50 protein-coding genes (1 of these 50 running past the window's edge) are annotated in these 56798 nt (G+C 64.7%); 21 read left to right on the top strand and 29 right to left on the bottom strand.

Annotation, left to right across the window (positions count from 1 at the left end; genetic code table 11):
- The 4 genes from alkB to GGD67_RS38210 form a co-directional block, all read right to left on the bottom strand.
- Positions 1-190: the 5' portion of a DNA oxidative demethylase AlkB gene (gene alkB, locus GGD67_RS38225; RefSeq protein ID WP_179740094.1), read on the bottom strand. Its footprint begins 464 nt before the window's first position; only the first 190 of its 654 coding nucleotides appear in the window; the start codon lies at positions 188-190; its stop codon lies off the left edge, out of view.
- Positions 191-199: 9 nt separating this feature from the next.
- Positions 200-946: a 2OG-Fe(II) oxygenase gene (locus tag GGD67_RS38220; RefSeq protein WP_179740092.1), complete on the bottom strand. Its 747-nt coding sequence runs from the start codon at positions 944-946 to the stop codon at positions 200-202.
- Positions 947-1184: 238 nt separating this feature from the next.
- Entirely contained in the window at positions 1185-1871 is a 687-nt protein-coding gene (locus GGD67_RS38215; RefSeq protein ID WP_179740090.1) for a DUF2848 domain-containing protein, read from the bottom strand.
- Entirely contained in the window at positions 1864-3213 is a 1350-nt protein-coding gene (locus GGD67_RS38210) for an amidase (RefSeq protein WP_179740088.1), read from the bottom strand. The genes GGD67_RS38215 and GGD67_RS38210 overlap by 8 nt, the downstream gene beginning before the upstream one ends.
- Before the next feature lie 193 nt (positions 3214-3406).
- Here GGD67_RS38210 and GGD67_RS38205 point away from each other — a divergent pair, with 193 nt between their 5' ends.
- The 4 genes from GGD67_RS38205 to GGD67_RS38190 all read left to right on the top strand — a co-directional run bounded on the left by GGD67_RS38205 (position 3407) and on the right by GGD67_RS38190 (position 7210).
- Positions 3407-3820, top strand: a complete 414-nt coding sequence (locus GGD67_RS38205; protein WP_038957112.1) for a Zn-ribbon domain-containing OB-fold protein — start codon at positions 3407-3409, stop codon at positions 3818-3820.
- Positions 3821-3823: 3 nt separating this feature from the next.
- Positions 3824-4963: a thiolase C-terminal domain-containing protein gene (locus GGD67_RS38200; protein WP_179740086.1), complete on the top strand. Its 1140-nt coding sequence runs from the start codon at positions 3824-3826 to the stop codon at positions 4961-4963.
- 103 nt (positions 4964-5066) lie between these two features.
- Entirely contained in the window at positions 5067-5981 is a 915-nt protein-coding gene (locus tag GGD67_RS38195) for an SDR family oxidoreductase (RefSeq protein WP_018315654.1), read from the top strand.
- Between the two features lie 116 nt (positions 5982-6097).
- Positions 6098-7210 (top strand): SMP-30/gluconolactonase/LRE family protein, encoded by a 1113-nt coding sequence (locus tag GGD67_RS38190; protein ID WP_179740084.1) that lies wholly within the window; start codon positions 6098-6100, stop codon positions 7208-7210.
- A 68-nt stretch (positions 7211-7278) separates the two neighbouring features.
- Here the strand turns inward: GGD67_RS38190 and ppc are convergent, their stop codons facing one another.
- The gene (gene ppc / locus GGD67_RS38185; RefSeq protein ID WP_179740082.1) at positions 7279-10077 is read right to left on the bottom strand and encodes a phosphoenolpyruvate carboxylase; all 2799 of its coding nucleotides are present in this window, start codon (positions 10075-10077) and stop codon (positions 7279-7281) included.
- Between the two features lie 767 nt (positions 10078-10844).
- Here ppc and GGD67_RS38180 point away from each other — a divergent pair.
- From GGD67_RS38180 to GGD67_RS38170, 3 genes are all read left to right on the top strand, one after another.
- A complete protein-coding gene (locus GGD67_RS38180) occupies positions 10845-11360 on the top strand; it encodes a hypothetical protein (RefSeq protein WP_179740080.1) in 516 nt (171 codons plus the stop codon).
- Between the two features lie 87 nt (positions 11361-11447).
- Positions 11448-11876, top strand: a complete 429-nt coding sequence (locus GGD67_RS38175; RefSeq protein ID WP_018315649.1) for a hypothetical protein — start codon at positions 11448-11450, stop codon at positions 11874-11876.
- 560 nt (positions 11877-12436) lie between these two features.
- Positions 12437-13354: an NADP-dependent oxidoreductase gene (locus GGD67_RS38170; protein WP_179740078.1), complete on the top strand. Its 918-nt coding sequence runs from the start codon at positions 12437-12439 to the stop codon at positions 13352-13354.
- 79 nt (positions 13355-13433) lie between these two features.
- On the opposite strand, the gene GGD67_RS38165 is transcribed toward GGD67_RS38170, so the two are convergent.
- From GGD67_RS38165 to GGD67_RS38145, 5 genes are all read right to left on the bottom strand, one after another.
- Complete coding sequence (locus tag GGD67_RS38165; RefSeq protein ID WP_018315647.1) at positions 13434-13838, bottom strand: YccF domain-containing protein; 405 nt, start codon at positions 13836-13838, stop codon at positions 13434-13436.
- Positions 13839-13927: 89 nt separating this feature from the next.
- Positions 13928-15013, bottom strand: a complete 1086-nt coding sequence (locus GGD67_RS38160; RefSeq protein WP_018315646.1) for a rhomboid family intramembrane serine protease — start codon at positions 15011-15013, stop codon at positions 13928-13930.
- Positions 15014-15100: 87 nt separating this feature from the next.
- The gene (locus tag GGD67_RS38155; protein ID WP_179740076.1) at positions 15101-15895 is read right to left on the bottom strand and encodes an enoyl-CoA hydratase/isomerase family protein; all 795 of its coding nucleotides are present in this window, start codon (positions 15893-15895) and stop codon (positions 15101-15103) included.
- Between the two features lie 160 nt (positions 15896-16055).
- Positions 16056-17600 (bottom strand): acyl-CoA synthetase, encoded by a 1545-nt coding sequence (locus GGD67_RS38150; protein ID WP_179740074.1) that lies wholly within the window; start codon positions 17598-17600, stop codon positions 16056-16058.
- A 127-nt stretch (positions 17601-17727) separates the two neighbouring features.
- Complete coding sequence (locus GGD67_RS38145) at positions 17728-18537, bottom strand: crotonase/enoyl-CoA hydratase family protein (RefSeq protein ID WP_092259438.1); 810 nt, start codon at positions 18535-18537, stop codon at positions 17728-17730.
- A gap of 116 nt (positions 18538-18653) precedes the next feature.
- On the opposite strand from GGD67_RS38145, the gene GGD67_RS38140 reads away from it, so the two are divergent.
- Both GGD67_RS38140 and GGD67_RS38135 read left to right on the top strand, forming a co-directional pair.
- Complete coding sequence (locus GGD67_RS38140; protein ID WP_018315642.1) at positions 18654-19526, top strand: SDR family oxidoreductase; 873 nt, start codon at positions 18654-18656, stop codon at positions 19524-19526.
- A 278-nt stretch (positions 19527-19804) separates the two neighbouring features.
- Positions 19805-21382, top strand: coding sequence for a fatty acid--CoA ligase (locus GGD67_RS38135; RefSeq protein ID WP_179740072.1), 1578 nt, complete (start codon positions 19805-19807; stop codon positions 21380-21382).
- Between the two features lie 117 nt (positions 21383-21499).
- Here GGD67_RS38135 and GGD67_RS38130 read toward each other — a convergent pair whose 3' ends face one another.
- The gene (locus GGD67_RS38130; protein WP_179740070.1) at positions 21500-22774 is read right to left on the bottom strand and encodes an acyl-CoA dehydrogenase family protein; all 1275 of its coding nucleotides are present in this window, start codon (positions 22772-22774) and stop codon (positions 21500-21502) included.
- 213 nt (positions 22775-22987) lie between these two features.
- Between GGD67_RS38130 and GGD67_RS38125 the strand changes: the two genes are divergently transcribed.
- Entirely contained in the window at positions 22988-23767 is a 780-nt protein-coding gene (locus tag GGD67_RS38125) for an enoyl-CoA hydratase-related protein (protein WP_179740068.1), read from the top strand.
- A 205-nt stretch (positions 23768-23972) separates the two neighbouring features.
- Here the strand turns inward: GGD67_RS38125 and GGD67_RS38120 are convergent, their stop codons facing one another.
- From GGD67_RS38120 to GGD67_RS38105, 4 genes are read right to left on the bottom strand one after another with little or no spacing between them, the layout of a single operon-like run.
- Positions 23973-24350 (bottom strand): DUF6285 domain-containing protein, encoded by a 378-nt coding sequence (locus tag GGD67_RS38120; protein ID WP_179740067.1) that lies wholly within the window; start codon positions 24348-24350, stop codon positions 23973-23975.
- A 3-nt stretch (positions 24351-24353) separates the two neighbouring features.
- A complete protein-coding gene (locus tag GGD67_RS38115) occupies positions 24354-25340 on the bottom strand; it encodes a phosphotransferase family protein (RefSeq protein WP_179740065.1) in 987 nt (328 codons plus the stop codon).
- Positions 25337-26125: an enoyl-CoA hydratase/isomerase gene (locus GGD67_RS38110; RefSeq protein WP_038947737.1), complete on the bottom strand. Its 789-nt coding sequence runs from the start codon at positions 26123-26125 to the stop codon at positions 25337-25339. Before GGD67_RS38110 ends, GGD67_RS38115 begins: the two co-directional genes overlap by 4 nt.
- A gap of 26 nt (positions 26126-26151) precedes the next feature.
- Positions 26152-26292, bottom strand: coding sequence for a hypothetical protein (locus GGD67_RS38105; protein ID WP_179740063.1), 141 nt, complete (start codon positions 26290-26292; stop codon positions 26152-26154).
- On the opposite strand from GGD67_RS38105, the gene GGD67_RS38100 reads away from it, so the two are divergent.
- From GGD67_RS38100 to GGD67_RS38090, 3 genes are all read left to right on the top strand, one after another.
- On the top strand, positions 26291-27070 hold the full coding sequence (locus GGD67_RS38100; RefSeq protein ID WP_179740061.1) for an SDR family NAD(P)-dependent oxidoreductase: 780 nt from the start codon (positions 26291-26293) through the stop codon (positions 27068-27070). The genes GGD67_RS38105 and GGD67_RS38100 overlap by 2 nt on opposite strands.
- A gap of 107 nt (positions 27071-27177) precedes the next feature.
- On the top strand, positions 27178-27558 hold the full coding sequence (locus GGD67_RS38095) for a VOC family protein (protein WP_018315635.1): 381 nt from the start codon (positions 27178-27180) through the stop codon (positions 27556-27558).
- 293 nt (positions 27559-27851) lie between these two features.
- Positions 27852-29129, top strand: coding sequence for an acyl-CoA dehydrogenase family protein (locus GGD67_RS38090; RefSeq protein ID WP_028143270.1), 1278 nt, complete (start codon positions 27852-27854; stop codon positions 29127-29129).
- Between the two features lie 413 nt (positions 29130-29542).
- Here GGD67_RS38090 and yghU read toward each other — a convergent pair whose 3' ends face one another.
- On the bottom strand, positions 29543-30418 hold the full coding sequence (gene yghU / locus GGD67_RS38085) for a glutathione-dependent disulfide-bond oxidoreductase (protein WP_018315633.1): 876 nt from the start codon (positions 30416-30418) through the stop codon (positions 29543-29545).
- A 318-nt stretch (positions 30419-30736) separates the two neighbouring features.
- Between yghU and GGD67_RS38080 the strand changes: the two genes are divergently transcribed.
- Both GGD67_RS38080 and GGD67_RS38075 read left to right on the top strand, forming a co-directional pair.
- Complete coding sequence (locus GGD67_RS38080; RefSeq protein ID WP_018315632.1) at positions 30737-31870, top strand: nitronate monooxygenase; 1134 nt, start codon at positions 30737-30739, stop codon at positions 31868-31870.
- A 229-nt stretch (positions 31871-32099) separates the two neighbouring features.
- Complete coding sequence (locus GGD67_RS38075; RefSeq protein WP_179740059.1) at positions 32100-33614, top strand: acetyl-CoA acetyltransferase; 1515 nt, start codon at positions 32100-32102, stop codon at positions 33612-33614.
- Positions 33615-33730: 116 nt separating this feature from the next.
- Here GGD67_RS38075 and GGD67_RS38070 read toward each other — a convergent pair whose 3' ends face one another.
- The 7 genes from GGD67_RS38070 to ltnD all read right to left on the bottom strand — a co-directional run bounded on the left by GGD67_RS38070 (position 33731) and on the right by ltnD (position 45044).
- The gene (locus GGD67_RS38070) at positions 33731-34933 is read right to left on the bottom strand and encodes an efflux RND transporter periplasmic adaptor subunit (protein WP_179740057.1); all 1203 of its coding nucleotides are present in this window, start codon (positions 34931-34933) and stop codon (positions 33731-33733) included.
- A complete protein-coding gene (locus tag GGD67_RS38065) occupies positions 34920-38099 on the bottom strand; it encodes an efflux RND transporter permease subunit (RefSeq protein WP_179740055.1) in 3180 nt (1059 codons plus the stop codon). The genes GGD67_RS38070 and GGD67_RS38065 overlap by 14 nt, the downstream gene beginning before the upstream one ends.
- Before the next feature lie 168 nt (positions 38100-38267).
- Positions 38268-39962, bottom strand: a complete 1695-nt coding sequence (locus GGD67_RS38060; RefSeq protein ID WP_179740053.1) for a methyl-accepting chemotaxis protein — start codon at positions 39960-39962, stop codon at positions 38268-38270.
- 237 nt (positions 39963-40199) lie between these two features.
- Positions 40200-41891 carry a methyl-accepting chemotaxis protein gene (locus GGD67_RS38055; RefSeq protein WP_179740051.1) on the bottom strand — a complete coding sequence of 564 codons (1692 nt, stop codon included), beginning with the start codon at positions 41889-41891 and terminating at the stop codon, positions 40200-40202.
- Between the two features lie 167 nt (positions 41892-42058).
- Entirely contained in the window at positions 42059-43333 is a 1275-nt protein-coding gene (gene otnK, locus GGD67_RS38050; protein ID WP_179740049.1) for a 3-oxo-tetronate kinase, read from the bottom strand.
- Positions 43330-44112, bottom strand: coding sequence for a 2-oxo-tetronate isomerase (otnI, locus tag GGD67_RS38045; protein WP_018315625.1), 783 nt, complete (start codon positions 44110-44112; stop codon positions 43330-43332). The genes otnK and otnI overlap by 4 nt, the downstream gene beginning before the upstream one ends.
- Positions 44113-44126: 14 nt before the next feature.
- Positions 44127-45044: an L-threonate dehydrogenase gene (gene ltnD / locus GGD67_RS38040; protein WP_018315624.1), complete on the bottom strand. Its 918-nt coding sequence runs from the start codon at positions 45042-45044 to the stop codon at positions 44127-44129.
- A gap of 104 nt (positions 45045-45148) precedes the next feature.
- On the opposite strand from ltnD, the gene GGD67_RS38035 reads away from it, so the two are divergent.
- Positions 45149-45835, top strand: coding sequence for an aldolase (locus GGD67_RS38035; RefSeq protein ID WP_179740047.1), 687 nt, complete (start codon positions 45149-45151; stop codon positions 45833-45835).
- Positions 45836-46220: 385 nt separating this feature from the next.
- Positions 46221-46622, top strand: a complete 402-nt coding sequence (locus GGD67_RS38030; protein WP_018315622.1) for a hypothetical protein — start codon at positions 46221-46223, stop codon at positions 46620-46622.
- A 16-nt stretch (positions 46623-46638) separates the two neighbouring features.
- On the opposite strand, the gene GGD67_RS38025 is transcribed toward GGD67_RS38030, so the two are convergent.
- The 6 genes from GGD67_RS38025 to GGD67_RS38000 form a co-directional block, all read right to left on the bottom strand.
- Positions 46639-47343, bottom strand: a complete 705-nt coding sequence (locus GGD67_RS38025) for an ABC transporter ATP-binding protein (protein ID WP_018315621.1) — start codon at positions 47341-47343, stop codon at positions 46639-46641.
- Entirely contained in the window at positions 47327-48058 is a 732-nt protein-coding gene (locus tag GGD67_RS38020) for an ABC transporter ATP-binding protein (RefSeq protein ID WP_018315620.1), read from the bottom strand. Before GGD67_RS38020 ends, GGD67_RS38025 begins: the two co-directional genes overlap by 17 nt.
- Positions 48055-49038: a branched-chain amino acid ABC transporter permease gene (locus GGD67_RS38015; RefSeq protein ID WP_018315619.1), complete on the bottom strand. Its 984-nt coding sequence runs from the start codon at positions 49036-49038 to the stop codon at positions 48055-48057. The genes GGD67_RS38020 and GGD67_RS38015 overlap by 4 nt, the downstream gene beginning before the upstream one ends.
- Complete coding sequence (locus GGD67_RS38010) at positions 49038-49871, bottom strand: branched-chain amino acid ABC transporter permease (RefSeq protein ID WP_244550725.1); 834 nt, start codon at positions 49869-49871, stop codon at positions 49038-49040. Before GGD67_RS38010 ends, GGD67_RS38015 begins: the two co-directional genes overlap by 1 nt.
- A gap of 196 nt (positions 49872-50067) precedes the next feature.
- Positions 50068-51312, bottom strand: a complete 1245-nt coding sequence (locus GGD67_RS38005) for an ABC transporter substrate-binding protein (RefSeq protein ID WP_026201530.1) — start codon at positions 51310-51312, stop codon at positions 50068-50070.
- Positions 51313-51401: 89 nt separating this feature from the next.
- Positions 51402-52217 (bottom strand): putative hydro-lyase, encoded by an 816-nt coding sequence (locus GGD67_RS38000; RefSeq protein ID WP_179740045.1) that lies wholly within the window; start codon positions 52215-52217, stop codon positions 51402-51404.
- Between the two features lie 119 nt (positions 52218-52336).
- Here GGD67_RS38000 and GGD67_RS37995 point away from each other — a divergent pair, with 119 nt between their 5' ends.
- From GGD67_RS37995 to GGD67_RS37980, 4 genes are all read left to right on the top strand, one after another.
- A complete protein-coding gene (locus tag GGD67_RS37995; protein ID WP_018315615.1) occupies positions 52337-53254 on the top strand; it encodes a LysR family transcriptional regulator in 918 nt (305 codons plus the stop codon).
- Between the two features lie 33 nt (positions 53255-53287).
- Entirely contained in the window at positions 53288-54538 is a 1251-nt protein-coding gene (locus GGD67_RS37990) for a Zn-dependent hydrolase (protein WP_179740043.1), read from the top strand.
- Positions 54539-54550: 12 nt separating this feature from the next.
- Positions 54551-55462, top strand: coding sequence for an NAD(P)-dependent oxidoreductase (locus tag GGD67_RS37985; protein ID WP_179740042.1), 912 nt, complete (start codon positions 54551-54553; stop codon positions 55460-55462).
- Between the two features lie 148 nt (positions 55463-55610).
- Positions 55611-56684: a malate/lactate/ureidoglycolate dehydrogenase gene (locus GGD67_RS37980; RefSeq protein WP_092259512.1), complete on the top strand. Its 1074-nt coding sequence runs from the start codon at positions 55611-55613 to the stop codon at positions 56682-56684.
- The last annotated feature ends 114 nt before the right edge of the window (positions 56685-56798 follow it).

Below are 56798 nucleotides of genomic sequence, written 5' to 3'. Positions count from 1 at the left end.
CCACCGACATCAGATGACCACCGGGCGTGGTCATGCGACGGAACGGCGACTGCGCCACGATCGCGCGCACGGCGGCGATCAGCTCGGTCTCGATCGGCTTGACGAAGCCGCGCAGCAGCACGGCACCATCGGCGATCTCCTCGCGCGACGGCTGCGCCTCGGCAACGCTGTCGAACAGATCAGCCGTCAATCGCAGCACTCATTTGGCATCGTGGAAAATTACACCCAACGTGTGGCGCTGGCCGGACCTGATGCGGCTGACGCCATGGCGCAGATTAACGCGGTAAGTGCCGCGTGTCCCCTGCACCGGGCGGTGATGCACAGCGAAGGCGACGGCGTCGCCCCGCGCGAGTGGAACCACCTCGGCGCGGGACTGCATGCGCGGCCGTTGCTCGGTCAGCACGAATTCGCCGCCGGTGAAGTCGCGGCCCGGCTCGGAGAGCAGGATCGCGACCTGGAGCGGGAACACGTGCTCGCCATAGAGGTCCTGGTGCAGGCAATTGTAGTCGCCGGCCTCATATTGCAGCAGCAGCGGCGTCGGCCGCGCCTGCCCCGCCTCGTGGCAGCGTTTCAGGAACGCCGCATGCGCGGCGGGATAGCGAATGTCGATCCCCATCGCCTCGTTCCAGCGATTGGCGACGCCTTGCAGATGCGTGTAGAGCGCCGGGCGCAGCTGCGCGATCAGATCGGGCAGCGGATAGGAGAAATATTTGTACTCGCCGCGGCCGAAGCCGTGCCGGCCCATGACGATGCGGCTGCGAAACTGCGTGTCGTCCGGGTAGAGCGCGGCAACGGCGCGGCACTGGTCCGGCGTCAACAGGCCCTTCAGGACGGCGCAGCCCTGGGTGTCGAGTTCGGCCGTGATCTGAGGCCAGTCGAGGGCGTCGACGTGGGCGGTGGGATCGGGAGCGGATCGTTGGTCTGATTTTCGTGCGGTCATTGTCATAACAATCACCTTCGCAGTCCGACGTTCACCCCGCCACCCGATTTCCGACGAATGTCTCCCCGTCATTGCAAGGGAAGAGCGACAGCGGAAATCAAGCAGACCAGTCTCGTGGGGTGGGCAAAGGCGCTCTTGCGCCGTGCCCACGTCATCGCAAGACGTGGGCACGCTTCCGCCCTCGCTCTTCGAGCTATGGCGGACAAGTCGCTTTGCCCACCCTACGGGACCATCGCTTGTGGAGCTAGCCCCTCACCGGCAACGTCACCACGTCATAGCCATGCCTGATCGTCCGCTTCAGCACGGGATCTTCCAGCTCGAAATCGAACCGCTCCGCCGGGCGGATGCCGCCCTTGGCTGCAAACGTGCCGCCGAACATGGCGCAGCCGTCGGGGAATTTTCCTCCTTCGAAGCCGCGTGCGATCAGGTCGTTCACCGGCAGCATCGCGTCCAGCGTGCCCTCCTGGTAGAGCACGCGCTCGCCCTTGATCGTGGCATAGGAGCGCAGGATCATCTTGTCCCAATGGCCGATGACGTCTTCGAGCTCCCACAGCGTGGAGGAGATCGGCTTGTCGCACATCTGCTTGGACACGGTGACGTTGTAGGCCTCGACCTTGCGGTCGGTGTGGTCGGAGCCGCAGCCGACGAAGATGCGGCCCTGCCAGCCGATCAGCACGAACTCGACCTCGCCGGAGGAATCCCCGCCGGTGCATTCGATGCTGTCTTCCTGGGTCAGCCGCCGCGCCGAGGCACGGTAGTAGATCGGCGTCGAGGCCGGCGGGGCGATGCCCATCTCCTGCAGCTCGGCGATGTGCTTGTCGCGCGCAACGGGGTCGCGGCCGGTCCAGCCGGCGATGACCATCTGGTCGATCGCGAGCGTCAGCGGCGTGGTGGTGTCCTGGGCATCGACGGTGAAAGTGAGGTCAAACACGAATGACGGCCTCCATGCCGGCAGCAAGTTCAAAAACACGATGGTCCGTTCCGCCCGCGCCCGCCAGCATCAGGCCGACCGGGACGTCGCCCTGGCGATGTGCCGGCAGCGAGATGGCGCAGCCGTCGATCATGTTGATCAGGCTGCAGTTGCGCAGTGCGCGGATGTTCTCGCGCGTGAATGCCTTATCATCGGCAAGGTCGGCGATCTTCGGCGGCGTGTTGGGCGTGGTCGGCAGCACCAGCGCATCATAGGGCGCAATGCGCGCGTTGACGCGGGCGATCAGCGAGCGACGCTCGTTGAGGAGATCGATGTAGTCGGCCGCGCTCTGCGCCTCGCCGCGCATGATGCGGACAGAGACACGGGGATCATAAACATCGCCCTTGGAGGTGATGAGATAGCGGTGCCAGGCGTAGCTCTCGGACGCGGCAAAGCCCCCCTTGGCGTTCATCGGGCCGATGTCATGAAACTCCGCCATCTCGATGCGCTCGATGATGGCGCCGTGATCGGAAAGCGTTTTCAGGGCGCGTTCGAACGTCTCGGCCACTTCGGCGTCGAGGTCGTCGAGCGCGATCGTGGTCGGCACCGCCAGTCGCATGCCCTGGATCGGACGCGGCTTCAGCGGGGCGATCGGCTCGTTCGCGAGCACGGCGTCGAGTATGGCACAGCAACTGACTGATCGTGCCAGAGGCCCGATGCTATCGAGCGAGAACGACAGCGGCACCGAGCCATCGAGCGGCACGCGCCGCTGCGTCGGCTTGTAGCCGACGATGCCGTTGAAGGCGGCCGGAATCCGGCAGGAGCCGCCGGTGTCGGTGCCGAGCGCGCCGTGTGCCATGCCGTCGAGCACTGACACCGCCGCGCCCGCGGAGGAGCCGCCCGGCACGTGGCCTTCGGCCCTGTTCCAGGCCCCCTTCGGCGTGCCGTAATGCGGATTGATGCCGATGCCGGAATAGGCGAACTCGGTCATGTTGGTGCGCCCGATCACGACGAAGCCGGCCCTGCGCAGCCGCGCCACCGTCGCCGCATCCTGCTCGGCCGGCGGCGAATCGTCGAGCGCGCGGGAGCCTGCTCGCGTCACCTGGCCCTTGATGTCGAACAAATCCTTGATCGAGATCGGGATGCCGGCATAGCGCGACGGCGCCGCCTTGGCCTTGCGCAAGCCGTCCATCGCGTCGGCCGCGGCGAGCGCGGCGTCCTTGTCGACATGGAGGAAGGTGCGCTGGCCCTCCCCGGCGGGATCGGCGATCCTGGCGATGCAGGCTTCGACCAGCTTGCGGGCGGTGGTGCGGCCGCTTTCGAGGTCTTCGGCGAGCTTCGCCAGCGTCGGAAATTCGGGCATGTCTGTCTCACGGAATATTGTCGCGCGCAATCTATAGCGCTGGCTCAGTTCGACACAAGCATTGTGCGCATGATGGCATGCATGCGTATTGCTGGACCGTTGACGCCCCATGGTCGATTGTCGCATCAAGATCGAAACGGGCGGGCGTGAAGCCTGCCCTATCAAGATTTGCTTTCTGGGAGGGCGTTCCGACATGGCCGAACCGCAGCGCGCGCGACCGAAACCGACGCCGGAGACCCAGCATTTCTGGGACGGCACGAAGGCGGGCGAATTGCGCCTGCAGCGCTGCGACGCCTGCGCGCATGTCTACTTCCCGCCGCGCCCGTTCTGCCCATCCTGCGCCTCGCGCAAGGTCAGCATCTTCAAGGCGAGCGGCAAAGGCTTCCTCTACAGCTACGTGATCAACCACCGCCCAGCCGCGCCCGGCTTCACGCCGCCTTATGCGATCGCGGTGGTGGAGCTTGCCGAGGGACCGCGGATGATGAGCAACATCATCGACTGTCCGCAGACGCCCGAGGCGCTCGAGCTCGACATGAAGCTCGAGGTCGCCTTCCAGGCGCTCGACGACAAGATCACCCTCCCCGTGTTTCGTCCGGCGAAGGGGTAGACCATGCGCAGAAACCAGGTTGCCGTCGTCGGCGCGGCCGAGACCACCGAGCTCGGTGTCATCCCGAACGCCTCGCAGCTCCAGCTGCACGCGGATGCGGCGCTCAACGCCATCGCCGATGCCGGACTGAAGCTCTCCGACATCGACGGTTTTGCCACCGCGGTCGAGACGCCCCAGCAGGTCTGCCACTATCTCGGCATCAAGCCGACCTGGGTGGACGGCACCTCGGTCGGCGGCTGCTCCTTCATGCTGCACGTTCGGCATGCCGCGGCGGCGATTGAGGCGGGCCTGTGCAAGACCGTGCTGATCACGCACGCCGAGAGCGGCAAGTCGATGATCGGCAAGGCGCCGCGCTCGATCCCCGCCGACAGCCTGCAAGGCCAGTTCGAGGCGCCGTTCGGGGTCTACGGGCCGCCGAGCATGTTCCCGATCCCCGTGCTGCGTTTCATGACGACCTACGGCATCACGCACGAGCAGCTCGCCGCCGTCGCGGTCGTGCAGCGGGAATGGGCGGCGAAGAATCCGCGCGCGATGATGAAGGATCCGATCACGGTCGCCGACGTGCTCAATTCGCGCATGATCGCCTATCCGTTCCGCCTGCTGCAATGCTGCCTCGTCACCGACGGCGGCGGCGCGCTGATCCTGACCTCGGCCGATCGCGCCAGGGATTTTCCGCGCAAGCCCGTCTACATCATGGGCACCGGCGAGAGCGTAGAGACGCCGATGGTCAGCCAGATGGAGACCTTCAACTCCTCGCGCGCGTTCAAGACCGCAGGCCCCCTCGCGTTCAAGGAAGCCGGCATCGCCCACAAGGACGTCGACCACCTCATGATCTACGATGCGTTCGCGCATCTGCCGCTGTTCGGCCTCGGCGATCTCGGCTTTATGCCGCATGAGGAGACCGGCAAGTTCATTGCCGACGGCAACACCCGGCCCGGCGGGAAGCTGCCGCTCAACACCAATGGCGGCGGATTGAGCTACATGCATTCGGGCATGTACGGCATGTACGCGCTGCAGGAGAGCGTGCGGCAGATGCGCGGGATCGCGCCGGCGCAGGTGCCGAATGCGAAGATTTCGGTGTGCCACGGCGTCGGCGGCATGTTCGCGGCAAGTGGCACGATCGTGTTTACGAACGAGAGGTAAGGCACCGTCATTCCGGGCGCGCGCAGCGCGACCCGGAATCTCGAGATTCCGGGTCTGGTGCTTCGCACCATCCCGGAATGACGGGCACAACAGGAGACATCCCATGACTAAATCACTGCAGGACAAAGTCATCATCGTCACCGGCGCAGGCCGCGGCATCGGTCGCGAGATCGCGCTGCTTTGTGCGGCGGAAGGCGCCAAGGTCGTGGTCAACGATCCCGGTGGAGCCTCGGACGGCGCCGGTTCGAACGCGGCGCCCGCCGAGGAGGTGGTCGAGGAGATCAAGAAGCGCGGCGGCACCGCGGTTGCCAATTTCGAGTCGGTCGCCGAAGCCATCCCCGCCAGCAAGATCGTGAAGACCGCGACCGATCATTTCGGCCGGCTCGACGGCGTCGTCAACAATGCCGGCATCCTGCGTGACATGATCTTCCACAAGATGAGCGTGGAGGCGTTCGAGGCCGTCATCAAGGTGCATCTGATGGGCTCGTTCTACGTCAGCCATGCCGCCGCGCGAATCTTCCGCGAGCAGGAGTCGGGCTCCTTCGTGCACTTCACCTCGACCTCCGGCCTGATCGGTAATTTCGGCCAGGCCAACTACGCCGCCGCCAAGCTCGGCATCGTCGGCCTCTCCAAATCCATCGCACTCGACATGGGCCGTTTCAACGTCCGCTCCAACTGCGTCTCGCCGTTCGCCTGGACGCGCATGATCGGCACCATTCCGACCGAGACTGAGGCCGAGAAGGCGCGGGTCGAGAAGATCAAGCAGATGGGCCCGGAGAAAATCGCCCCGCTCTGCGGCTATCTGATCTCCGATGCCGCCAAGGACGTCACCGGGCAGATCTTTGGCGTGCGCATGAACGAGATCTTCCTGTTCAGCCAGAACCGTCCGATCCGCTCGGTGCAGCGGAGCGAAGGCTGGACGCCGCAGTCGATCGCGGAACATGGCATGCCGGCGCTGAAGGGCTCGTTCTACGAGCTCGACCGCTCCGCCGACATTTTCACCTGGGATCCCGTCTAGCCGCATTTCCGGCATCCCTGCCCTGCGATCTCCGGTTGTCTCGGCCGGAGATCGCCCCGGTTTACGCCCGATTGCGGGCGAATGCTGTCCTCCCAACGAAACTTTGGGAGGAAACCATGACAAGAACACTGACCAACTCCGACGACAGCTCTGTAACGGGCGGCCTCGGCCGCCGCACGCTGCTCAAAGGCACGGCGGCTCTCGCCGCATCCACTGTCCTCGCCTCGCGAGCCGACGCCCGCGACTTCGGCGCCAATGCCGAGCCGCAGCGCTATCCCGACCCCGACATCATCGCCATCGACCCCAAGCGCTTCAAAGCCAAGGTCGGCAACACCGCGATCAAGCGGCTCTTCACCGGTTGCCTGTGGGCGGAGGGGCCGGCGTGGAATGCGCAGGGACAATATCTTGTCTGGAGCGATATCCCCGCCAACCGGCAGCTGCGCTACCTCGACGACGACGGCCACATCTCCGAGCAGTTCCACAAGCCGTCGAACGAGGCCAATGGCAATTCGTTCGACACCGAGGGACGCCAGCTCAGCGCCGAGCGCACGCGCCTCGTCCGCTACGAGCACGACGGCTCGGTGACGGCGCTGGCCGAGCAGGCCGGTGGCAAGCCGCTCAACGGCCCCAACGACATGGTGGTGCATCCCAACGACAAGTCGATCTGGTTCACCGATCCCGGCTACGGCGCGATCAGCATCTACGAGGGCAAGCTGGCCAATACCGGTTCGCTGCAGCCGCACCAGAAGGAAGCCGTCTATCGCATAGACGCCCAGACCGGACAGGTGGCCAAGGTCGCGGACGAGCCGTTCAAGCCGAACGGCATCGCCTTCAGCCACGACTACAAGAAGCTCTATGTCTGCGACACCGGCATCACGCATTACCCTGAGGCCAAGAACGTGGTGTGGTCCTACGACATCGACGGCGCCAAACTGTCGAACCCGAAGAAGCTGATCGACATGACGCTCGACGGCAAGTCGGGCTTCCCCGACGGATTGCGCGTCGACACCGAGGGCAACATCTGGGTCGGCGCCGGCTGGGTCGGTCCCGGCTATGACGGCGTGCAGGTGTTCGCGCCGAACGACGGCGCGCGCATCGGACAGATCCTGCTGCCCGAGACCTGCGCCAATGTCTGCTTCGGCGGCAAGAAGCGCAACCGCCTGTTCATGACCGCGAGCCAGTCGCTGTACGCGGTCTATGTGGAGACGCAGGGCGCGCATTTCTGTTGAGATAGGCGAATGGTGGGTGGCGAATGGCGAATAGAATCCATTCGCTACTCCCTATTCGCCATTCGCATTTACCCCGTATTCCGCAGCCCCGCCGAAATCCCATTGATGGTCAGCTGAATCCCGCGCAGGACCTGCTCGTCCGGGTTCTGCGCGCGGTGCTCCTTCAACAGCTCGACCTGCACGTGGTTGAGCGGATCGAGATAGGGGAAGCGGTGGCGCACGGAGCGCTCCAGCAGCGGATTGCCCTGCAGCAAGCGGTCCTGCCCCATGATGTCGAGCAGCGTCTCGATGCAGGAATGCCATTCGCGGCGGATGCGGCCGAATATCTTCTCGCGCAGGGCTTCGTCCGGCACCAGCTCGGCATAGCGCGAGGCGATCGCGATCGAGCTTTTGGCGAGCACCATGTCCATGTTCGAGAGCAGCATGCGGAAGAACGGCCATTCCCTGTAGAGCTCCTTCAGGAACGGCATGCCCTGTTGCGGATGCTCGGCGATCCACTGCTCGACCGCGCTGCCAAAACCGTACCAGCCCGGCAGCATCAGGCGGCATTGCGCCCATGAGAACACCCACGGGATCGCGCGCAGGTCTTCGATCGCGCGCGTCTTCTTGCGCGAGGCCGGACGGCTTCCGATGTTCAGCGTCGCGATCTCGTTGATGACGGTGGAGGCCCAGAAATAGTCGACGAAACCGTCGGTCTCATAGACGAGGCCGCGATAAGCTCTAAACGCGAGGTTCGACAATTCATCCATCGCGGTCAGATATTCGCGGCGCGGCGCGCTCTGGCGCGGATTGAGCAGGCTCGCCTCCAGCGTTGCGGCGGCGAGGATCTCCAGATTGTTGCGGCCGACTTCGGAGTTGGAATATTTCGACGAGATGATCTCGCCCTGCTCGGTGATGCGGATCTGGCCGTTCACCGCGCCGCCGGGCTGCGCGATGATGGCGTCATAGCTCGGCCCGCCGCCGCGGCCGACCGAGCCGCCGCGGCCGTGGAACAGGCGCAGCCGCACGTGATGCCGCTCGAACACGTCGACGAGACCGATCTCGGCCTTGTAGAGTTCCCAGCCCGAGGTGACGAAGCCGCCGTCCTTGTTGCTGTCGGAATAGCCGAGCATGACCTCCTGCACGCTGCCGCGGCTGTCGACGAGGCGGCGGTAATCGTGCAGCGACAGCATGCGGTCCATGATGCCGCTGGAGGCCTGCAGATCCTCGATGGTCTCGAACAGCGGCACGATGTTGATGGCGCTGCGCCCGGAGGGATGGACGAGGCCGACCTCCTTGAGCAGCACCGCGACCTCGAGCATGTCGGACATGCCCTTGCACATCGAGATGATGCATTGGGGAATGGCGTCCGAGCCGAACATCGCATGCGCTTCAGCGGCGGCATGGAAGACGTTGAGCTCGCCCATGGTCTCGTCGCTGTACTTGACGAAGGGCGAGACCAGCGCGCGCGTCGAGCGCAATTCATTGGTGAGCAGCGAGATGCGCGCCTCTTCGCCGAGCGCGAGATAGGACATGCCGGGATTGGCGGCGTCCATCAGCTCGGCGATGGTGCGTTCGTGCACCGCCGAGTTCTGACGGATGTCGAGCCGGGCGAGATGGAAGCCGAAGCAGTCCACCGCGCGCCGCAGCAGCCGCAGCCGGCCGCGGGCGATGACGCGGGCATTGTTGGAGATCAGCGAGCGGTGCAGCACGTCGAGATCGGCCTGCAGCTCCTTCACGCTCGCATATGGCGCCCCCTTTCCGACCGGCCGGCGCGTGATCTCGACCGCGAGCTTTTCGGCCGTCGCGGTCAGGCGCGCGTAGATGCCGGAGACCGCCAGACGATAAGGCTCGCCGCTCCGGTGCGGCGAGGTATCCGGCGAGCGCTCCGCCAGGTTGCGCAGCTCTTCCGAGACGTCGGCAAGATGCGCCGCGATCGACAATTCCGAGCCGAGCACGTGCAGCTCGTTCAGATAAAACTGCATCACCCGGCTCGACTGCAGACGCAGCGTGCCGCGCATCACGTCGGCAGTGACGAAGGGATTGCCGTCGCGGTCGCCGCCGATCCAGCTGCCCATGCGCAGGAACGAGGCGAGCTCGGAAGCGGCCTGCTCGCCGCCCTCCTCCAGCCGGTCCTCCAGCGCGTTGACCAGCCGCGGCACCTCGCGCAGGAAGGTGTAGTCATAGAACGACAGGCCGTTGGCGACCTCGTCGAGCACGTTGAGCTTGGTCCGGCGCAGCAGATTGGTCTGCCACAGCGTCAGCACCTCGCGGCGAAGCTGCTCGTCGCTGGCATCGGCCTCCTCCGCGGTCAGCGCCACGCGCTCGCGGCGGTCGAGCAGGCCTGCGACCTCCATCTCGCGGTCCATCGTGCTCTTGCGGCGCACCTCGGTCGGATGCGCGGTCAGCACCGGGCTCACAAGCGCGGACTTGAAGAAGCTGCGGAGTTGATCGGGCTTGATGCCGGCGTCCCGGGCATGGGCGAGCGTTTCCGCCAGCACGCCGGAGCCGCCGTTCTTCGCAGCGCTGCGGGCGCGCATCTGGCGGATGTTGTTCTGATCCTCGGCGATGTTGGCGAGGTGGGAGAAATAGCTGAAGGCGCGGACGATCCGCACCGTCTCGGAGGTCGACATGCTGTCGAGGATCTGCTCGAGCTCGCGGCGGGCGAGCCGGTCCTCGTCGCGGTGGAACCGGATCGAGGTCTGCCGGATGCGCTCGACCAGATCGAACACATCAGCGCCCTCCTGATCGCGCACAGTGTCGCCGAGGATGCGCCCGAGCAGGCGGATGTCGTCCCGCAGCCGCGCATCGGCCTCCAGCGCCTGGGCGTCCTCAGGGCGATTGGCGCGATGTTCAGCGCTGTCGGATGATATGGTCTGGAGGGACATGGCTCGCTCCTCTTCAAGAGCTCCCTTGAAGAGCTTCCTGGGCTCCTCGGCCCAGCGGAGTGTGCGATATTTTTCTACCGCAGTGCAAGACGAAGTTGGAGGCGGTGCAAACTGGCGGCCACGCTCGTGTCCCGGACGCGCCTGCAACGCTCAAGCGTTGCTGCGCAGAGCCGGGACCCCAAAAGCCACACCGTCCCTGCCGCCTTCTGGGCCCCGGCTCAGCAGCGCACCACGCCGCGAAGACGCGTCGCGCTCGCTGCGTCCGGGGCACGAGGCTTTCTCTTTGTACCGCTAAGCACGCCTTCGCCTCCTCGCGGCGTATTCCGCCCGAGCTTTGCTGTCCGTTTCGCCCTCGTCGAGAACAAAGGGCGCAGGGAAGGCCGGGCGCCGGCTGGCTGGTTTTACGGCTTATGGCGCGCTCTCCCCGGGGAGCGATGCACTATTGCCCCCGTCGCCTTGCGGATCACTGATGCGCGCACCCGGTTGGGCCGCTGCATCACCGCAAGCCTTGACGCACAGACCCCGGGCGTCAGGACCACACGCTTTTGCCGTCCGCGGACGCCCCTCCCCGGACAGCCGGAAGCTCGCGCGTGCTCGCCCCCGACGCCGAAAAGAAACGCTGTGACCGCGCCGTGTCGTGCCGCGGATCGCAACGGCTCACGGGATTTGCCCGCCCTGCCATCACCTCACGCGCCGGCGCTGCCGCGTCCATCGCATCCCGGCCTACGTATCGTGACGATCGCGAAACGCCCCTTTGACGGGCCGGGATGGAATGCGGTTTAGCCGAAACAACGAATTCGGTCAATCAGAATATTTTGCAGCGCCAGCGCTTGACCTGCATGTGGTGTGTTTTGCCCGACGGGCACCCCGAGGAATATGATAAGGATAGTCAATTGAACGGCCGTCATGAACGTAAAGACGCAGATAACAACGACATGGCACGCCATTCACATTCACAATGTGCAGTTCGGCTAATGGCGGACTTCTTCTTGATTATCTTCGGTTGGAGCTGGCTAGCCCCCATTTTCGTGACAATTGTGGGTGGAGTATTTGCCCTGCGGGCGCAAGGCAGGCGATGGATCATCCACCTCTGCGTTTTCGGATGTTTGTTAGCGGCCTTGCCCACGTTCATTAGTCTATGGGGCAGAATAGACCCGGACGCAGCGAGCGAGCCGACAAACGCCTTCACGGCGCTGCTTTATTTCATTGTAATGGCGGGGTTTGGTCTTGCGTACTCAATCTTCGCCTTGGTACTTTTCTACACGCGAAGGCGTATTGCCTAAGCTTTGATGATCGGCTTCGCGTCTGCTAGCGCGTAGGACGGGTTGAGCCTTGCGAAACCCATCATGTTGCGTCGTCGGCGGAGCTCGATGGGTTTCGCTTACGCTCTGAACCAGGCCATGCCGAAGTACTCTCCCATCGATGCAGGCGTAACGTTTGACTGCGACGAGAGCGACCTTCTCTCCATCAGGTGGGAGGCAGAATGCCTGGTGGCGGACTTTCTGCTGCCTGCGACTGAAAAGCGAAGCCTTCGCGTTCGCTTCGATGGCGCGACCATCGTGCGTCTTTTGGACGAGATGCCGCTCAGTACTGAAGAACAGCCCACGAGAAACGAAGGTCTCGTTCCCCGACATTTCGCCTACCGCGTCGACGGTGCCGCGTTCGCCGATGCGCAGTCGGCGACATGGAAGAAGGTTCATCGTCCTGTGCAACATTACCAGTTTATCACCGGGTGGGGCTGCATGGACGTACTTTCCGGCGTTGAGCCGTCCTTCGAAATCGTCGAACTCGAAAAGTGACGTCGGCACCTAGGATGGGTTGAGCACTTGCGAAGGCCATCCTGCTTCGTCACAGGCGGAGTGATTGATGGATTTCGCTGGCGCTCTCCCTATCCTACGGGCTGGGTCCGTCTGCATTGCGCAATGTGGCGACGATCCCCTCTTGATCACAAGAAACATTGTGCGGCCGAAAGGCCGCCCGTTGCCATCGACCGCCAGGAATTCCGGTCAGCAACTGCCTGGACGTCGAGCTGGGCCTGGATAGGGTTGTCAGCTCTGGCACCGTTATCGGAAAATGAAGACAACGGCCGCGCCATCCTGCGAACTCAATCTGTTCGCCGTCTCAATGGCCCTTGGTACAGCCGAATTTTGCAATCTTGGTACTGGTCTCATCACCAGGCGTGACGCATCTAACTGCTAGTACCACGAACGAAGCGATCCCGATCGGCAGTCTCAGTGGGAGCCCGTGTCAATGCAGACCGCGGACACTTCCACACTGTCTGGCAGTTTGTGGATAGCCGTCGCGGCTCACACTGACTGCAACCGTTGGGTCAAGAGACAATGACTGAGGAGACAATCCAATGAAGGCGATCGTTGTAACGGAACAGGCCGCGGGAACGGCGGGGATGAAGCTGGTGGACCGGCCCGAGCCGCAGGCTGCGATAAACGACGTCGTGGTTCAGGTTCATGCGTCGGGATTTGTCCCGACTGAGCTGACGTGGCCTTCGACCTGGACTGATCGCCTCGATCGCGACCGAACACCATCGATCCCTGGACACGAGCTGGCCGGAGTGGTCACTGCTCTTGGCTATGGAACGACAGGGCTGGTGTTAGGACAGCGGGTGTTCGGCCTGGCGGACTGGTATCGGGACGGCACGCTTGCCGAGTATGTGGCGATCGAGGCGCGCAATCTTGCGCCGCTGCCGGGCGACGTCGAGTTCACAGTGGGGGCGAGCCTGCCGATCTCGGGGCTGACCGCATGGCAAGGGCTGTTCCAGCACGGCCGTCTCAAATCGGGGCAGAGCATCCTGGCACACGGCGCGGCCGGCGCAGTCGGGTCGATGGTGACGCAACTCGCACGAGAGGCCGGCGCCTACGTCATCGGCACCGGACGCGCCGCTGACCGTCAGACGGTGCTCGATTTGGGCGCAAACGAGTTCGTCGACCTCGACAAAGACTCGCTGCAAGACGTCGGCAAGGTTGATCTGGTGTTCGATGTCATCGGCGGTGACATACAGAAGCGGTCGGTAGAACGCATTCGAGCCGGAGGAACATTGGTGACCATCGTCGGGCCGGCCGAGGCGCGGCCCTCCGATGGATTGGCGGTCGACTTCGTCGTCGAGGCGGATCGCGCCCAACTCAGTGAGATCGTCCAGCGGGCGCGGGACGGACGACTGCGGACGAACATCGGCAAGGTCTCGACCTTCGACGATGCGGTCGCCGCCTTAAATCCGACCGGGCGACGCAAGGGAAATACGATCATTCGCGTTCGTCCCTGAGCGAGCATGCTCATTGATGTCCGCAGCGCGCAGGATGGGGTGCACTTGCGAAACCCATCCTACGAGCCACGAGTTGGCCTCAAGCCGGCACGATTACCTTGCCGATCGGCCACAGCGCGATGCCTGCGAGCTTGAGATGGGCCCAGGCGAAGGGGATGCCGATGATGGTGATCGCGAGCGCCAGTGCGGTCAATAAGTGGCCGAGCGCCAGCCACCAGCCGGCGAGCACGAACCAGATGATGTTGCCGATCACGCCGAGCGGGCCGGTGCCGATATCCTCGACACCGGTCACGTCGTAGCGGCTGACCGCCCGCGAGCCGAACGGCAACAGCGTGTAGACGGCGATGTTGAACGCTGCCCGCGCCCAGGGCAGGCCGATGATGGTGATCGCCATGATGACCGCAGCGATCACCCAGCCGAACGCCATCCAGGCGCCGCCGAAGAGGATCCAGAGGATGTTGAGCAGCATGGAAACGGGGGTCATGGGATGATCCGGAGGTGGATGATCCCGTGCATATAGGCATGAAATCTGTCTCTGCTAAGACGGCCCCGATGTCCCCCTCCCCTCCAAGCTCATAATCCGTGACGCCGGCTGCGTTCGGCGCGCAGCGATGTGCCGACAAACCCAACATCCTCGATCCCGCGCGAGATCTCCTTTGAGCAGAGCCAAAGCGTCAGCGCGGCGGCGCCGATCGCGGCCAGCCCCGAGATGACAACAGGACTAGGGCAGAATGTGGCGAGTAAGTTGTCGAGCGGGACAGACCCGGTGGGCCAGCGCGGGCTGCAAGACGATGCCAGGGCCCAACCGGACAGCATCACGGCGGCCGCGTTCACACCGGCCAAAATCGCCACGACGATCGCAAGGCCCTTCTTGACGGAGAGTGCGAGATCAATCGTCTTCACGACGGCGCAATACGCGACCACGGCGACGAGGGCCGGGACCCATCCAGACCCCCCGGCTGCGATCGCCTGGGCCTGACCGCTCCAGGCCCACAGCGCAACGACGCACCCGAGCAGTGTCAGATTGACCTTCACGGCTTCGGGAAATTTGCAGCGAAGCACCCACACATTCGCTTTCTCGATCAGGTCCAGCACCGCGCAGGCGATCAGCCCGGCCGCAAAACCACCGAGATGCACGCCCCAGTCGATCCGCGAATTGCCGAGCGCAAACGCGATGTTCAATCCGATATTGATCGCGAAGAAGTCGAACCTGAGGTCGAGCTTGCCGAGGATCCACAGGCAGAGCAGCGCTCCGAGGATGCCCGAGGTGGCGCCGGACGCGCCGACCGTCAAATACGGCGTCGAATGGATGCCATTGCCGATGACGGCGCCGAACACCATCGCGCACAGGTAGATGACAAGGAAATAGGCCGGCCCGACCCGCCGCTCGAGATGTGCGCCCCACAGCACCAGGCACAGCATGTTCATGGTGAGGTGGACGAAATTGACGTGCAGGAAGCCATAGGCGACGAGGCGCCAGTATTCGTGCCGCGCGATCGCGGTCGCATACATGCCGCCGTAGCGATACAGCAGCTCCGCCGGCGCCGCCGGACCGCCCGCCTGGATGAAACAGAACCCCGATGCGAGGACCGTCACCGTCATCAGCACGTAGACGGCGGCATGGGGGACTTCGAAGAAACCGGCACGGTATGAGGGCATGGATGATCGCAGGGGATTGGCGTGGGAACGCCAACCTAGCCGAGCCGCTCGATGATTGCTACTCCAACGCGTACCAGACGCCCCCGGCTACCGCCCCTCGAATTTCGGCTCGCGCTTCTCCATGAACGCCTTCATGCCCTCGGCCATGTCCTGGGTTTTGAACAGCGGCAGGAGCTGGAGATAGACGTGGTGGACGTGGTCGTGGAAATTCTCGTTCAGACCCATCCGCATCATGCGCTTGGAGGCCTGCACCGCCAGCGGCGCGTTGGCGGCGATCTCACGGGCGATGGCCGTGGCGCGGGTCATCAGCTCGGCATCCGGCACGACCTCATTCGCAAGGCCCCATTCCAGGCACTCGCGCGCGCTCAGCGTGCGACCGGTGAAGATCAGCTCGGCCGCCTTGGCCCAGCCGAGCATGCGCGGCAGCAGCCATGTGCCGCCGGATTCCGGCACCACGCCGCGCTTGACGAAGGCGGCCGCGAGCTTCGAGGACTCAGCCATGATGCGGATGTCGCACCCAAGCGCGGTATCCATGCCATAGCCGGCCGCGCCGCCGTTGACGGCGCAGATGGTCGGCTTGTCCATCGCCTGCAATACCGTCGGCGGCGTGTTGCGGAGGTTGATCGTGGTCGGAGAGGACGCCGCGCTGAGGCCGTTGCCGTCGCGCTCCTTGCGCAGATCAAGGCCGGCGCAGAACGCCTTGCCCTTGCCGGTGAGGATGACGACGCGGACATTCTTGTCCTCGTTGGCCTCGGTCAAAAGGCGCGCGAGGTCGTTCAGCATCGGACCGGAGATGGTGTTCATGCGCTCCGGCGCGTTCAGGGTGATGGTCGCGATGTGGTCGGCGACGGTGTAGAGGACTTCGTTGGCGGCGTCGGTCATGACAGATGTTTCCTTGTCCTTGATCTCGTAGGGTGGGCAAAGGCGCGTTTGCGCCGTGCCCACCAATCTTTCCGGATCACATTCAGAACGTGGGCACGCTTCCGCCTTCGCTCTTCGAGCTACGGCGGACCAGTCGCTTTGCCCACCCTACGGCACCGCCTCAGATCTTCCGCCCCGCCTGCTCCCAATAGGGATCGCGGAGGCGGCGCTTGAAGATCTTGCCGGAATCTTCGCGCGGCAGGCCGCTGCGGATCTCGATGTGTTTTGGAACTTTGTAATCGGCCAGATGCGCCTTCAGCGCGGCGCGGATGTCGGCGGCTGCGAGCGCGACGCCGGCTTGCGGCTCCACCACGGCCATCAGCGCCTCGCCGAATTCGGCGTCAGGGATGCCGAACACCGCGCAATCATGCACGCCGGGGACAGCGTGCAGCACCGATTCGATCTCGGCCGGGTAGATGTTGACGCCGCCCGAGATCACCATGTCGCGCTTGCGGTCGCAGATGAAGACGTAGCCGTCCTCGTCGATGTAACCGACATCGCCGGAGGTGATGAAGCCGTCGCGGTCGATCTCGACGCGCTTCTCCGGCTTGTTGTGATAGGTGAAATCGGCAAGCGCGGCCATGCGGGAATAGATCTCGCCGATCTCGCCGACGCCGAGCACGCGGCCGTCCTCACCGAGGAAGCGCAGCTCGGCACCGGGCGAGATTTTGCCGACAGTGCCGGGCTTCTTCAGCGCGTCCTGGGAGGTCGCGAACGTCACCGCGCTGGACTCGGTCGAGCCGTAGAATTCGTAGATCACCGGCCCCCACCATTCGATCATGGCGCGCTTGACGTCGGCCGGACATGGCGCGGCGGCGTGGATGACGTGGCGCAGCGAGGAGACGTCGTACTTCCTCCGCACCGCTTCCGGCAGCTTCATCAGGCGGATGAACATGGTCGGCACCATGAAGATGGTGTCGATCTTGTAGTGGTCGATCAGCTCGAGGAACTCTTCCGCCTCGAAGCGCGGCATCAGCACCAGCGCGCCGCCGAGCTTGCCGGCGCGGATGCCGAACGAGTTCGGCGCGGAATGATACAGCGGGCCCGGCAGGATCGCGCGGCCGCCGGGCTTGAGCCCATAAATCATCGCGCGCATGCGCTCGCCCGCCGCCTGCTGCTCCGGTGTCGGTGCGTTGCGCCGCACGCCCTTGGGGTGGCCTGTCGTGCCCGAGGTATAGATCATGTTCATCGGCTGCGGCACAACGGGGCCGTCATAGGGCTGGAATTGCGCGAGCCAGGGTTCGAAATCGATCGCGAAGTCCGGCGTCTTCAGATGATCGGGATTGATCCTGTAGTTGGACAGGATCTCCGGCGGCGTCGGCACGCTGAGCACGGTGACGCCCTCAGGGATCGCATCGCGCAGGGCATGCAGCATGTCGGCGTGCCCGATCAGCACGGACGTGCCGGTGTCGTTCAGGATGTAGGTGATCTCTTCCGGCTTGAAGTGCCAGTTGATCGGAACGCCATAGGCCCCGAGGCGCATCGCGGCGTAGGCGGCCTCCAGAAAGGCGATGTCGTTGCGCATCAGCATGCAGACGCAATCGCCTTGGCGGACGCCGATTCTGGCGAGGCCGGAGGCGATGCGGTCTGCGCGGGCTCCGACCTCAGTGTGGCTGCGGCGCCGGTCGCCGGAGACGATGCCGAGGAAGTCAGACGTTTCGCTCATTGTTGTTTTTCTTTTTGCTGGAGTTGCCCCTCATGGTGAGGAGGCGCGAAGCGCCGTCTCGAACCATGAGAGCCCGTGGCCAATCCCTCGAGACGCCGCTGCGCGGCTCCTCGGGATGAGGACCGAGCTAATCCGCATACTTCGCCGCGCGCTTCTCCAGATTGGAGCGCACCGCTTCGGTCTGGTTCGCGCTGCCGATCAGCTTCTGCTGCTCGACCGACTCCGCCAGCAGTGCCGGACCTGGATCGACCGAGAGATTGTTCAGCAGCCGCTTGGCCGCGCGGATCGCATCGGGGCTTTTTCCCGCGATCTCGCGCGCGACTTCGAGCGCCGCCGCGCGCGGGTCGTCGCAGATGCGCGTGGCGAGGCCGTATGTCATCGCCTCCTGCGCGGAGAAGATGCGGCCGGTATAAGTGAGGTCGCGCAGGATGTCGTCGCGCACGAGGCTCGCAAGGATCGGCGTGCCCGCCATGTCAGGCACAAGACCCCATTTGATCTCCATGATCGACATCCGCGCGTCCGCGGAGAGGAAGCGCATGTCGGCGCCGAGTGACAGCTGGAAGCCGCCGCCGAAGGCGACGCCGTGCACGGCCGCGATCACGGGAACCGGAAGCTGGCGCCAGCCCCACACCGCCTGCTGCGGAAAATTCGCCTGGCCGTGGGTCCGCTTGGTGAGATCGCGATTTTCGCCACCCGGAATTCCATTGCCGCCCTTCTCCTTCATGGCGGCAAAACGCCCCATGTCGAGACCGGCACAGAAGGCGCGGCCCTCGCCGGAAAGGACCACAGCGCGCACGCTCTTGTCCTTCGAAAGCCGGTCGGTTGCGGCGACAAGGGCCTCGAACATCGCCTGATCCAGCGCATTCATCTTGTCGGCGCGCACCAAGCGCACGTCGGCGACGCCTTCCGAGATCGAGATCGAGACGCGCTCTTCCATGGATCAATTCTCCCCTGGTTCTTGCCTGTTCTTGTTCAGTGCCGCTTTACAGGACGCCGGCGGCCGGATTTAGTCAATCGACCAATTAACTGACATTCCGTACGGGAGAAACAGCCATGTTCAAGGAAAATCTTCTGGCCGGACGGCGCATTCTCGTGACCGGCGGCGGCACTGGACTCGGCAAGTCGATGGCGGCCCGCTTCCTCCAGCTCGGCGCCGAGGTGCATATCTGCGGCCGGCGCAAGATCGTATGCGACGAGACCGCGACCGAGCTGATGGATCTGTATGGCGGCCGCGTCACCAGCCACGGCGTCGACATCCGCAACGCGCTCGCGGTCGAGGAGATGGTGGAGACCATCTTCCGCGACGCGCCGCTGACCGACCTCATCAACAACGCCGCCGGCAATTTCATCTCGCGCAGCGAGGAGCTGTCGCCGCGCGGCTTCGACGCCGTCGCCAACATCGTCATGCACGGTACGTTCTACGTGACGCAGGCGATCGGCAAGCGCTGGATCGCGGCCAAGCAGCCCGGCAACGTTGTGTCGATTACCACGACCTGGGTGCGCAACGGCTCGCCCTACGTGGTGCCGTCGGCGATGAGCAAGTCGGCGATCCATGCCATGACGATGTCGCTCGCGGCCGAATGGGGCCGCTACGGCATCCGCCTCAACACCATCGCGCCCGGCGAGATCCCGACCGAGGGCATGAGCAAGCGCATCAAGCCGGGTGACGAGGCCGGCGCGCGCACCAAGGCGATGAACCCGATGGGCCGCGTCGGCACCATGGAGGAACTGCAGAACGTCGCGGTGTTCCTGATCTCCGGCGGCTGCGACTGGATCAACGGCGAGACCATCGCCATGGATGGCGCGCAGGCGCTCGCCATGGGCGGCAATTTCTACCAGCTCCGCGACTGGAGCGACGACGACTGGAAAACCGCGCGGGAGAGCATCATGGCGCAGAACGAGAAGGACCGGGCGAAGCGGGGGTAGTTGTCTGGCGCGAATGCGGAGGCATGTAAGGGGCTGACGTCTTCGCCCCACCCTCACCTGTCGTCCCCGCGACCGCGGGGACCCATAACCACAGGGAGGAGTTGTGGCGCGAGACGGTAACTCCGAGTCTTCGCAAAACTTCTCCCTGTGGCTATGGATCCCGGATCTGCGCGCGCTTGAAGCGCGCTTGTCCGGGACGACAGCCGGGCCCCATCTTGTCTTCACCCGCGGATGACGCCAAACTCCGCGGCATAAGAACAAGACTCCACGGGAGAAACATGTCCACACAGCCATTGACAACTCTCGCCGACATGGTGCGCGAGCGCGCTAAAAGCCGCGGCAACGCCATCGCCTACGAGTTCGAGGGCCGCACCACCAGCTTTGCCGAATTCGACGCGAGGACCAACAAGGTCGCCAACGCGCTGATTGCGATGGGCGTCAACAAGGGCGACCGCATCGCCTATCTCGGCAAGAACAGCGACCTCTATTTCGAGCTGCTGATGGGCGCGATGAAGGCGGGCGTGGTGATGGCGCCGGTGAACTGGCGTCTCGCGGGGCCCGAGGTCGCCTTCATCGTGGACGATTGCAAGGCCGCGGTGCTGTTCGTCGGGCCGGAGTTCATCACGCAGGTCCGCCAGATCAGGGACCGGCTGCCGGGCGTGCGCACTGTCATCACCACCGAAGGCGGCGCGCCGGAATGGCAGGATTTTCCGGCCTGGCGCGATGCGCAGAGCGGTGACGATCCCGGGGTGCCGATCGCGACGCGCGACATCGCGATCCAGCTCTACACCTCGGGCACCACGGGCAAGCCGAAGGGCGCGATGCTGAGCCACGCCAACTTCCTCAACCTGGTGCAATCGGGCAATGCCGAGGACAAGCCGGAGTGGAACCGGTGGTCGACCGACGACGTCTCGCTGGTGGCGATGCCGGTCTTCCACATCGGCGGTTCCGGCTGGGGCGTAATGGGCCTCTATCACGGCGCCCGCGGCGTGATCGCGCGCGAATTCGATCCGACCAAGATTCTGGATTTCTTCGAGCAGTCGGGCATCACAAAGCTGTTCATGGTGCCGGCGGCGATGCAATTCGTGGTGCGGCAGCCACGCGCCAGGACGGTCGATTTCTCGCGGCTGAAATACATGCTCTATGGCGCCTCGCCCATACCGGCGGCGCTGCTGAAGGAGTGCATCGAGGTTTTCAAATGCGGCTTCGTGCAGCTGTATGGGATGACCGAGACCACCGGCACCATCGTCGCGCTGCCGCCGGAGGATCACGTCGAAGGGCTGGAGCGGATGCGCTCGGCCGGCAAGGCGCTGCCGGGTATCGAGATCGCAATCCTCGACCTCGACGGCAAGCCGTTGCCGCCACGAGAGGTCGGCGAGATCGCGACGCGCTCGGGCTCCAACATGGCGGGCTACTGGAATTTGCCGGAGGCGACCGCCGCGACGCTTCGTTCCGACGGCTGGCTGCGCACCGGCGATGCCGGCTACATGGACGAGGACGGCTATCTCTACATCCACGACCGCATCAAGGACATGATCATCTCGGGCGGCGAGAACATCTACCCCGCCGAGGTCGAGAGCGCGCTGTGCGATCACCCGGATGTCGCCGAAGCCGCGGTGATCGGCGTGCCCGACGACAAATGGGGCGAGGCGGTGAAGGCCGTCGTGGTGATGAAGCCGGGCAAAGAGGCGAGCGTCACCGACATCATCAACTTCACCCGGACGCGCATCGCCGGCTACAAGACGCCGAAGAGCGTGGAGTTCCTGCCGGCGCTGCCGCGGAATCCGAGCGGCAAGATCCTGCGGCGGCAGTTGCGGGAGCCGTATTGGGCGGGGAAGGATCGACGGGTGAATTGATCCGCGGTGCCGTAGGGTGGGCAAAGGCGCAAAGCGCCGTGCCCACGATCTCGTTCCGTATTCAAGGTGTGGTGGGCACGCTTCCGCTTTGCCCACCCTACGATTGCAGTGCAAGCCTCAATGCTTCCCCGGCCCCATATAACCGAACAGGAATCCCGCCACCTTGCGCATCTGGATCTCTTCGCTGCCCTCCGTGATACGATACCTGCGGTGGTGGCGGTAGATGTGCTCGAACGGCTTGTGGCGTGAGTAGCCCATGCCGCCGTGGACCTGCATGGCGCGGTCGGCGGATTCGCAAGCGAGGCGGTTTGCCCAGTAGTTGCACATCGAGACGCGATCCGAGAGCGTGCGCTCGATCTGCTCCTCGGTGAGCTGATCCATCTCCCAGGCGGTCTTGCGGATCAGAAGGCGCAGCATTTCGGCCTGCGTCGCAAGCTCGACCAGCGGGAACTGGATCGCCTGGTTCTCGGCGAGCGCCCGTCCGAACGGCTTGCGCTCGCGCGCGTATTTCACACTCTCGTTGATGCAATAGACGGCCGTGCCGAGCGAGCTCGCAGCTTGGCGGATACGGTTCTGATGCACGAAACACTGCGCCAGCGACAGGCCGCGGCCGACCTCGCCGAACAGCGCATCCTCAGGCACGAACACGTCGGTAAAGCTGACGCGGGGGTGGTCGGTCGGCATGTTGAAGGTCCACATATATTCCTCGACCTTGACGCCAGGGCTCTTGGCCGGCACCAGGAAGCAGGTGATGCCGCGGGCATCGCCGTCATTGCCGCCAGTGCGCGCAAACAGCGCGCAGTGCGTCGCGACGTGCATGCCTGTGGTCCACATCTTCTCGCCGTTGATGATCCAGCCCTTGACGTTGTCGCGGGTGGCGGGCACCGCGCGCGTCTCCATGTGGGTGGCGTCGGAGCCGTGATGCGGCTCGGTCAGGCCGAAGGTGATGCGGTACCTGCCCCTGATCGAGCCGTCGATCATCGCCTTCTGATCGTCGCGGCCATAGCGATCGAGCATGGTGACGACGGGGAAGTTGCCGACGATGGAATGCTCGTTCTGCAGATCGTTATGCAGGCCGAGACCCTTTGTGGCAAAATGCTCGCGGATCACCGCCATCCAGAGATTGGAGCCATCCTTGCCGCCATATTGCCTCGGCACGGGAAAGCGCAGATGGCCGGCGGCATCCGCGAGATCTTTCGCCTTGCGCAGCAACGCTTCCCATTCATGCCGCGGCAGGCCGCCATTCTCGAAATCGGTGCGCGCCCATTCGCGGCGATGATCGAAGAAGCGGATGTTGTCGTCGGCCTCTTCCAGCGGCTTGATCTCGTGTTCGATGAAACGATCGAGCTCTCCGAGATAGGCGACGAGATCGGCTGGCAATGAGAAATCCACAGGTTCTCTCCCGGATTGATTTTATCGTTTTGCGTTAAGGCGCTAGGCGCATTTCCGCTTCGTGCGATTAAGCTGAGAAGAGCGCGTGCAAGTCAAGCAAAGCGAGGCGTGTGACGCGCGCAAGGCGCACCAGCGCAATTCGATGGTGCCCCAGCGCCCACGCGCGGTAATATGCCGGCAATATTCCTTCGGAAGAAAATGCGGGAGCGCGCGATGGAGCTGAAATTCTCAAAGGTGGAACGCAAGGGGCCGATCACGATCGTCACGCTGTCGCGTCCCGAGGTCTACAACGCGCTGCACACCGATGCGCATTTCGAGCTGCAGAAGGTGTTCGACGATTTCTCCGCGGATGCCGAGCAGTGGGTCGCGATCGTCACCGGCGCCGGCGACAAGGCATTCTGCGCCGGCAACGATCTGAAGTGGCAGGCGGCGGGAGGAAAACGCGGCTGGGACAAGGGCGGCTTTGCCGGCCTCACCGCGCGCTTCGACTGCGACAAGCCGATCATCGCAGCGGTGAACGGCGTCGCGATGGGCGGCGGCTTCGAGATCGCGCTGGCGTGCGACCTCATCATCGCCTCGGAGAATGCGACCTTCGCCCTGCCCGAGCCGCGCGTCGGCCTTGCCGCGCTCGCCGGCGGCCTGCACCGGCTGCCGCGGCAGATCGGGCTGAAGCGCGCCATGGGCATGATCCTCACCGCACGCCATGTCAGCGCCAAGGAAGGTTTTGAGCTCGGCTTCGTCAACGAGGTGGTGCCGCAGGGGGAGGCGCTGTCGGGCGCGCTGCGCTGGGCGGACATGATCACCAAGAACTCGCCGATGTCGATCCGGGCCTCCAAGCAGGCGATCCAGAAGGGGCTCGGCGTCTCGCTGGAGCAGGCGATCGAGGAGCAGCGGGAGTATCCGGCGGTGAAGGCGATGGTGGCCTCGCAGGATTACATCGAGGGCCCGAAGGCGTTCTCGGAGAAGCGGCCGCCGAAATGGGTGGGGAAGTAGGCGGTCTTTCCGCCGTCATTGCGAGCGCAGCGAAGCAATCCAGAAATGCATCCGCGGAAAGACTCTGGATTGCTTCGTCGCAAGAGCTCCTCGCAATGACGGGGAGAGTGGACGTAGCCCGGATGGAGCGAAGCGCAATCCGGGACCTCTGCATCGGTTCGCGCGATTTTCCCGGATTACGCTTCGCTCCATCCGGGCTACGAAGCTACGGACTCCGCCCCAGCTCCCGCTTGTACGACGCGTAGTTCGGCTGATCGACGGCGAGCTTGTCCATCGTGGTCGCCCACAGATGCTCGGCGAGGCCCGGCGTTGCGAGGCCAACCTCGCCCTTGGCGATGCGCTCGGCGAGCGTGTGGTTGAGATCGCCGACCGAGCCGTCGATGCCGAGCAGCGCGCGCAGGCGCTCGACCTCCGCAGCATCACTCCCCTCCTCCCGCGTCAATTGCCGCGTGACGAGATCGAGAATGTTGATGGCGACGCGCAGCTTGAAGGCCTGGTGGCCGGAGATCAGCGGGGTGATGTCGTTGCGCAAGAAATCGGCGACTGACTTGGTCAGCTCGATCGGGGTCGGTTCGTCCTGCATCGCTCAGCTCCCGCGCGGCGCCAGCAGCCGCAACAGATCGATCTCGGTCTCGCTCGCGCGGCGGCCGATCATGGCGCGTTCCATGGAATGGTCAGGCCCCTCGCGAAAGCGCTGCATCATGCCACCGCACATGATGCCCCAGCGCAGCGTGCCCATCACTTCCCAGAATTTGACGCGCACCGGATCGACCCGCCGGCCCGCAGCCTCATAGCCCGCGAACAGCTCCTCGCGCGAGCCAAAGCCGCCGACGGGCTTGTCGATCTCGCCGAAACGCCAGGAGTTGACGCAGACCCAGCCGAGATCCTCCATGGGATCGCCGAGATGGGCGAGCTCCCAGTCGAGCACCGCGCGCACGCCATTGCGGCCGATGATGAGATTGCCGTTGCGGAAATCGCCGTGCACCAGCGTCTCCTCAGCCGACGGACCCGGATCGTTGTCGCGCAGCCAGCGCAGCGCCAGCTCGAACACCGGCTTGGGCCAGTTCAGGCTGCGATAATCGCGCTCGAACTCGGCGATCTCCTGGGTCGCCGACCTGCTGCGCAGCTCGGGCAGCTTGTCCTTTGGCAGGCGATGCAGGCCAGCAAGAATGCCGCCGATCTGCCGCGCCAGATGCGGCCGCGCCGCCGCATATTCGTCATCGCGAAGAATCTTGCGCGCGATGGTTTCGCCCTCGACCCGCTGCATAATGAAGCCGGTACCGAGATCATCCTCCGGCACGAGCACATGCATCACGCGCGGCGACGGCACGCCGGCCTCATAAGCGAGCTGCATCAGCTGCGCTTCAGCCGCAAGACCCGCCGCGCGCGTCGGCGCTGCGCCATACCCCTTCGGCGAGCGGCGCAGGATCGCGCCGATCCCGCCATCGGGATGCGTGATGTCGAAGCGCCAGGTTTCCTGACTGGCGCCGCCCGACAATCTGGCCGCGCCGGTGATGCCGGTCGCGCCCTTGCACCAGCGCCGGACGCTGCGTGAAAGCTCGGCTTCGATCATTTGCCTTTGAACTGCGCGGGACGCTTCTCCAGGAACGCGCCGACGCCCTCGCGAAAATCCTGGGTGTCGCCGGCCCGAAGCTGGCACTGGAATTCGAGATTGAGCTGATCCTCGAAGGAGTTTTCGGGGCTGTCCCAATAGAGCTTGCGGATCAGCGACAGCGCCACCGTCGGGCCGCTGGCAAGATCGCGCGCGAGCTTCATGGCCTCCTCCATCAGCACGCCGTCGTCATAGACGCGGTTGACGAGGCCCCATTCCAGCGCCTTCTCCGCCGGCAGCCGTTCGCCCATCAGAGACAATTCGATCGAGCGCGCCCGGCCGACGAGGCGCGGCAACAGCCAGGTCGAGCCGCAATCCGGTACGAGGCCGATGCGGCGGAAGGCCTGCAGGAAGTAGGAGGACCGCGCGCATAAAATCATGTCGCCGAGCAGCGCGAAGCTCATGCCGGCGCCTGCCGCCGGGCCGTTGACCGCGGTCACGATCGGGCAGTGCAGATTGCGGATGCGGCGCAGGAACGGGTGAAAGCCGGTCTCCAGCGTCAGGCCGGCCTTGGTCTTCTTCGACTGGTTGTTGCGCCCTTGCAGATTGGCGCCGGTGCAGAACGCGCGGCCCGCGCCGGTCAGCACCACGCAGCGCACCTCGTCCTTCTTCTCCTCGATCGCATCGAGCGCCTCGGCGAGACCACCCAGCATGTCCACGGAGACCGCGTTCATCACCTCCTGATGGTCGAGCCTGAGGACCGCGACCGAGCCATCGAAATCGAGCGTGACGTGTTTGAACTGCATGGTTTCCTCGTCAGTTGCGGCCTGCGTCAGTTTCGCAGACCGGAATTCGTTTTGCCGGGCGTATATTTGATTTTTGGCGCGGTCTTGTCCATGGTGATCAGAGCATAGCAAGCAATCTTGCGCGCAGCGGCTGATGCGCCGATACCCAAAAACAGGAAACGCGCCATGAACCTTTTCGACCTCTCCGGCCGCGTCGCCGTGATCACCGGCGGCAATGGCGGCATCGGGCTCGGCATCGCACAGGCGCTCGCCGGCCAGGGTTGCAACGTCTCGATCTGGGGCCGCAATGCCGACAAGAACAAGGCTGCTGCCGCGAGCATGGCGGGGCTATCAGGCAAGGTCGATACCCGGGTCTGCGACGTTACCGATCCGGCTTCGGTCAATGCCGCGATGAAGGCGACGCTCGACATTTTCGGCCGGGTCGACGGCTGCTTCGCCAATGCCGGCATCGGCGGCGGCGGCCGGCGCTCCTTCATCGAGCGCACCGAGGAGGAATGGCGCACGATGTTTGCGACTAATCTCGACGGCGTGTTCCACGCGTTCCAGGCCGCGGCAAGACACATGACCGACCGCGCCAATGCCGGTGATCCCTTCGGCCGGCTGGTGGCAACCTCCAGCCTCGCCTCGATCTTCGGCACCGCGCGCAACGAGCATTATGCGGCAACCAAGGCCGCGATCAACGCGCTGGTGCGCGCGCTCGGCGTCGAGCTGGCTCGCCATGGTGTCACCGCGAACGCGATCCTGCCGGGCTGGATCAAGAGCGACATGACGTCGGGTCTCATGACCAACGAAAAATTCGTCGCCAACGTCATGCCCCGCATTCCGGTGCGCCGCTTCGGCGAGGCATCCGATTTCGGCGGCATCGCGGTGTATCTGATGAGCAAGGCGTCGTCGTATCATACGGCCGATACGTTCGTGATCGACGGCGGCTATACCGCGTTTTGATTTTCGTAGCCCGGATGGAGCGCAGCGCAATCCGGGACAGCCAAAAGCAAGCAAGACCCGGATTTCGCTGCGCTCCATCCGGGCTACAACATTGAGGGAATGGGCAAATGTTCTCACACATCATGATCGGCACCAACGACCTCGACAAGGCCAAGTCGTTCTACGACGACCTGCTGAGCACGCTCGAAGTGCGGCCGGCCAGGGTCGACGGCCACCGCATCTTCTACATCACCAAGACCGGCGTGTTCTCGGTGTCGAAGCCGATCAACGGCGAGCCGGCGACTTGCGCGAATGGCGGCACGATCGGCTTTGCCTGCAATTCGCCTGAGCAGGTCGATGCGTGGCACGCGGCTGGCGTCGCAGCCGGCGCAAAATCGATTGAGGATCCGCCGGGCATCCGCCAGGGCCCGGGCGGCAAACTGTATCTCGCCTATTTGCGCGACCTCGACGGCAACAAGATCTGCGCGATGCATCGGATGCCGAGCTGACGTAACCGGCGCTGTCATTCCCCGCGAAAGCGGGGAATCCAGTACGCCGCGGCTTCTCGATTCAATCACTGCCGCCCCTGGGATACTGGATCGCCCGATCAAGTCGGGCGATGACGGCGGAGAGTGAGGCTCGCGCCTGCCGCCTCACTCCACCCCATTCAAACAACATTTCAAACGCCCTCGCGATATTCCATCGCGTGGCATGGCTGCGCGTGAAAAATACGCGCTCGCGCTTTGGCCGCGCTGCGACTATTCTTGCGCCCAGAACGATCTCAGCGTCCCCGGGAGGAACAATGACAAAACACACCTACATTCCCCGCACCACCAACTACACCCTCAATCCCGGCGACGAGCTCAACGACCTCCGGATGTCGGACCAGGTCCGGCCGCTCTACGATCACGTCAAGAAGTTCATCCGCGACACCGTCGAGCCGATGTCGATCGAGTTCGCCAAGGCCGGCGAAGGCAAGGAGGACCGCTGGAGCTTCACGCCGAAGCAGCTCGAAGTGCTGGAGAAGGCCAAGAACAAGGCCAAGCAGGAGGGCCTCTGGAACTTCTTCCTTCCCGACGACGAGACCGGCCAGGGCCTGAAGAATCTCGACTACGCCTATATCGCCTCCGAGCTCGGCAAGAGCCCGCTGGCGTCCGAGAGCATGAACTGCTCGGCGCCGGACACCGGCAACATGGAGGTGCTGGAGCGCGTCGGCACCAAGGAGCAGAAGGAGAAGTGGCTGAAGCCGCTGCTCAACGGCGAGATCCGCTCGGCCTATGTCATGACCGAGCCGAACGTCGCCTCCTCCGATGCCAAGAATATCTCGACGACGGCAAAGCTCGTCGGCGACGAATGGGTGATCAACGGCGAGAAGTACTACATCTCCGGCGTCGGCGATCCCCGCTGCAAGATCCTGATCGTGATGGTGAAGACCAATCCGGACGCGGCGCCGAGCAAGCAGCAGTCGCAGATCCTGGTGCCGCGCGACACGCCCGGCGTCGAGGTGCTCGGGCCCATGTATGTGTTCGGCCAGGACCACGCCCCGCGCGGCCACATGCACATGCGCTTCAACAATGTGCGGGTGCCGAAGGAGAACATGCTGCTCGGCGAAGGCCGCGGCTTCGAGATCTCGCAGCTCCGCCTTGGCCCCGGCCGCATCCATCACTGCATGCGCACCATCGGCAAGGCCGAGAAGGCGCTCGATCTGATGGTGCAGCGTGGCCTCACCCGCGAAGCCTTCGGCAAGAAGATCGCCCATCTCGGCGGCAACATGCAGATCATCGCCCAGGCGCGCTGCGAGATCGAGGCGATGCGGCTGATGGTGCTGAAGGCCGCCAAGGCGATGGACGTGCTCGGCAACAAGGAGGCCCGCGTCTGGGTCTCCATGGTCAAGGCCATGGTGCCCGAGCGCGCCTGCAAGATCATCGACCAGGCGATCCAGATGCACGGCGCTACCGGCATCTCGCACTGGACCCCGCTCGCCGAGATGTATCAGGACGTCCGCCATCTGCGCTTTGCCGACGGTCCGGACGAGGTGCACTGGATGGTGGTCGGACGCCACGAACTGAGCATGGCGTAAAGGTCTCTCCTCTTCCCGCTCGGGAAGAGCCGTAGGGTGGGCAAAGGCGCGCACTTCGCGCGCCGTGCCCACCGTCTCGACCTCGCAAGGAATGGTGGGCACGCTTTCGCTTTGCCCACCCTGCGAAGATCGTAGGGCGGATTAGCGAAGCGTTATCCGCCGAACTTTCATGTGACGAAGATGGCGGATTACGCCTGCGGCTAATCCGCCCTACGCGCCTTGATCAGCCTTCGTAGGGTGGGCAAAGGAGCGTCGGCGACGTGCCCACCATCCCTCCATGTTGCGCTGGAAACCGTGGGCGCGCTTCGCTTTGCCCACCCTACGAAGATCGTAGGGCGGATTAGCGAAGCGTAATCCGCCGTCTTTCTTGCGAGATGGCGGATTACGCCTTCGGCTAATCCGCCCTACGAGACCTACGTCGCCGCTTCGACCTTGTCCTGCGTCTTCGTCTCGAAATCGCTCGCATCGTGCCGCTCGTGCAGCTGGCTAGCGGGATCGCCGGAGACGCGGTTGACCATGCGCCCGCGTTTCACGGCGGGGCGCTGCGCGATCTGGTCGGTCCAGCGCTGCACGTTCTTGTAGTCCTGCACCGAGAGGAATTCGCCGGCGCCATAGACCAGCCCCTTGGCGAGCGCGCCGTACCAGGGCCACACCGCCATGTCGGCGATGGTATACTCCTTGCCGGCGAGATATTCGTTGTCGGCAAGGCGCCGGTCGAGCACGTCGAGCTGGCGCTTGGTCTCCATCGCGAAACGGTCGATGGCGTATTCGATCTTGAACGGCGCATAGGCGTAGAAATGGCCAAAGCCGCCGCCGAGATAGGGCGCGCTGCCCATCTGCCAGAACAGCCAGGACATCGCCTCGGTGCGGCTCTTGATGTCCTTCGGCAGGAAGGCGCCGAACTTCTCGGCGAGATAAAGCAGGATCGAGCCGGACTCGAACACCCGGATCGGCTCCGGACCGGAGCGGTCCATCAGCGCGGGGATCTTGGAGTTCGGGTTGATGTCGACGAAGCCGCTGCCGAACTGGTCGCCGTTGCCAATTCTGATCAGCCAGGCGTCGTATTCGGCCCCCTTGTGGCCGAGCGCCAGAAGCTCCTCCAGCATCACCGTGACCTTCACCCCGTTCGGCGTCGCCAGCGAATAGAGCTGGAAGGGATGCTTGCCAACCGGCAGCTCCTTGTCGTGGGTCGGACCGGCGATCGGGCGGTTGATGCTGGCGAACTGCCCGCCATTTTCCTTGTTCCAGGTCCAGACTTTGGGCGGCACGTAGGCGGGGGTATCGGTCATGCGAGGAGCTCCGGCGGAAAGATGCGCCTGCATTAATTAGCCCGCGAATGGCCGATGACAAGCCCTCCGAGTTGCATTGCCGGGCGGGGCATCTCACCGTTTCGTCATGGCAGGCTCCTCCCGTCATCCGGCCGCCCGCAGGGCGAGCTCGGAATGGCGGCGTCAACTGGGACGCATCGGCCTTCGGGTAGAGCGCGACGCCTACACACAAGATGCCTCGCCGAATCCGGCCTGTCATCGCCAGTGACGATCGGCTAGCGTCACCTTGCTTCGCGCGCGAAAGCAACGAGAACGCGAAGACCGCCGGGAGAGAGAGCCATGAAATCGCCGATCTGCGACATGCTGGGCATCGAGTTCCCGCTGCTGGCCTTCAGCCATTGCCGCGACGTCGTCGCCGCCGTCAGCCGCGCCGGCGGCTTCGGCGTGCTTGGTGCCACCGTGCACACGCCCGATACGCTCGAACGCGAGCTGAAATGGATCGACGATCACGTCGACGGCAAGCCCTACGGCATCGACGTGCTGATCCCCGAAAACATCTCGACCTCGGGCGAGAAGGACGTCACCTGGAAGAGCCTGGAAGCGCGGGTGCCGCAGGAGCACCGCGCCTACACGCGCGAGCTCCTGAAGAAATACGACATCGAGCTGACGACCACCGAGGTCGCAGCCGATCAGCCGCAGCCGTTCGACGGAAAGACGGCGCTGCAATTGCTCGAGGTGTCCTTCAATCATCCGATCCGCCTGATTGCCAATGCGCTGGGCGTGCCGCCGAAGGCGATGATCGAGATGGGCAAGAAACACGGCGTGCCGGTCGCAGCGCTGGTCGGCGCCAAGGAGCACGCGCTGCGCCAGGTCGCGGCCGGCGTCGACATCCTCGTCGTGCAGGGCACCGAGGCTGGCGGGCATTGCGGCGAGGTCTCGACCATGGTGCTGGTGCCCGAGGTGATCAAGGCGATCAAGCCCATCCGCGACGTGCCGGTGCTGGCGGCCGGCGGCATCATGACGGGACGGCAGATGGCGGCGTGCATGGCGATGGGCGCGGCCGGCGCCTGGACCGGCTCGGTGTGGCTCGCGACGGTGGAAGCCGAGACCACGGAGATCTTTCGCGAGAAGATGATCGCGGCCTCTTCCCGTGATGCAGTCCGCTCGAAAGGCCGCACCGGCAAGCCGGCGCGGCAGCTCCGCTCGGTCTGGACCGATGCCTGGGACCGCGCGCCGGACAGCCCCGGCGCACTGCCGATGCCGCTGCAGAGCATCGTCAGCCGCGATGCCTTCAATTCGATCGACCGCGCGGCGGCGAGCGGCAACGCCAAGGCGCGCGATCTCGTCAGCTATTTCGTCGGCCAGGGTGTCGGGCTCATCGACAGTGTGAAGTCGGCGGGCGCGGTGGTGCAGGAGTTCAAGGAAGATTTCGCCGAAGCCGTCGAGCACATGAATGCGCTGGTGGCGGAGTGATGGAGTGTGTAGCCCGAGTGTCGCCCGCAGCCCATCCTTCGAGGCTCGCCAAGCGCCGCAAGCGTCGCTCGGCTCGCACCTCCAGCGACAATGGCTTCGCCATTGCGCGGGGATGACGCCTCCTCCGTAGCCGTCACCCTGAGGTGCGAGCCGCGTGGTGCGAAGCGCCGCGCAGCAAGCCTCGAAGGGCGACGGCGTGCCAAGAATCTGAAACGTGAAGCAAGAAGAAATGACCAATTCCCCTACCTCCGAAGACCGCATCCCCGTCATCGCCGGCATCGGCGAGATTGTCGATCGCCCGAAAGACATCACTGACGGCCTTGAGCCGCTCGACCTGCTGGAGCAGGCACTGCGGCGCGCGGAAACAGATGCCGGCGCAAAGTTGCTCGGCGAGGTGCAGTCGCTCGACGTCGTCAACTTCCTGAGCTGGCGCTACCGCGATCCGGAGCAGCTGTTGGCGCAGCGCCTCGGCATCACGCCTGCGCATTGCTATTACGGCCCGGTCGGCGGCGAGAGCCCGATCCGCTATATCCACGAAGCCGCCAAGCGCATCGCACGCGGCGAATGCAGCGTGGCGGCGGTGTGCGGCGCCGAAGCGCAATCGACCGCGACCAAAGCGGAACGCACTGGGGCAAAGCTGCCGTGGACACCATTTGCCCATGACGTCGAGGAGCCCAAGCGCGGTGCGGCGTTCCAGAAGCCGCTGGCGGTGAAGCTCGGCGTGTTTCGTCCCGTCACCGTCTATCCGTTCTACGAGGCCGCCTCCTCCGCGCATTGGGACCAGACGCCGCGCGAGGCGATGGCGGAGTCCGGCACGCTGTGGTCGCGCTATTCGGAAGCCGCCGCGCAAAATCCCAATGCCTGGCTGAAGCGGCGTTATGCGCCCGAGGAGATCACGACGCCGACCGCGGACAACCGGCTGATCGCCTGGCCCTACAACAAGCTGATGGTCGCCAACCCCAGCGTCAACATGGGCGGTGCGCTGCTGCTCACCAGCCTCGCCAAGGCGCGTGCGCTCGGCATCGCGGAGGACAGGCTGGTCTATCCGCTCGGCGGCGCCTCGGCAGAGGAGCCGCGCGACTATCTGTTGCGCGACCAGTTCTACGAGAGCCATCCGCAGAACGCGGTGCTGAACGCGGTGATGGACCTTGCCGGCGGCAACGGCAAGAACTTCGACGCCATCGAGCTCTATAGCTGCTTCCCCTGCGTACCCAAGATGGCGCGGCGAACGCTCGGCCTTGGCGCCGACGTGCAACCGACCGTGACCGGCGGCCTCACCTTCTTCGGCGCCCCGCTCAACACCTACATGACGCATGCGGCCTGCGCGATGGTGCGGCGTGTGCGCGAGGGCGCAAAACTTGGCCTGCTCTACGGCCAGGGCGGCTTCGTTACCAAGCATCACGCGCTGGTGGTGGCGAAGGCGGGGCCGCGCCAGGCGCTGGCGCAGGAGACGAGTGTGCAGGGCGAGGCCGACCGCAACAAGCGCGCGGTGCCGGAGTTCGTGACTGAGGCAAGCGGCAAGGGCAAGGTCGAGAGCTTCACGGTGCTCTACGGCCGCGGCGGCGAAGTCGAGCACGGCGTGGTGATGCTGCGGACGGAAGATGACAGGCGCACGCTGGCGCGGATTCCGGCGGGCGATAGCGCCACGCTGGCGCATCTACTCAACATGGACCGCACGCCGGTTGGCTCGCTCGGCGAGATCGCAATGGCGGCGGATGGCGCGCCGGAGTGGAAGGTTTCGTAGGGTGGGCAAAGCGGAGCGTGCCCACCGTCTTCATGTGATCAGGAAAGATTGGTGGGCACGGCGTAAGAGCGCCTTTGCCCACCCTACGAGAGCTGCGTCCGGGGCACGAGACCGCCCTACCCCTTCGGCGCCTGCTTCTCCGACGCGGTCGTCGGCTTGCCCTTCGCACCCGCACCGACGACGCGGACCTGATCGCCGTCCGACAACCCGTCCGGCGGCGCGGTGATGACGCGGTCGTCCGCGGTGATTCCCGAGGCCAGCTCGATCTCGCGGCCGAGATCGCGGGCGATGGTCACGGGCTTGAACAGCACCTTGTCGTCCGCACCGACGGTGGCAACGCGCAGGCCACTGCTGTTGAAGATCAGCGCGCTGGCGGGGATGCTGAGCGGCGCGGAATCGCGCTGGAGGTTGAGCTTGACGCTGGCATAGCCGCCGGGCATCAGCTCGCCTGAGGAATTGTCGAGCCCGAGCTGCATGCGCGTGGTGCCGGAGGCGACGTCGACGGCCTGCGAGGACGCCTCCACCGTCGCCTGGAAAGTCCGGTTCGGATACTCGGGCAGCGTGATCGTCGCCTTGGCGCCGATCTTGATCGCCGGCACGTAATTCTGGGGCACGTTGACGTAGACGCGCAGCTTGGTGATGTCGGAGATCACGAACATCGCCGGGCCCGAGCCGCCGCCGGCATTGATCAACGCGCCGACATCGGTGTCGCGCGCGGTGACGACGCCGTCGAACGGCGCGGTGATCTTCTTGTAGCCGGCCAGCGCTTCCAGCCGCTCGACATTGGCCTTGCCCGAATTGACGGCGGCATTCTTGTTGGAGAGATCGGCGGTGCGCTCGTCGATCTCCTGCGCGGAGACGAAGTTGGAGGCGACCAGCGTCTTGCGCCGATTCAGCGTGGCTTCCGACAGCCTGGCGCTGGCCTGCTGGCTGGCGAGGTCGGCTCTAGCCTGAAGCAGTTGCTGATCGAGGTCCGGCGCCTCGATCTCGGCGATCACCTGCCCGGCCTTGACGCGCGCGCCGATATCGGCGCTCCAGCTCTTCAGATAGCCCGACACGCGCGCGAAGATCGGCGCGCGATAATAGGCTTCCAGCCGGCCCGGCAGATCGATGGTGGCGTTGAGCGCCTTGGCGCTGGGCTGCGCCACCGCGACGCTGGGAACGGCCTGATCGTCGGTCCATTCCTTTAGCCTGGAGCCCTGCTCCTCGCGCGCGCGGATGCCGGTGCCGACGACGAGGCCGGCCGCGATCAGCGCCACCACGCCGAAGATGCCCAGTTTCCGGTGCGAGACCGGGGAGCGGGGGTCAGTGGGCGACATGCGGGGTCTCCAATGGGGCGGCGGCTTTGGCGCCTTGCTTTTTGTGGACCATACTGAACACCACGGGAACGAACATCAGCGTGGCGAAGGTTGCAAAGATCAGGCCGCCGATCACGGCGCGGCCGAGCGGCGCATTCTGCTCGCCGCCCTCGCCCAGACCCAGCGCCATCGGCGCCATGCCGATGATCATGGCAAGCGCGGTCATCAGCACCGGGCGGAACCGGACGAAGCCGGCTTCGAGCGCCGCGGCGACGGGATCGCCAAGCTCCTCGTAGCGCTCGCGTGCGAAGGAGATCACCAGCACGCTGTTGGCGGTCGCAACGCCCATGCACATGATGGCGCCGGTGAGCGCGGGGACCGACAGCGTGGTCCCGGTCGCGAACAGCATCCAGACGATGCCGGCGAGCGCGGCCGGCAGCGCCGTGATGATCACGAACGGATCGGACCAGGACTGGAAGTTCACCACGATCAGGAAATAGATCAGCACGACGGCGCCGAGCAGGCCGAACAACAGGCCGGTGAAGGCGCTGTTCATGGTCTGCACCTGTCCGAGCAGCACCACGGAGGAACCCTTCGGCACCTCCTTGGCGGTCCCGGCAATCACCTTGCGGATATCGGCGGAGACCGCGCCGAGATCGCGGCCCGAGGTCGTCGCAAAGATCTGCACCATCGACTGGATGTCGTATTGCGAGACAACCGCGCTCGAGCTCGAACGCTTGATGTCGGCGATGCCGCCGAGGATTGGTGACTGCGCATTGCCGGCCGCGGTGATCGGCAGCGTCTGCAGCGCGCTCAGCGAATCGATCTGGTACTGCGGCGTCTGCATCACGATCGAGTAGGACACGCCGTTCTCGGGGTTGAGATAGTAGGTCGGGGCCACCTGCGAGGAGCCGGCGAGATTGACCACGAGGCTGTTGGTGACGTCGCGCTCGGTCAGGCCGACATATTGCGCGCGGGTGCGGTCGACATCGATGTTGAAGGTCGGAGCGTTCGGCGATTGCTGGATCCGCGCATCTGCAACGCCGGGGATCCTGCGGACCCTGGCCAGCAGATTGTTGGCGTAAGCGAAATTGGCACTGAGATTGGCGCCGCGGATCTGCAGGTCGATCGGCGCCGGCGCGCCGAAGTTCAGGATCTGGCTGACGATGTCTGCGGGGAGGAACGCGAAGCTGACGCCGGGGAACAGCCGCGGCAATTGCTCGCGCAGCACGCGTACGTGTTCCTCGGTCGGCTTGTGGCCCTCCTTTAGCTTGATCTGGATGTCGCCGTCCTGCGGGCCGATCACGCCGGTGTTGTTGTAGGTCATGTTGATGCCGGAGATCGGCATGCCGATGTTGTCGGTCATGGTCTCGATCTCGCCGGGGATCAGCTTGCGGACCGCCTTCTGCACGTCGGCGAGCTGGTTGGCGGTCTCCTCGACACGAGTGCCGACCTGGGTGCGGACATGCATCAGGATGTTGCCGGCGTCGACCGCGGGAAAGAAATTGCGGCCGAGGAACGGCACCAGCGCGAAGGAGGCGCCGACGACACAGAGGAAGCCGATCACGAACACCGCGCGGTGCGCCAACGCCAGCCCGAGGAAGCCATGGTAACCGCCGCGGATGCGCTCGAACCGTGCCTCGAAGCCACGCTGGAACCAGACGAGCGGATTGCGCGATTTCGGCGGCCCGCCTTCATGATGGACATGCGCCTGCAACAAATAGTTCGCCATGGTCGGCACCAGCGTGCGCGACAGGATGAACGACCAGATCATCGCGAACATCACGGCTTCCGCCATCGGCACGAACAGGAAGCGCGCGACGCCCGAGAGGAAGAACATCGGCACGAACACGATGCAGATGCAGAGCAGCGACACGAAGGCCGGCGTCACGATCTGGTTGGCGCCGTCGAGGATCGACTGCTCGACCGGCTTGCCCTGCTCCAGATGGTAATTGATGTTCTCGATCGTGACGGTGGCGTCGTCGACGAGGATGCCGACGGCGAGCGCGAGCCCGCCGAGCGTCATGATATTGAGCGTCTCGCCGACCGCCGACAGCATGATGATGGCGCCCAGCACCGACAGCGGGATCGACACCGCGATGATGATGGTCGAGCGCCAGCTGCCGAGGAACAACAGGATCATGACGCTGGTGAGCAGCGCCGCGATCACGCCCTCGACCGCGACGCCCTGAATCGCGCCGCGGACGAACACCGACTGGTCGCCGATAAAGCCGATCTTGAGCGCGTCGGGGAGCTGGTCCTTGACCTCGATCACCTTCTGCTTGATGCCGGCGATGATATCGAGCGTCGAGGTCGCGCCCGCCTTCAGCACCATCATCAGCACCGAGCGGTTGCCGTCGACATGGACGATGTTGGTCTGCGGCGGATTGCCGTCGCGCACGGTGGCGACGTCGCGCACATAGACCATGGCGCCGTTGACCGTCTTGATCGGGAGGTTGCCGAGCTCGTCGATCCTGAGCGGCGAGTTGTTGAGCTGGATGTTGTACTCGAACTGGCCGATCTTCTGGGTGCCGACCGGCGTGATCAGGTTCTGCGCGGCGAGCGCATTGGCGACGTCCTGGCCGGACAGGCCGCGGGCCTGCAGCGCGGTGGGATCGAGGTCGATCTGGATCTGGCGCTGCTTGCCGCCGAACGGGTACGGGATCGCCGCGCCGGGCACGGTGACCAGCGGCGTGCGGAGCTGATTGATGCCGATGTCGGCGAGGTTCTGCTCGGTGAGCCCGTCGCCCGACAGCGCCACCTGGATGATCGGGACGGTGGAGGCCGAGTAGTTCAGGATCAAGGGCGGCGTCGCGCCCGGCGGCATCTGCTTGATCAGCGTCTGCGAGATCGCGGTGACCTGCGCGTTGGCGGTACGGATGTCGACGTTCGGCTGGAAGAAGATCTTGATGATACCAAAGCCGTTATAGGAATTGGCGGTGATGTGCTCGATGTCGTTGACCGTGGTCGTCAGCGCACGCTGGAACGGCGTCGTGATGCGGCCGGACATCTGGTCGGGCGGCAGGCCGGTGTACTGCCAGACCACGCCGATCACGGGAATGCGGATGTCCGGAAAGATGTCGGTCGGGGTCCGCAGCGCCGCGAGCGGTCCGATGATCAGCAGCAGGAGTGCCAGCACGACGAACGTATAGGGCCGGCTCAGGGCAATACGGACCAGAGCAATCATGCGCCAGGCAAATCCGGGTCAAGCGAGGATACGGAATCTGCCCCCACGGCGATCCCCATTCCCCTTTACCCGAGCACCGCCGGAAACGCTAATAACCAGAACTATCCTGCATTCACTTCCCTGCTACCGCACTGCGAAATCGACATCGCAGCTATGCGGCGGCCTGTCTCAGGCGGCGCGGACGGAGTTCAGGAACTTGCCGACCTCAAGCTTGAGACGGTTGGAATCGCGGGACAGCATCTGCGCCGCCGACAGCACTTGCGAGGATGCCGAGCCGGTTTCGGAGGCGCCGCGCTGGACGTCGCCGACATTGGACGAGACCTGCTGGGTGCCCTGGGCGGCCTGCTGAACGTTGCGGGCAATCTCCTGTGTGGCCGCGCCCTGTTGCTCCACGGCCGCGGCGATCGCTGCAGCAATCTCCGACAGGCGCGCGATGGTGCCGCTGATCTCGCCGATGGCACTAACCGAATCCTGCGTCGCCGCCTGAATGCCGCCGACCTGCTGGCCGATCTCGCCGGTGGCCTTGGCCGTCTGCTCGGCGAGCGCCTTGACCTCGGAGGCCACAACGGCGAAGCCGCGACCCGCCTCGCCGGCCCGCGCCGCCTCGATCGTGGCATTGAGCGCCAGCAGATTGGTCTGGCCGGCGATCGCATTGATGAGCTCGACGACGTCCCCGATCCGCGATGCGGCCCGCGACAATTCGCTGACACGTTCGGTGGTGGCATGCGCCTGACTGACCGCCTCGCTCGCGATCCGGGAGGAGTCCTGCACCTGGCGGCCGATCTCGCGCACCGAGGACGACATCTCCTCGGCGGCCGAGGCGACCGAATGAACGTTGCTGGAGGCGGCTTCCGAGCCGGATGCGACCACTGTCGCCAACTCCTGCGCGCGGCCCGCGGTCGAGGACAGCGTCGAGGCGGACGCCTCGAGCTCGGTTGCTGCCGACGACACGGTCTCGACGATCTCGCCGATCGCGGCCTCGAAGCCGTCGGCGAGCTTGGTCATGTCGGCCTTGCGCTGGGTCTCGGCACGGCGCTGCACCGCCTGCACCTCGTCGCGGCTGAAGCGGATGATGGTCTGCACGGTCTGGAGGTTGCGCAGCGCCTCGCCGATCTCGTCGTCGCGCTCGATCACGATGCGGTTGTCGAGCTTGTCCTGCACGAGGTTGACCAGAGTGTCGTTGAGCTGCTGCATCGGCCCCTGGATCGCGCGCATGGTTGCAAGACCCGCGAAGCCGACGACGACGGCGCCAACGACGGCCAGCGCCGACAGGATCAGGCTGGCCGAACCGCCGGAGGCGAGCGCGCCGCCGATGCCGAGCGCGAGCATGAACAACGTCTGGAGCGCCATCGTCGTGACGAGGCGCGCCCTCAGCGTGCCGGTGAAGACGCTGAAGCGGTCGAGCCACGAGCGGCGGCGGATGATGCCGGCGTCGACGCGATAACCATGCGCCTTCTTCTCGCGGATCGCGGCATAGACCTCCTCGGCGAGCTTGCGCTGATCGGCCGGCAGTTTTGTGCGGATCGAGGTGTAACCCTTGACCTGGCCGTTCTCCCGGATCGGCGAGGCAGTGGCCAGCACCCAGTAGAAGTCGCCGTTCTTGCGGCGGTTCTTCACCGCGCCAAGCCACGGCTTGCCGGCCTTCAGCGTGTCCCAGAGATTGTCGAACGCCTCCGGCGGCATGTCGGGGTGGCGTACGATATTGTGCGGCTGGCCCATTAGCTCGGCCGATGTGAAGCCGGCGGCCGCGATGAAGTCCTCGTTGAAGTAGCTGAGCTTGCCCTTGAGATCGGTGCGCGAAACGATCAGCGTCTCGTCGCTGACCGGATATTCGACATCGGTGACGGGAAAATTCTTGCGCATCGGAGCCCCAAATAAATTGATTATTTGTTCATTCCAATTCGGACGGCCGCTGTTCGAGTCGTCTTTGCGTTATTCTCATAAAGCGAATTTAACCAACCATGAAAGGGGAACCCCGTGCTCCTACGGGTGCTTCCCCATGATGCTACCTTTAGGCGAGATCATGCTACCGGCAGAAAAAGAAAACGAGCGGCGCTTTTGGCGCCGCTCGTTCCTGGAGGGATAGCTGTGTGCGAGAACTTACGCCGCGCGGACGTTGGTCAGGAACTTGCTGACCTCATTCTTCAGCCGCCCCGAATCGTTCGACAGCATTTGCGCCGCCGACAGCACCTGCGAGGAGGCCGTGCCGGTCTCGGTCGCGCCGCGCTGCACGTCGGTGATGTTGGAGGAGACCTGCTGGGTGCCCTGCGCGGCCTGCTGCACATTGCGGGCGATCTCCTGCGTCGCTGCGCCCTGCTCTTCCACCGCCGCTGCAATCGCCGACGAGATCTCCGAGAGGCGCTCGATGGTCGAGGAGATTTCCTTGATGGCGCCGACGGAGTCGTTGGTCGCCGCCTGGATGCCGGAGATCTGCTGACCGATCTCGCCGGTCGCCTTGGCGGTCTGCTCGGCGAGCGCCTTCACCTCGGAGGCCACCACGGCGAAGCCGCGGCCAGCTTCACCGGCACGTGCGGCTTCGATGGTGGCGTTCAGCGCCAGCAGATTGGTCTGGCCGGCGATGGTGTTGATCAGCTCGACGACATCGCCGATGCGGGACGCCGCCTTGGACAACTCGCTGACGCGCTCGGTGGTGGCGCGCGCCTGGCCGACGGCATCGCCCGCCATCCGAGCCGATTCCTGCACCTGACGGCTGATCTCGCCGACCGACGAAGCCATCTCCTCGGTCGCCGAAGCCACCGACTGCACGTTGGTCGAGGCTTCCTCCGAAGCGCCGGCAACGGTGGTCGCCAGCCGCTGCGAACGGTCGGCGGTCGAAGTCAGCGTCGAGGCGGAGGCCTCTAACTGGGTCGAGGCCGACGACACGGTCTGGACGATCTCGCCGATCATGGTTTCGAATTCGCGGGTGATGTTGTCGACGCGGCGGCCACGCTCGATCTTGGCTTCGGCATCCGCGGCCGCTGCCTCGTCGGCGGCCTTCTTGGCGATCAGCGCCTCCTTGAAGATCTGGAGCACGTCAGCCATGGCGCCGATCTCGGTCTTATCGCCCCGGTGCGGGACCTCGGCGGACAGGTCGCCCCTGCCCAGCGCCTGCATCGGCTCGATGATCGAGTTGATGCCCTTCGAGACGTCCTGGACGAGATAGAAGCCGACGCCGATGCCGATGATGACGGCGGCGCCGAGAATGATCGAGACCAGCATGAAAGCATAAGAATAACTGTCCGCAGCATCCTGTGCCGCCTGATCGCCGCCCTTGGTGTTGAGCTCGATGTCCTTCATCAGGACCTCATCCGACGCAAGACCGATCTTGTTGACGGTCTTGGTATTCAGCTCCTGCGCTTCGTGCGGGACCTTGCCGGCCTCCTTGCGCGAGAGCGCCATCACCTCCTCGGTGCCCTTCTTGTAGTCGTCCCAGAGTTTTGACCACTGGTTGTAGAGCGCCCGCTCCTCCGGCGAGGTGATCATTGCCTCGTACCGGCTGCGGATCTTGGCCAGCGCTTCGATCACCGTCACACCCGTCTTCTCGTTGGCGAGCTTCTCGTCCAGCGTTTCGGACAGCATGTGCTGGCGGACCACGTTGCGATAGGTAATGACGCTCGCCCGAAGTTCGCCGAGCACCCGCACACTGGGCATCCAGTTCGTGGTGATGTCGATGGTGTTGGCGTTCATCGACCGCATTTTCATGACGGCCAGGAGACCCATGCCGGCCATTGCGACAAGCAGGAACGCCACGACACTGATGATCTTGGCGCGGATGGAAATGGTGGCAAGCATAATCGGGTCTCTTTGTGCTGGCGCGGTGCGCGTCCGGAAGTTTTACGAATCAACCAAAGGGAGCGGCACCAACATCCAACACCAGAGCACCTGCGCAGATGTTAACTACGACTCCGTACGAGTACGGAGCCTCAAAGAGATGAACACGTCGCTAAAATGCTCTGCGCTCAGCGCATGAGCCTAAGCGCGTCGGAGAAAAATTCAGCGCCGCCGAAGTTTCCGGACTTCAGAGCGAGCAGCATGTCCCCTTGCGCGCCCACCGCATGCAGCACCGGGACACCTGCCGCGATTTCCACTCCGACGAGAAATCCGGGAATCTTCAACCGATCGACCACCGCACCGGAGGTCTCGCCGCCGGCAACGATCAGTCGCCGCACCCCTGATTTCACGAGGCTCTCCGCGATGTCGGCCATGGTCTGCTCGATCGCATGGCCGGCTGCGTCGCGGCCGTGCCGCGCCTGCAGCGCGGCGACCTGATCGGGCGTCGCGCTCGAGGCGATCAGCACCGGACCTTCCGCAAGCCGCGGCCTTGCCCAGTCCAACGCACGCTGTGCTTCGCCGGCCCCCGTAATGATACGGTCTGGATCGAGATGAAGCACCGGCATGACGCGCTCGGCGTTGGCGATCTGCTGAAGCGTCGCCTGAGAGCAGCTTCCGGCGAGGCAGGCCGCCGGTCCACCGACGGCAGCGCCGGTCTCGCCGTTCGCCCTGGCCGATTTGACTTTACCCGTCGACACCAGCGCACGCGCGAGCCCGAGGCCGATGCCGGAGGCGCCGACCGACAGCCGATGTTCGGCGGCGACGAGGCCGATGGTCTCGAGGTCGCGATCGAAGACCGCGTCGATGATGGCCGCGCCGATGCCCTTGCCCGCCAGCTCGGCCAGCCGTGCCCGCACGGCATCTGCGCCGCGCGTGACGGTGGCGAGATCGACGAGACCGATTTGCGTCCCGCTCTGGCGCGCCAGCACGCGCACCAGGTTGGAATCATGCATCGGGTTGAGCGGATGGTCCTTCAGTGGGCTCTCATTCAATGGCACCGCGCCGACAAAAAGGTTGCCCTGGTAGACGGTGCGGCCGGTCTCCGGGAACGCCGGCGTCACCAGCACGGCACCTTCGCCGCTATCGGCGCGCAGCGCGTCCATCACCGGACCGATATTGCCTGAAACGGTGGAATCGAAGGTCGAGCAGATCTTGAACAGCACGTGGCCGGCGCCGCGGCCGCGCAGCCACTGATCCGCCGCGCGCGAACGCGACACGGCAAGGCCGGCCTCGATCGAGCGGCTCTTCAGCGACACCACGACGGCATCGACCTCGGGCAGTGCGAGATCGTCCGCGGGCACGCCGATGGTCTGCACGGTGCGCAGGCCCGCGCGTGTCAGCGTGTTGGCGAGATCGGAAGCGCCGGTGTAGTCGTCGGCGATGCAGCCCAACGCAAGTGTCACGGCTTCACTCCTGCATAAGGCTTGAACCAGGCAAGGCCATCGGTGGTCTTGCCGCGCGGATTGTACTCGCAGCCGACGAAGCCGGCATAGCCGAGCCGGTCGAGCTCTTCGAACAGGAACGGATAGTTCAGCTCCTCCCCGTCAGGCTCGTTACGCGAGGGGATGCTGGCGATCTGGATATGGCCGATAATCGGCATCATCTCGCGCAGCCGCATCGTGACGTCGCCATGGATGATCTGGCAGTGATAGATGTCGAACTGGAGCTTGAGGTTCGGAAGCCTCAGCTCCTGGATCAGATCGCGCGCGAAGCCGAAATCGTTGAGAAAGTAGCCGGGCACGTTGCGCGCATTGATCGGCTCGAGCACGATGTCGATGCCGTGCGGGGCGAAGAACTCCGCAGCCCATGCCACCGATTTGTAGAACGCCTCGATCGCGACGCGCTCGCCGCGGTTGGCGATGCCGGCCATCAGGTGCAGGCGCTTGACGCCGGTCGCCTTGGCGTAAGGCAGCGCCGTCTCCAGGCCCGTCTTGAGATCGGAGAAGCGCGAGGGGAGCGCCGCAAAACCCTTCTCGCCGGCGTTCCAGTCGCCCGGCGGCAGATTGAACAGCGCCTGGGTCAGGCCGTTGCGCTTGAGGCGCTCGCCGACCGCCTCGGCGGGATGCTCATAGGGAAAGAGAAACTCGACCGCAGTGAAGCCGGCTGAAGCGGCGGCATCGAAGCGATCGAGGAACGGCACCTCGGTGAACATCATCGAGAGATTGGCGGCGAAACGGGGCATTGGAGTCCTCTTCGTTACTTGTCGCCGGGCAGCTTGACGCCGGTGACCTGCGCATACATCCGCGCCACCGAGGCGTCGTCGTCCCGACCCATGCCGGCGGCTGATGTCATCAGAAACATCTGGAGTGCGGCAGCGGAGACCGGCACCGGGAACCTGGCACTGCGCGCCATGTCCTGGATGATGCCGAGATCCTTGACGAAGATCTCGACCGCGCTGCGCGGTGTGTAGTCGCCGTCCAGCACGTGCGGCATGCGGTTCTCGAACATCCAGGAATTGCCGGCGGAGGCCGTGATCACCTCATAGACCTTGCGGATGTCGAGACCCTGCTTGGCGGCGAATGCCATCGCCTCCGAGGCGGCGGCGATGTGCACGCCGGCGAGCAGCTGGTTAATCATCTTGAAGGCGGCACCCTGGCCTGCGGCATCGCCGAGCTCGTAGAGCTTCGCGGCCATGGCATCGAGCGCGGGCCGTGCCTTCGCGAACGCTGTGGGACTGCCGGAGGCGAGGATCGTCAGCTCGCCTTGCGCGGCGCGCTGCGCTCCGCCGGAAATCGGAGCATCCAGATAATGCCGGCCGGTTGCCTCCAGCTGCTTGGCAAGACGTCGCGCCACGTCCGGGTCCATCGTGGCGGAGGATACGAAGACGCTGCCTTCGGGCATGGTCTCGGCGGCCCCATCCTTGCCGAACAGGACGGCTTCCGTCTGCGCGGCATTGACGACGACGCTGACGACGATGTCCGCGCCCTTGGCCGCCTCGGCCGGCGTTTTGGCACCCGCACCGCCATCCTTCACGAAACGCGCCACCGCCTCGGCCGAAACGTCGCAGCCGGTGACGGCGTGACCGGCGCGCTTCAGCGAGGTCGCCATGCCAAACCCCATCGAGCCGAGCCCGATGACCGCGATGCGCTGATTTTGTGACGTGGAGGCGGACATGCAACTAACCCTTGCGAACGTTTCCCGGACGGCCGGCTTTTGCGGCGGCTCGGCGAACCGATATCACGGCTTGGCCGCGCTGCCAAAGCGTGAGACAAGCGGGCATGACGGCCATGAGAACCGAAACGAGCAACGAGACAAGGCTGCGCGAGGATATCTGCCGCTTCGGACGGTCCCTGTTCGAGCGCGGGCTGACGCCCGGCTCCTCCGGCAATATCAGCGTCCGGCTGGACGGCGGCGGCTGGCTGGTGACGCCGACCAATGCCTCGCTCGGCTTCCTCGATCCTGCGAAGCTGTCGCGGCTCGACGAGAACGGCCAGCTGGTGTCGGGCGATGCCCCGACCAAGGAAGTTCCGCTGCACACCGCGCTCTATGACACGCGCGGCAGTGCACGCGCCATCGTGCATCTGCATTCGACACACTCGGTCGCGCTCTCGATGTTGCCCGAGATCGACCCGCGCGCCGCGCTGCCACCGATGACGGCCTATTATCTGATGAAATGCGGCGCCACCGCGCTCGTGCCGTACTACCGCCCCGGCGATCCCGCGGTCGCCGATGCGATCAAGGGCCTGGCGGGGAAATATTCATCGGTGCTGCTCGCCAATCACGGCCCGGTGGTTGCCGGCGACACGCTGGAGGCCGCGGTGTTCGCGACGGAGGAGCTGGAGGAGACGGCGAAGCTGTACCTGCTGCTGCGCGGGATGAACCCGCGCTATCTGTCGCCGGAGCAGGTGGCCGATCTGGTGAAGGTGTTCGGGGTGACGCTGCCGGAGCATGGGCACGGGCATTAGCCCGGCTCTCACCTCGTCATTGCGGAGAATATGGCGACGGCCGCCCGCCACACCCACCGACGTCATCCTGAGGTGCGAGCCTTGCGATGCATTCGCATCGCAAGGTGAAGCCTCGAAGGATGGGCTACAGGCGCTCGCGGCCCATCCTTCGAGGCGCGCAAGAGCGCGCACCTCAGGATGACGGCAGAGATCGTGGAACGAGACGATCGTAGCCCGCATGAGCAAAGCGATATGCGGGACCAGGGCCTTGGATATCGCTTTGCTCATCCGGGCTACGACACCGTCTGACACTGCCGGAATTGATTTGCATTGCCGGGATCGCGAGCACATGATCCCCCTGTAATTGACTGAAGGAGTTGTTTCATCGATCGCTGGGAGAATTGTCATGGATTTCAAAGTATCCTGCGCCTTCCTCTCTGCCGCCTGCTTTATTGTCTTGTCACTTTCCGCAAACGCCCAGACGTCCGGGCGCGGCGGCGTCCCCGATCTCAAGGTCGAGGCCAACTGCAAGGCAACTCAGGAGATCGACAAGTCGCTGACCGAGCCGCAGTCCTACGAGGCCTGCATGAGCGACGAGCAGACCGCACAGCAACAGCTCGGGTCCATCTGGACGACAACGCCGGAGACAATTCGCATCCAATGCTACACCGAGGCCTCCGCCGGTGGAATCGAAAGCTATGTCGACCTGCTCTCTTGCATTCAGATGAATGGCTTCGGGCAACCCTCGGCACCAGCGCCGACGCTGCGTGGCGCAAGCAAGAACCGGAACAAGAAACAATCAGGATAGGGATCGTAGCGAGCGGCTACAATCCGAGATACGCCTTCCTCACGTCGGGATTGCCCCTGATCTCGGCCGCGGGGCCCTGCATCAGCACGCGGCCGGTTTGCAGGATGTAGGCGCGGTCGGCGATCTCCAGGCACTCGGCCATGCGCTGCTCGACGATCAGAACGGTCATGCCGGCATCGCGGATGCGCTTTACGGCCTGAAAAATCTCGTCGACCAGTTTCGGCATGATGCCCTGCGAGGGCTCGTCCAGCATCAACAGGCGCGGGCGCGTCATCAGTGCGCGGCCGATCGCCAGCATCTGCTGCTCGCCGCCGCTGAGCGTTTCGGCACGCTGCTCCAGGCGTTCAGCCAGGCGTGGAAACAGCTGGAAGACGAGATCGAGCGGTCCTTCGCGGTTCGCCTCGCCACGGTAGAGATAGCTGCCGAGACGCAGATTGTCGCGCACCGACAGGCGCGGGAACAGGCGGCGATTCTCCGGCACATAGGCAATGCCGGTCGCGGTGATGTGGTGCTGCGCCATGCCGTCGAGGCGCTTGCCGTCGAACGTCACGGTGCCCGAACGCGGACGCTCGGCACCGGCGATGGATTTGAGCAGCGTCGACTTGCCCGCGCCATTGGCGCCGGCGACGCAGACGATCTCGCCCTTCTGAACCTCGATCGAGATCGAGGAGATCGCGACCAGGCCCTGATAGGCGGTCGTGACTTCACGCACCGACAGCATGACGATCTCCCAGATATGCGCTGATCACCTTGGGATCGCGAACGACATCGGCGGGCTTGCCCTCGACCAGCACCTTGCCGAGATCGAGCACGATGGCGCGGTCGACCAACGGCATCACGATTTCCATGACATGCTCGACCATCAACACGGTGATGCCGGCATCGCGCACCTTGCGCACCAGCGCGACACCGGTCTGCGCCTCGGTCGGCGTCAGGCCGGTGAGGACTTCGTCGAGCAGCAGCAGTTTCGGCTCGGTCGCGAGCGCACGGGCGACTTCGAGCCGGCGTTTCTCGGCCGGCACGAGGTCGCTCGCGAGCACGTCGGCACGCGCGGCAAGGCCGGTGAATTCCAACACCTCATGCGCCTTGCGGCGGGCCTCGCGCATCACGGTGTTGCGCACGAGCGCACCGACGATGACGTTGTCGATGACAGTCATGGTCTCGAAGCTCTTGACCACCTGGAAGGTGCGCCCCACCCCGCGCTGGCAGCGCTCGGCCGCCGGCATGTGGGTGACGTCCTCGCCGTCGAATAGAATCGAGCCTTGCGTCGGCGGCAGAACGCCGGCGATGAGATTGAACAGCGTCGACTTGCCGGCGCCGTTCGGGCCGATCAGGCCGACGATCTCGCCGCGGCCAACCGAGATCGAGACGTCGCTGTTGGCGACGAGGCCGCCGAACCGCTGCCAGACGCCGCGGGTTTCAAGAAGCGCGGTCATCGTGCGGCCCCCGTCTTCTTCGGGCGTGAGAACAGGCTGAGCAGTCCCCGCGGCAAGGCCAGCGAGATCAGGACGATCAGCGTGCCATAGACGATGAGGTCGACGCCGCGCCCGGAGCCGCCGAACTTGAAGCGGGTCAGCTCCGTCAGCGGGATCAGAATGGCGGCGCCGAGCACCGGGCCCCACAGGGTGCCGATGCCGCCGAGCACGGCGGGCAGCGCCATCAAGAGCGAAAACTGGAAGCCCATGACGCTTTCAGGATCGATGTAGGAGACGAACTGGGCATAGAAGCTGCCACCCACCGCGACCAGGAAGGCGGAGACGGCGGCCGCGCCCATCTTGGAATTGAAGACGTCGACACCGAGGCTTTCGGCCGCCTCCGGATTGTCCTTCACCGCCCGCCACCAAAATCCCCATTTGGAGTTCTCCAGCCACCAGGTGACGAACCAGGCGAGGCAGCACAGCGCCAGCGCGAAATAGAAGTACGGCAGCTTGGTGCGCAGGAACTGGAATTTCAGCCAGCTGTCGCCGCGGATCGGGATGGTGATGCCCATCGCGGCGCCGGCCCATTCCCAGTTGTGGAACAGAAGCAAGCCGATCTCGGCGATGACGATGGTGGCGATCACGAAGTAATGGCCGCGCAGGCGGAAGAAAGGATAACCGAGCCCCATCGCGATCAGCGCCGACACCACGCCGCCCGCCAGCATGCCGAACCAGGGCAGCACGCCGAACTTCGTGAACAGCAGCTCGGTGGTGTAGGCACCCAGGCCGAAATACAGCGCGTGGCCGAGCGAGATCTGCCCGCAATAGCCGGACAGGATGTTCCAGCTCTGCGACAGGCCCGCATACATCAGCGTCAGGATCAGGATGTTCTGGACGACGACGTCCTTCACGAACAATGGTGTCAGCGCGGCAATCACGGCGAGCACCGCGGCGATGATGAGGTCGCGGCGGCGCCGCGCTGCAAAATCCTTGTCCATCAGATCGATCCGAACAGGCCGCGCGGCCGGATGAAGACGACCAGCAAGTAAACCGCGTAGATGCCGACCGATTTCAGCGACGGCGGCAGCACCAGCGCGGTGACCGCCTCGACGAGGCCGACGATGATGCCACCGGCAAAGGCGCCGAACACGCTGCCGAAGCCGCCGAGCGCCACCGTAACATAGGCGATCAGCGCAAAGGACGCGCCGACATCGGGATAGATATAGAAGAAGCTCGCCATGATCGCTCCGGCGAGACCGACCAGCGCGGCACCGAGGCCCCAGCCGAACGCAAACACGCGGTTCTTGTCGATGCCGACCAGCGCGACCGCTCCGGGATCTTCGCGGGTGGCTTCCAGCGCGCGGCCGAAATCGGTGCGGTGGATGAAGAAGTAGAGGCCGGCAAAAGCGAGGATCGAGACCAGCGCGCCGACCAGCTGCGGCTCCGGCAGGAAGATGCCGGCGACCGAGATGGTTTTGCCGCCGAGCCAGGATTGCGGAATGCTGCGATAATCAGGCGTGAAGAAGAACTGCGCCAGACCCCGCATCACGATGGCAAGGCCGAAGGTGGTGAAGATCTGCACCATGCCGGCGTTGGCCTTGGCCCGCATGGCAAAGCGAACAATGAGCAGGTAGATCACCGCTCCGAAGATAAAGAGCGCCGCGGCGACCAACGGCGCCGACAGCAAGGGGTCGATCGCGAAGAAGGCGAACAGGAAGAAGGACAGATACATCGCGATCATCAGGAACTCGCCATGGGCGAAGTTCGTGACGTCCATCAGGCCGAAGATCAGCGCGAGGCCGACCGCGATCAGTCCGTACAGCAGGCCCATCAGGAGGCCGCTGGCAAGACTCTGGATAATGGCTTGGGCTGTCAAAAGTCTGTCCCCCGAAATAGATCCTCATCCCGAGGAGCGCGCACAGGCGCGCGTCTCGAAGGATGGCCCAGCCCTCGTCCTTCGAGACGCGGGCTACGCCCGCTTCTCAGGATGAGGGCGGGAGCTGCATCTGAGCTCCCGCGTCCCAGTCTTACTTCATCGGCCAGACCGCTTCCGCGATCGCGGCCTGCGGCGGGAAGATGGTGACGAACTTGCCGCCGATATACTGCAGCAGAACCGGGTCGGCGTCGTTGTTCTGGCCCATCTCGTCGAACTTGACGCGCTTCCAGGGCATGATGGTCTGCTCGCCCGGGATGTCGGTCGCGGCCAGCGCATCACGGATCTTCTCGCCGTCGGTCGACTTGGCGCGGCTGATGGCGTCGGCAAGGATGATCAGGCCCATGAACTGGCGCGAGGTGAGGTCGTTGAAGTCCTTGCCCGACCGCGTCTTGAACATCTCGTTGATCTTGCCGACCATCGGGCGCTTCTGCGCGAGGTCGAGCGAGAACGTGCCGCGCGAAATCACGCCTTCGAGCTTGTCGCCGACGGCATCGTACAGCGCCTTCTCGGAGAAGCCGGCGTCCTGCGCCACGATCGCGTTCGGCTTGTAACCGAGCTCGGCCATGGTCTTGACCAGGAGGATGCCGTCGGTGGTGTAGCTCGAGGGCATCAGCACGTCGGCATTCGCAGACTTGAGCTGCTGCACTTCGGCCGAGAGCGAGGGCGAGTTGGCGCGATACTTGATGTCGGTGACGATCTTGTAGGCGCGCTCGCCGGCGATCTTGGCCTGGGCGTTGCCGGAATCGGTGCCGAAGATCGTGTCCTCGTGAAACAGCGACAGCGTCTCGATCTTGGTGCCCTTCTTCTTCATGGCGTCGAAGAAGTCGAACATCGCGGCCGAATACATCTCATCATGCGGCGCGGCGCGGAAATAATACTTCAGGCCGCGGCGATGCAGGCTCGGCGAGGAGTTGTCGGCGGACACGAACGGGACCTGGTAGCGCTCGCAGATCTGGCTGACGGTGACGGCGACGGCGCTCTGATAGGTGCCGATGATGGCGGAGACCTTCTCCTGCGTGATCAGGCGCTCGGCTTCGGCGCGGCCCTTCTGCGGATCGGCCTGGTGATCGGCGAACACGAGGCGGACTTTGGCGCCGCCGAGGCCCGGCAGGCCCTCGCCCTTCGCCAGCGGCAGGTCGAAATCGGTGTCCTTGTTGATGACCTCGAGCGCGGTCTCATAGGCCTTCTGCGCGTCGACGCCCTGCTGCGCGCTGCCGCCGGAGAACGGATAGATGACGCCGATCACGACTTCCGAAGTCTGTGCGCGCGCCGCCAGCGGCACAAGTGCAGCGGTCGCGGTGGCTCCCAACAACACGTCGCGGCGAGTGATCGTCATGGCAAAGTCCCCTGTTACTGTATTTCGTCTGATCGGATGAAGCGATTGATGGATGCGGTAAAGCCCGAAGAAGCAGCAAACGCTGCCCACTAAATCACGGCCATGGTCCTGTTCTTGAGATCCGTCACCAGCATCAGGCCGGGCGAATGCGTGATCGCGAACGGAAGCTTGGCGGCGTTGATCACCGATTGCGGCGTCACGCCGCAGGCCCAGAACACCGGAATCTCGTCGTCGGCGACCGGCACCGGATCGCCGTAGTCCGGCTTGGCGATGTCCTTGATGCCGATCAGATGCGGATGGCCGAGATGGACGGGCGCGCCGTGCACGGCGGGATAGCGCGAGGTGATCTGCACCGCGCGGATCGCATCCGCCGGCTTGAACGGACGCATCGAGACCACCATGGGACCGGCGAACGGACCGGCCTCGCCGCAGGCGATGTTGGTACGATACATCGGCACGCGCACATTGCGCTCGATGTGCCGGATCGGCATGCCCTCGTCGAGCAAGGCTTCCTCGAACGAGAAGGAGCAGCCGAGCACGAAGGTCACGAGATCATCGCGCCAATGCTTCGTCACATCGGTCGGCTCGTCGACGACCTCGCCGTCGCGCCAGACCCGGTAGCGCGGCACGTCGGTACGGATGTCCAGATCGACGCCGAGCGAAGGGACGAAAGGACTGCCGACATCGGACATGCCGATGATCGGGCACGGCTTCGGATTGAGCTGGCAGAAGCGATGAAAGGCGCTGGCATATTCCGCCGGCAGGATCGCCAGATTGCCCTGGACGAAGCCGGGGGCGACGCCGGCGGTGGAGGCGACCAGCCCTTGCCGATAGGCAAGCCGCGCCTTGCGGCTCGGAAGGGCGTCGGGCGTTTCAGTTTGCTGCACTGCCACCAAAACAGTCATGTAATCGACCTGCCTATAAACTCGACAAAGACAGCCAACACCAAGCGTGCTATAAAGTCTAATCGTCCTTTCTAATCGATATCGATAAATTCATTTTATCGACGAGGAAAATCCTTCCAATGCTGGACTTCAGGTCGATCGAGACTTTTCTCTGGGTCGTAAAGCTTGGCAGCTTCCGTGGCGCCGCAGCACGGCTCAACACGACCCAGCCGGCGATCTCCCAGCGCATTGCCCAGCTCGAGCGCGAGATGGGCGTGAAGCTCCTCAACCGCGACCACCGCGTCGCCTCGCCGACACCGAGCGGCCGGCAGATGATGGTCTATGCGGAGAAGCTGATCGGCCTGCGCGCCCAGATGATGGCGGAGATCGGCGATCGTTCGGCGATGCGGGGCGTGATGCGGCTCGGCGTCGCCGAGACCATCGTGCACACCTGGCTGCCGCGCCTCGTGAAGAGTGTGAACCAGGTCTATCCGAACCTGTCGCTGGAGATCGAGGTCGACATCACGCCCAACCTCACCGCGCGCCTGCTCGCGCAGGAGATCGAGCTTGCCTTCGTGGTCGGACCGCTGTCGGCGTCCGGCGTGCATAATCGCGTGCTCGCCGATTACCCGATCGGCTTCCTCGCAAGCCCTTCGCTCGGCCTCGGCAAAGGCCGGGTGACACCGGCGGAGCTTGCGCGGTTTCCGATCATCACCTTCCCGCGCAAGACCAAGCCTTACGAGGTCGTGCGCGAGGTGTTCGACCGGCCGGAGCTGCCGCCGATCCGGCTGCACGCGTCCGCATCGCTCGCGACCGTCATCCACATGGCGGTCGAAGGCCTCGGCGTCGCCGTGATCCCCGACGCGATCGTCGAGAACGAGCTCGCCGACGGGCGGCTGCAGCTGCTCGACACCGATCTTGCGATCGCACCGCTGACGTTCACCGCGAGCTGGCTCGCCTCGCCCGACGTCGTCGCCGTGGAGCGCGTCGCCGAGCTTGCACGGCAGATTGCGCAGAGCAGCCTCGCAGTTGACGCGCCCGCGCTGGCGCGTCATTGAAAAAGGCGCCGGACAATCGAGAGACCCCACCGCATGAGCCGAGCCGCCACCAATCTGCAAATCGATTCCGCCCGCCTCTGGGGCTCCATCCACGAGACCGCGCAATTCGGCGCGACGGCCAAAGGCGGCGTGCGGCGGCTGACACTGAGCAGCGAAGACAAGCTGGTGCGCGACTGGTTCCGCAAGGCATGCGAGGACGCCGGGCTCGAAGTGCACACCGACGCGCTCGGCTCACAGTTCGGCCTGCGCAAGGGCCGCGACATGTCGAAGCCGCCCGTCGGCATCGGCTCGCATCTCGACACCCAGCCGACCGGCGGCAAGTATGACGGCATTCTGGGCACGCTCGGCGCACTTGAAGTGATCCGCACGCTGAACGATGCCGGCATCGAGACCGAAGCGCCGATCTGCGTCGTCAACTGGACCAACGAGGAAGGCTCGCGCTTCGCACCCGCGATGATGGCCTCCGCCGCCTATGTCGGCGACTTCACCACCGACGACATTTTGTCGCGCAAGGACGCCGAGGGCACGACCGTCGGCCAGGCGCTGGACAGCATCGGCTATCGCGGCGACAAGCCGGTCGGCTTCCAGAAGCTCGGCTGTTTCGTCGAGCTGCATATCGAGCAGGGCCCGATTTTGGAGGCCGAAGGCAAGACCATCGGCGTGGTCGATTCCGGCCAGGGCGTGCTGTGGTACGACGGCAAGATCTCCGGTTTCGAGAGCCATGCCGGATCGACGCCGATGCCGCTGCGGCGCGACGCGCTGGCGACGTTGTCGGAGATCGTGCTGGCGATGGAGTCCATCGCGAAGAAGCACGGGCCGAACGCGGTCGGCACCATCGGCGAAGCCGTGATCGCAAATCCCTCGCGCAACGTCATTCCCGGCGAGATCGCCTTCACCATGGATTGCCGCAGCGCGGACGGCGCCATCATGGACGCGCTCGATCGCGATCTGCGCGCCGCGATTGCGGAGATCGCCGCGCGCCGCAAGGTCGAGGTCAAGATCGACCTGGTCTGGCGCAAGCCGCCGACGCATTTCGATCCCAAGCTGATCTCGGCAGTCGAGAACGCGGCAAAGACGCTCGGTTATTCCTCGCGCCGCATCACCTCCGGCGCCGGCCACGACGCCTGCAACCTCAACACAATCATGCCGGCGGCGATGGTGTTCGTGCCCTGCAAGGACGGCATCAGCCACAACGAGCTGGAGGATGCCACGCAGGGCGACTGCACTGCCGGCACCAACGTTCTCATGCATACCGTGCTGGCGATCGCCAGCGTCGCGTCCTGACCGGAGAGAGCCATGCGCGGAGTTTTCGTCGACGCCAATGAAGCGCTTGCCGTGATCATGGAACGGCTGGAGAAGCCCGGGGATCCCAAGGTGCGGATCCACAGGGATCCAGATATCAAGCCCGAGCAATACCCTGAAATCCTCGACGGCGCCGAGATCGCCATCGTCGATCACACCGCACTGCCGACCGAGGTGGCGAAGAAATGTGCGGGGCTGAAGCACGTCGTGTTCCTCGGCACCGGCGCGCGCAGCTACATGAACCCGGAGGAGCTGGCAGAACTCGGCATCTCCGTGCACCTGATCAAGGGCTATGGCGACACCGCGGTCGCTGAATCCGCAATCGCGCTGATGTGGGCCTCGGCCCGCGTCATCGCGATGATGGATCGCGAGATGCGCGGCGGCAACTGGCTGCGCGAAGACGGTATGCAGCTCACCGGCAAGACGCTCGGCCTGATCGGCTTCGGCGGCATCGCCGCCGAGGTCGCGCGCATTGCCTCCGGCAGCGGCATGAAGGTGATCGCCTGGAATCGCTCGCCGAAGAGCCATCCGGGCGTGGAATTCACCGATCTCGACAGCGTGCTGGCAAGGAGCGACGTCGTGTCGCTGCATCTGCTGCTCAACGACGAGACGCGCGGCATGATCACGCGCGAGAAGATCGCAAAGATGAAGCCGGGCGTCATCTTCGTGAACACCGCCCGCGCCGCGATCGTCGACGAGCAGGCGATGATCGACGCGCTGAAATCGGGCCACATGCGCCATGCCGGCCTCGACGTCTTCAACACCGAGCCTCTGCCCGGCGATCATCCGCTCACGAAACTGCCGAACGTGACGCTGTCGGCGCATTCGGCGTTCCGCACGCCGGAGGCGAGCGAGAACCTGATTGGCGCGGCGTGGGAGCACTGCCGCCGGATCGTGAATTCGTAAGGTGGGTTAGCCTTGCAGGTGCGTGAAGCGCATCTGCGAGGCGTAACCCACCTCTTTAGTTTCCGCGGAGACAGAAGTGGTGGGTTACGCCTTCGGCTAACCCACCCTACGCTCCCCGCCAAATTGTGAAAGGATAAGAGCAATAACAATGGCCGACTATCGCACCATCAAGGCAGAGCCGCTCACCAACGCCATTCGTGCCATCGTCAAGGCCGGCGGGTCTTCGGACCGCGAAGCCGAGCTCGTGGCCACCAATCTGGTCGAGGCCAACCTCAAGGGCCATGACTCCCACGGCGTCGGCATGATCCCGCGCTATGTCCAGAGCGTCACCAATGGTGGCCTCGCCGTGAACGCGCACGTCAAGATCGTGCTCGACACGGGGCCGCTCCTCACCCTCGACGGCCTCACCGGCTACGGCCAGGTGATCGGTCATGAAGCCATGGAGCTGGCAGCCGAACGCGCTAAGCGAAACGGCGTGTGCCTCGTCGGCCTCTCCAATTCGCATCACATCGGTCGCATCGGCCACTGGGCTGAGCAGTGCATCGACCACGGATTGGTCTCGATCCACTTCGTCAACGTCATTTCCCGCCCGATCGTGGCGCCCTGGGGCGGCAGCGATGCGCGCCACGGCACCAACCCGTTCTGCGTCGGCATCCCGCGCGCCGGCAAGGACCCGATCGTGCTCGACTTCGCCACCAGCCGGATCGCGCAGGGCAAAACCCGCGTCGCCCACAACAAGGGCGTCGCGCTGGAGCCAGGCACCATCATCGACAATGAAGGCAAGCCCACCACCAACCCGCGCTACACCGTGATCCCGCCGCATGGCGCGATCCTGCCGTTCGGCGAGCACAAGGGCTCGGGGCTCGCGCTCGTGTGCGAAATCCTCGGCGGCGCGCTCTCCGGCGGGCAGGTGGTCAAGGGCCCCTCCGACGGCAAGTACAACGTCCTCAACGGCATGCTCTCGATCGTCATCGATCCCGGCAAGCTCGGCACCGGCGAAAACCTCGCGCGCGAAGTCGAGAGTTTTGTTGCCTGGCAAACCGGCTCGCCGCCTGCCCCAGGCGTCGACAAGGTCAGAATCGCCGGCGAGCCCGAGCGCGAGACCAAGGAGAAGCGCCTTGCCGAAGGCATTCCGGTCGATCCGACCACCTGGCAGGAGATCATCGAGGCCGGGAAGAAGTTCGGGCTGGATCAGGCCGCGATCGAGAACATCGCTGGCTGAAAGGCGCGGGGCAAGCCTCTCTTCCCTTCTCCCCTTGTGGGCCTGTTGCGTTATCGGTCTTGGAGGCTGAGGACATGAGGAGAGAGGGGCGCGGTCACGGCAATTGCCAGCGAG

The organism is Bradyrhizobium sp. IAR9 (assembly GCF_013408065.1).
GTDB lineage: Bacteria > Pseudomonadota > Alphaproteobacteria > Rhizobiales > Xanthobacteraceae > Bradyrhizobium.
This window is presented reverse-complemented; position numbering and strand designations above follow the sequence as displayed.

What these genes read in the sequence shown, in the direction of transcription:
- GGD67_RS38220 (WP_179740092.1), bottom strand. Translation starts at nt 946, where the DNA reads ATGACAATGACCGCACGAAAATCAGACCAACGATCCGCTCCCGATCCC.
- GGD67_RS38210 (WP_179740088.1), bottom strand. Translation starts at nt 3,213, where the DNA reads ATGCCCGAATTTCCGACGCTGGCGAAGCTCGCCGAAGACCTCGAAAGC.
- GGD67_RS38205 (WP_038957112.1), top strand. Translation starts at nt 3,407, where the DNA reads ATGGCCGAACCGCAGCGCGCGCGACCGAAACCGACGCCGGAGACCCAG.
- GGD67_RS38200 (WP_179740086.1), top strand. Translation starts at nt 3,824, where the DNA reads ATGCGCAGAAACCAGGTTGCCGTCGTCGGCGCGGCCGAGACCACCGAG.
- GGD67_RS38195 (WP_018315654.1), top strand. Translation starts at nt 5,067, where the DNA reads ATGACTAAATCACTGCAGGACAAAGTCATCATCGTCACCGGCGCAGGC.
- GGD67_RS38190 (WP_179740084.1), top strand. Translation starts at nt 6,098, where the DNA reads ATGACAAGAACACTGACCAACTCCGACGACAGCTCTGTAACGGGCGGC.
- ppc (WP_179740082.1), bottom strand. Translation starts at nt 10,077, where the DNA reads ATGTCCCTCCAGACCATATCATCCGACAGCGCTGAACATCGCGCCAAT.
- GGD67_RS38180 (WP_179740080.1), top strand. Translation starts at nt 10,845, where the DNA reads ATGGAATGCGGTTTAGCCGAAACAACGAATTCGGTCAATCAGAATATT.
- GGD67_RS38175 (WP_018315649.1), top strand. Translation starts at nt 11,448, where the DNA reads ATGGGTTTCGCTTACGCTCTGAACCAGGCCATGCCGAAGTACTCTCCC.
- GGD67_RS38170 (WP_179740078.1), top strand. Translation starts at nt 12,437, where the DNA reads ATGAAGGCGATCGTTGTAACGGAACAGGCCGCGGGAACGGCGGGGATG.
- GGD67_RS38165 (WP_018315647.1), bottom strand. Translation starts at nt 13,838, where the DNA reads ATGACCCCCGTTTCCATGCTGCTCAACATCCTCTGGATCCTCTTCGGC.
- GGD67_RS38160 (WP_018315646.1), bottom strand. Translation starts at nt 15,013, where the DNA reads ATGCCCTCATACCGTGCCGGTTTCTTCGAAGTCCCCCATGCCGCCGTC.
- GGD67_RS38155 (WP_179740076.1), bottom strand. Translation starts at nt 15,895, where the DNA reads ATGACCGACGCCGCCAACGAAGTCCTCTACACCGTCGCCGACCACATC.
- GGD67_RS38150 (WP_179740074.1), bottom strand. Translation starts at nt 17,600, where the DNA reads ATGAGCGAAACGTCTGACTTCCTCGGCATCGTCTCCGGCGACCGGCGC.
- GGD67_RS38145 (WP_092259438.1), bottom strand. Translation starts at nt 18,537, where the DNA reads ATGGAAGAGCGCGTCTCGATCTCGATCTCGGAAGGCGTCGCCGACGTG.
- GGD67_RS38140 (WP_018315642.1), top strand. Translation starts at nt 18,654, where the DNA reads ATGTTCAAGGAAAATCTTCTGGCCGGACGGCGCATTCTCGTGACCGGC.
- GGD67_RS38135 (WP_179740072.1), top strand. Translation starts at nt 19,805, where the DNA reads ATGTCCACACAGCCATTGACAACTCTCGCCGACATGGTGCGCGAGCGC.
- GGD67_RS38125 (WP_179740068.1), top strand. Translation starts at nt 22,988, where the DNA reads ATGGAGCTGAAATTCTCAAAGGTGGAACGCAAGGGGCCGATCACGATC.
- GGD67_RS38120 (WP_179740067.1), bottom strand. Translation starts at nt 24,350, where the DNA reads ATGCAGGACGAACCGACCCCGATCGAGCTGACCAAGTCAGTCGCCGAT.
- GGD67_RS38115 (WP_179740065.1), bottom strand. Translation starts at nt 25,340, where the DNA reads ATGATCGAAGCCGAGCTTTCACGCAGCGTCCGGCGCTGGTGCAAGGGC.
- GGD67_RS38110 (WP_038947737.1), bottom strand. Translation starts at nt 26,125, where the DNA reads ATGCAGTTCAAACACGTCACGCTCGATTTCGATGGCTCGGTCGCGGTC.
- GGD67_RS38100 (WP_179740061.1), top strand. Translation starts at nt 26,291, where the DNA reads ATGAACCTTTTCGACCTCTCCGGCCGCGTCGCCGTGATCACCGGCGGC.
- GGD67_RS38105 (WP_179740063.1), bottom strand. Translation starts at nt 26,292, where the DNA reads ATGGCGCGTTTCCTGTTTTTGGGTATCGGCGCATCAGCCGCTGCGCGC.
- GGD67_RS38095 (WP_018315635.1), top strand. Translation starts at nt 27,178, where the DNA reads ATGTTCTCACACATCATGATCGGCACCAACGACCTCGACAAGGCCAAG.
- GGD67_RS38090 (WP_028143270.1), top strand. Translation starts at nt 27,852, where the DNA reads ATGACAAAACACACCTACATTCCCCGCACCACCAACTACACCCTCAAT.
- yghU (WP_018315633.1), bottom strand. Translation starts at nt 30,418, where the DNA reads ATGACCGATACCCCCGCCTACGTGCCGCCCAAAGTCTGGACCTGGAAC.
- GGD67_RS38080 (WP_018315632.1), top strand. Translation starts at nt 30,737, where the DNA reads ATGAAATCGCCGATCTGCGACATGCTGGGCATCGAGTTCCCGCTGCTG.
- GGD67_RS38075 (WP_179740059.1), top strand. Translation starts at nt 32,100, where the DNA reads ATGACCAATTCCCCTACCTCCGAAGACCGCATCCCCGTCATCGCCGGC.
- GGD67_RS38070 (WP_179740057.1), bottom strand. Translation starts at nt 34,933, where the DNA reads ATGTCGCCCACTGACCCCCGCTCCCCGGTCTCGCACCGGAAACTGGGC.
- GGD67_RS38065 (WP_179740055.1), bottom strand. Translation starts at nt 38,099, where the DNA reads ATGATTGCTCTGGTCCGTATTGCCCTGAGCCGGCCCTATACGTTCGTC.
- GGD67_RS38060 (WP_179740053.1), bottom strand. Translation starts at nt 39,962, where the DNA reads ATGCGCAAGAATTTTCCCGTCACCGATGTCGAATATCCGGTCAGCGAC.
- GGD67_RS38055 (WP_179740051.1), bottom strand. Translation starts at nt 41,891, where the DNA reads ATGCTTGCCACCATTTCCATCCGCGCCAAGATCATCAGTGTCGTGGCG.
- otnI (WP_018315625.1), bottom strand. Translation starts at nt 44,112, where the DNA reads ATGCCCCGTTTCGCCGCCAATCTCTCGATGATGTTCACCGAGGTGCCG.
- ltnD (WP_018315624.1), bottom strand. Translation starts at nt 45,044, where the DNA reads ATGTCCGCCTCCACGTCACAAAATCAGCGCATCGCGGTCATCGGGCTC.
- GGD67_RS38035 (WP_179740047.1), top strand. Translation starts at nt 45,149, where the DNA reads ATGACGGCCATGAGAACCGAAACGAGCAACGAGACAAGGCTGCGCGAG.
- GGD67_RS38030 (WP_018315622.1), top strand. Translation starts at nt 46,221, where the DNA reads ATGGATTTCAAAGTATCCTGCGCCTTCCTCTCTGCCGCCTGCTTTATT.
- GGD67_RS38025 (WP_018315621.1), bottom strand. Translation starts at nt 47,343, where the DNA reads ATGCTGTCGGTGCGTGAAGTCACGACCGCCTATCAGGGCCTGGTCGCG.
- GGD67_RS38020 (WP_018315620.1), bottom strand. Translation starts at nt 48,058, where the DNA reads ATGACCGCGCTTCTTGAAACCCGCGGCGTCTGGCAGCGGTTCGGCGGC.
- GGD67_RS38015 (WP_018315619.1), bottom strand. Translation starts at nt 49,038, where the DNA reads ATGGACAAGGATTTTGCAGCGCGGCGCCGCCGCGACCTCATCATCGCC.
- GGD67_RS38010 (WP_244550725.1), bottom strand. Translation starts at nt 49,871, where the DNA reads ATGGGCCTGCTGTACGGACTGATCGCGGTCGGCCTCGCGCTGATCTTC.
- GGD67_RS38005 (WP_026201530.1), bottom strand. Translation starts at nt 51,312, where the DNA reads ATGACGATCACTCGCCGCGACGTGTTGTTGGGAGCCACCGCGACCGCT.
- GGD67_RS38000 (WP_179740045.1), bottom strand. Translation starts at nt 52,217, where the DNA reads ATGACTGTTTTGGTGGCAGTGCAGCAAACTGAAACGCCCGACGCCCTT.
- GGD67_RS37995 (WP_018315615.1), top strand. Translation starts at nt 52,337, where the DNA reads ATGCTGGACTTCAGGTCGATCGAGACTTTTCTCTGGGTCGTAAAGCTT.
- GGD67_RS37990 (WP_179740043.1), top strand. Translation starts at nt 53,288, where the DNA reads ATGAGCCGAGCCGCCACCAATCTGCAAATCGATTCCGCCCGCCTCTGG.
- GGD67_RS37985 (WP_179740042.1), top strand. Translation starts at nt 54,551, where the DNA reads ATGCGCGGAGTTTTCGTCGACGCCAATGAAGCGCTTGCCGTGATCATG.
- GGD67_RS37980 (WP_092259512.1), top strand. Translation starts at nt 55,611, where the DNA reads ATGGCCGACTATCGCACCATCAAGGCAGAGCCGCTCACCAACGCCATT.